Annotated in this window: 57 protein-coding genes (2 of these 57 running past the window's edge); 22 read left to right on the forward strand and 35 right to left on the reverse strand. The window is 60.3% G+C overall.

Going from position 1 to position 56859, the window contains the following annotated elements; all coding sequences use genetic code 11:
- A protein-coding gene (locus I3J13_RS16025) for an NUDIX hydrolase (protein WP_003520673.1) crosses the window boundary here: on the reverse strand, positions 1–401 show its 5' portion. Its footprint begins 16 nt before the window's first position; 401 of the gene's 417 nt are visible here — the first part of the coding sequence; its start codon is at positions 399–401; the stop codon falls past the left edge of the window.
- A gap of 132 nt (positions 402–533) precedes the next feature.
- On the opposite strand from I3J13_RS16025, the gene I3J13_RS16030 reads away from it, so the two are divergent.
- Together I3J13_RS16030 and I3J13_RS16035 are read left to right on the forward strand one after the other, a co-directional pair.
- A complete protein-coding gene (locus I3J13_RS16030) occupies positions 534–857 on the forward strand; it encodes a YnfA family protein (protein ID WP_196379437.1) in 324 nt (107 codons plus the stop codon).
- Between the two features lie 35 nt (positions 858–892).
- Positions 893–1654, forward strand: coding sequence for an SOS response-associated peptidase (locus I3J13_RS16035; RefSeq protein WP_196379438.1), 762 nt, complete (start codon positions 893–895; stop codon positions 1652–1654).
- Between the two features lie 224 nt (positions 1655–1878).
- Here the strand turns inward: I3J13_RS16035 and I3J13_RS16040 are convergent, their stop codons facing one another.
- From I3J13_RS16040 to I3J13_RS16060, 6 genes are all read right to left on the reverse strand, one after another.
- A complete protein-coding gene (locus I3J13_RS16040; RefSeq protein WP_196379439.1) occupies positions 1879–3171 on the reverse strand; it encodes a GGDEF domain-containing response regulator in 1293 nt (430 codons plus the stop codon).
- Between the two features lie 388 nt (positions 3172–3559).
- Positions 3560–3691 (reverse strand): hypothetical protein, encoded by a 132-nt coding sequence (locus I3J13_RS25945; protein ID WP_003496883.1) that lies wholly within the window; start codon positions 3689–3691, stop codon positions 3560–3562.
- Between the two features lie 172 nt (positions 3692–3863).
- Positions 3864–4733 (reverse strand): CDP-diacylglycerol--serine O-phosphatidyltransferase, encoded by an 870-nt coding sequence (pssA, locus tag I3J13_RS16045; protein ID WP_035237101.1) that lies wholly within the window; start codon positions 4731–4733, stop codon positions 3864–3866.
- A 22-nt stretch (positions 4734–4755) separates the two neighbouring features.
- Positions 4756–5454 carry a phosphatidylserine decarboxylase gene (locus I3J13_RS16050; protein WP_003520681.1) on the reverse strand — a complete coding sequence of 233 codons (699 nt, stop codon included), beginning with the start codon at positions 5452–5454 and terminating at the stop codon, positions 4756–4758.
- A gap of 164 nt (positions 5455–5618) precedes the next feature.
- Positions 5619–7505 (reverse strand): ABCB family ABC transporter ATP-binding protein/permease, encoded by a 1887-nt coding sequence (locus I3J13_RS16055; protein ID WP_196379440.1) that lies wholly within the window; start codon positions 7503–7505, stop codon positions 5619–5621.
- Positions 7506–7615: 110 nt separating this feature from the next.
- Positions 7616–9622 carry a LysM peptidoglycan-binding domain-containing protein gene (locus tag I3J13_RS16060; RefSeq protein ID WP_196379441.1) on the reverse strand — a complete coding sequence of 669 codons (2007 nt, stop codon included), beginning with the start codon at positions 9620–9622 and terminating at the stop codon, positions 7616–7618.
- A gap of 156 nt (positions 9623–9778) precedes the next feature.
- Here I3J13_RS16060 and I3J13_RS16065 point away from each other — a divergent pair, with 156 nt between their 5' ends.
- Both I3J13_RS16065 and I3J13_RS16070 read left to right on the forward strand, forming a co-directional pair.
- Positions 9779–10399: an LOG family protein gene (locus tag I3J13_RS16065; RefSeq protein ID WP_003520687.1), complete on the forward strand. Its 621-nt coding sequence runs from the start codon at positions 9779–9781 to the stop codon at positions 10397–10399.
- A 249-nt stretch (positions 10400–10648) separates the two neighbouring features.
- Positions 10649–12409 (forward strand): peptidoglycan D,D-transpeptidase FtsI family protein, encoded by a 1761-nt coding sequence (locus I3J13_RS16070; RefSeq protein WP_196379442.1) that lies wholly within the window; start codon positions 10649–10651, stop codon positions 12407–12409.
- A gap of 54 nt (positions 12410–12463) precedes the next feature.
- Here the strand turns inward: I3J13_RS16070 and rarD are convergent, their stop codons facing one another.
- From rarD to alr, 14 genes are all read right to left on the reverse strand, one after another.
- Entirely contained in the window at positions 12464–13372 is a 909-nt protein-coding gene (gene rarD, locus I3J13_RS16075) for an EamA family transporter RarD (protein ID WP_035237103.1), read from the reverse strand.
- A 216-nt stretch (positions 13373–13588) separates the two neighbouring features.
- Positions 13589–14545, reverse strand: coding sequence for a prolyl aminopeptidase (pip, locus tag I3J13_RS16080; protein WP_196379443.1), 957 nt, complete (start codon positions 14543–14545; stop codon positions 13589–13591).
- Positions 14542–15027 (reverse strand): GFA family protein, encoded by a 486-nt coding sequence (locus I3J13_RS16085; RefSeq protein ID WP_196379444.1) that lies wholly within the window; start codon positions 15025–15027, stop codon positions 14542–14544. Before I3J13_RS16085 ends, pip begins: the two co-directional genes overlap by 4 nt.
- A complete protein-coding gene (locus I3J13_RS16090) occupies positions 15024–15488 on the reverse strand; it encodes a GFA family protein (RefSeq protein ID WP_196379460.1) in 465 nt (154 codons plus the stop codon). The genes I3J13_RS16085 and I3J13_RS16090 overlap by 4 nt, the downstream gene beginning before the upstream one ends.
- Positions 15488–15961 (reverse strand): GFA family protein, encoded by a 474-nt coding sequence (locus I3J13_RS16095; protein WP_196379445.1) that lies wholly within the window; start codon positions 15959–15961, stop codon positions 15488–15490. Before I3J13_RS16095 ends, I3J13_RS16090 begins: the two co-directional genes overlap by 1 nt.
- Positions 15958–16326 carry an endonuclease domain-containing protein gene (locus tag I3J13_RS16100; protein ID WP_078054102.1) on the reverse strand — a complete coding sequence of 123 codons (369 nt, stop codon included), beginning with the start codon at positions 16324–16326 and terminating at the stop codon, positions 15958–15960. Before I3J13_RS16100 ends, I3J13_RS16095 begins: the two co-directional genes overlap by 4 nt.
- Positions 16327–16578: 252 nt before the next feature.
- Complete coding sequence (gene cysS / locus I3J13_RS16105; RefSeq protein ID WP_142844812.1) at positions 16579–17964, reverse strand: cysteine--tRNA ligase; 1386 nt, start codon at positions 17962–17964, stop codon at positions 16579–16581.
- A gap of 217 nt (positions 17965–18181) precedes the next feature.
- Complete coding sequence (locus I3J13_RS16110; RefSeq protein WP_003520702.1) at positions 18182–18922, reverse strand: SDR family NAD(P)-dependent oxidoreductase; 741 nt, start codon at positions 18920–18922, stop codon at positions 18182–18184.
- 145 nt (positions 18923–19067) lie between these two features.
- On the reverse strand, positions 19068–20576 hold the full coding sequence (purF, locus tag I3J13_RS16115; RefSeq protein WP_003520704.1) for an amidophosphoribosyltransferase: 1509 nt from the start codon (positions 20574–20576) through the stop codon (positions 19068–19070).
- Positions 20577–20715: 139 nt separating this feature from the next.
- Positions 20716–21303 carry a CvpA family protein gene (locus tag I3J13_RS16120; protein WP_035261832.1) on the reverse strand — a complete coding sequence of 196 codons (588 nt, stop codon included), beginning with the start codon at positions 21301–21303 and terminating at the stop codon, positions 20716–20718.
- A gap of 89 nt (positions 21304–21392) precedes the next feature.
- Positions 21393–22799, reverse strand: coding sequence for a DNA repair protein RadA (gene radA, locus I3J13_RS16125; protein ID WP_003520708.1), 1407 nt, complete (start codon positions 22797–22799; stop codon positions 21393–21395).
- A gap of 6 nt (positions 22800–22805) precedes the next feature.
- Complete coding sequence (locus tag I3J13_RS16130) at positions 22806–23096, reverse strand: type II toxin-antitoxin system RelE/ParE family toxin (RefSeq protein ID WP_196379446.1); 291 nt, start codon at positions 23094–23096, stop codon at positions 22806–22808.
- Complete coding sequence (locus tag I3J13_RS16135) at positions 23053–23364, reverse strand: type II toxin-antitoxin system ParD family antitoxin (protein ID WP_020810635.1); 312 nt, start codon at positions 23362–23364, stop codon at positions 23053–23055. The genes I3J13_RS16130 and I3J13_RS16135 overlap by 44 nt, the downstream gene beginning before the upstream one ends.
- Positions 23365–23429: 65 nt before the next feature.
- Positions 23430–24605 carry an alanine racemase gene (gene alr, locus I3J13_RS16140; protein ID WP_196379447.1) on the reverse strand — a complete coding sequence of 392 codons (1176 nt, stop codon included), beginning with the start codon at positions 24603–24605 and terminating at the stop codon, positions 23430–23432.
- Positions 24606–24800: 195 nt separating this feature from the next.
- On the opposite strand from alr, the gene I3J13_RS16145 reads away from it, so the two are divergent.
- From I3J13_RS16145 to I3J13_RS16160, 4 genes are all read left to right on the forward strand, one after another.
- Positions 24801–25658: an AraC family transcriptional regulator gene (locus I3J13_RS16145; protein WP_065654096.1), complete on the forward strand. Its 858-nt coding sequence runs from the start codon at positions 24801–24803 to the stop codon at positions 25656–25658.
- 138 nt (positions 25659–25796) lie between these two features.
- Positions 25797–26501: an AzlC family ABC transporter permease gene (locus tag I3J13_RS16150; protein WP_174056591.1), complete on the forward strand. Its 705-nt coding sequence runs from the start codon at positions 25797–25799 to the stop codon at positions 26499–26501.
- A complete protein-coding gene (locus I3J13_RS16155; protein WP_003520714.1) occupies positions 26498–26800 on the forward strand; it encodes an AzlD family protein in 303 nt (100 codons plus the stop codon). Before I3J13_RS16150 ends, I3J13_RS16155 begins: the two co-directional genes overlap by 4 nt.
- A gap of 188 nt (positions 26801–26988) precedes the next feature.
- On the forward strand, positions 26989–28683 hold the full coding sequence (locus I3J13_RS16160; RefSeq protein ID WP_196379448.1) for an ABC transporter ATP-binding protein: 1695 nt from the start codon (positions 26989–26991) through the stop codon (positions 28681–28683).
- Positions 28684–28749: 66 nt separating this feature from the next.
- Here I3J13_RS16160 and I3J13_RS16165 read toward each other — a convergent pair whose 3' ends face one another.
- Positions 28750–30246 (reverse strand): replicative DNA helicase, encoded by a 1497-nt coding sequence (locus I3J13_RS16165; protein WP_003520716.1) that lies wholly within the window; start codon positions 30244–30246, stop codon positions 28750–28752.
- 312 nt (positions 30247–30558) lie between these two features.
- On the opposite strand from I3J13_RS16165, the gene I3J13_RS16170 reads away from it, so the two are divergent.
- Genes I3J13_RS16170 through I3J13_RS16180 form a run of 3 tightly spaced genes read left to right on the forward strand, consistent with a single transcriptional unit; the run spans position 30559 to position 33843 of the window.
- Entirely contained in the window at positions 30559–31014 is a 456-nt protein-coding gene (locus I3J13_RS16170) for a MarR family winged helix-turn-helix transcriptional regulator (protein WP_003520717.1), read from the forward strand.
- Positions 31011–32756: an MFS transporter gene (locus tag I3J13_RS16175; RefSeq protein WP_196379449.1), complete on the forward strand. Its 1746-nt coding sequence runs from the start codon at positions 31011–31013 to the stop codon at positions 32754–32756. Before I3J13_RS16170 ends, I3J13_RS16175 begins: the two co-directional genes overlap by 4 nt.
- Positions 32757–32775: 19 nt before the next feature.
- Positions 32776–33843 (forward strand): HlyD family secretion protein, encoded by a 1068-nt coding sequence (locus I3J13_RS16180; protein ID WP_059762576.1) that lies wholly within the window; start codon positions 32776–32778, stop codon positions 33841–33843.
- 264 nt (positions 33844–34107) lie between these two features.
- On the opposite strand, the gene rplI is transcribed toward I3J13_RS16180, so the two are convergent.
- The 5 genes from rplI to I3J13_RS16205 form a co-directional block, all read right to left on the reverse strand.
- Positions 34108–34683 (reverse strand): 50S ribosomal protein L9, encoded by a 576-nt coding sequence (gene rplI, locus I3J13_RS16185; RefSeq protein WP_035261991.1) that lies wholly within the window; start codon positions 34681–34683, stop codon positions 34108–34110.
- A gap of 14 nt (positions 34684–34697) precedes the next feature.
- Positions 34698–35672: a DUF2232 domain-containing protein gene (locus tag I3J13_RS16190; RefSeq protein ID WP_080852341.1), complete on the reverse strand. Its 975-nt coding sequence runs from the start codon at positions 35670–35672 to the stop codon at positions 34698–34700.
- A 187-nt stretch (positions 35673–35859) separates the two neighbouring features.
- Positions 35860–36108: a 30S ribosomal protein S18 gene (gene rpsR, locus I3J13_RS16195; RefSeq protein WP_003502063.1), complete on the reverse strand. Its 249-nt coding sequence runs from the start codon at positions 36106–36108 to the stop codon at positions 35860–35862.
- A gap of 16 nt (positions 36109–36124) precedes the next feature.
- Positions 36125–36586, reverse strand: coding sequence for a 30S ribosomal protein S6 (gene rpsF, locus I3J13_RS16200; RefSeq protein WP_003520723.1), 462 nt, complete (start codon positions 36584–36586; stop codon positions 36125–36127).
- Positions 36587–36878: 292 nt separating this feature from the next.
- On the reverse strand, positions 36879–37922 hold the full coding sequence (locus I3J13_RS16205) for an aldo/keto reductase (RefSeq protein ID WP_196379450.1): 1044 nt from the start codon (positions 37920–37922) through the stop codon (positions 36879–36881).
- Between the two features lie 224 nt (positions 37923–38146).
- Here I3J13_RS16205 and fabD point away from each other — a divergent pair, with 224 nt between their 5' ends.
- The 8 genes from fabD (at position 38147) to gmk (ending at position 45182) form a co-directional block, all read left to right on the forward strand.
- Complete coding sequence (fabD, locus tag I3J13_RS16210; RefSeq protein ID WP_020811982.1) at positions 38147–39091, forward strand: ACP S-malonyltransferase; 945 nt, start codon at positions 38147–38149, stop codon at positions 39089–39091.
- 82 nt (positions 39092–39173) lie between these two features.
- Positions 39174–39911 (forward strand): 3-oxoacyl-[acyl-carrier-protein] reductase, encoded by a 738-nt coding sequence (fabG, locus tag I3J13_RS16215; protein WP_003520726.1) that lies wholly within the window; start codon positions 39174–39176, stop codon positions 39909–39911.
- A gap of 349 nt (positions 39912–40260) precedes the next feature.
- Positions 40261–40497, forward strand: coding sequence for an acyl carrier protein (locus tag I3J13_RS16220; protein ID WP_003502080.1), 237 nt, complete (start codon positions 40261–40263; stop codon positions 40495–40497).
- Between the two features lie 248 nt (positions 40498–40745).
- Positions 40746–42008 (forward strand): beta-ketoacyl-ACP synthase II, encoded by a 1263-nt coding sequence (gene fabF / locus I3J13_RS16225; protein WP_059753147.1) that lies wholly within the window; start codon positions 40746–40748, stop codon positions 42006–42008.
- Between the two features lie 14 nt (positions 42009–42022).
- The gene (locus I3J13_RS16230; RefSeq protein ID WP_196379451.1) at positions 42023–42229 is read left to right on the forward strand and encodes a hypothetical protein; all 207 of its coding nucleotides are present in this window, start codon (positions 42023–42025) and stop codon (positions 42227–42229) included.
- A 108-nt stretch (positions 42230–42337) separates the two neighbouring features.
- Entirely contained in the window at positions 42338–43558 is a 1221-nt protein-coding gene (gene mltG / locus I3J13_RS16235) for an endolytic transglycosylase MltG (RefSeq protein ID WP_020810689.1), read from the forward strand.
- A 68-nt stretch (positions 43559–43626) separates the two neighbouring features.
- Complete coding sequence (locus I3J13_RS16240; protein ID WP_003520732.1) at positions 43627–44514, forward strand: YicC/YloC family endoribonuclease; 888 nt, start codon at positions 43627–43629, stop codon at positions 44512–44514.
- Between the two features lie 5 nt (positions 44515–44519).
- Entirely contained in the window at positions 44520–45182 is a 663-nt protein-coding gene (gmk, locus tag I3J13_RS16245) for a guanylate kinase (RefSeq protein ID WP_003502089.1), read from the forward strand.
- 112 nt (positions 45183–45294) lie between these two features.
- On the opposite strand, the gene I3J13_RS16250 is transcribed toward gmk, so the two are convergent.
- The 8 genes from I3J13_RS16250 to I3J13_RS16285 form a co-directional block, all read right to left on the reverse strand.
- Entirely contained in the window at positions 45295–45666 is a 372-nt protein-coding gene (locus I3J13_RS16250) for a hypothetical protein (RefSeq protein ID WP_080817280.1), read from the reverse strand.
- A gap of 7 nt (positions 45667–45673) precedes the next feature.
- Positions 45674–46108 (reverse strand): hypothetical protein, encoded by a 435-nt coding sequence (locus I3J13_RS16255; protein ID WP_338081640.1) that lies wholly within the window; start codon positions 46106–46108, stop codon positions 45674–45676.
- A gap of 351 nt (positions 46109–46459) precedes the next feature.
- On the reverse strand, positions 46460–47290 hold the full coding sequence (gene rsmA, locus I3J13_RS16260) for a 16S rRNA (adenine(1518)-N(6)/adenine(1519)-N(6))-dimethyltransferase RsmA (protein WP_020810685.1): 831 nt from the start codon (positions 47288–47290) through the stop codon (positions 46460–46462).
- Positions 47290–48312 carry a 4-hydroxythreonine-4-phosphate dehydrogenase PdxA gene (gene pdxA / locus I3J13_RS16265; protein ID WP_196379452.1) on the reverse strand — a complete coding sequence of 341 codons (1023 nt, stop codon included), beginning with the start codon at positions 48310–48312 and terminating at the stop codon, positions 47290–47292. Before pdxA ends, rsmA begins: the two co-directional genes overlap by 1 nt.
- A gap of 26 nt (positions 48313–48338) precedes the next feature.
- The gene (locus tag I3J13_RS16270) at positions 48339–49286 is read right to left on the reverse strand and encodes a SurA N-terminal domain-containing protein (RefSeq protein WP_003520739.1); all 948 of its coding nucleotides are present in this window, start codon (positions 49284–49286) and stop codon (positions 48339–48341) included.
- A 297-nt stretch (positions 49287–49583) separates the two neighbouring features.
- A complete protein-coding gene (locus tag I3J13_RS16275; RefSeq protein WP_142778998.1) occupies positions 49584–51965 on the reverse strand; it encodes an LPS-assembly protein LptD in 2382 nt (793 codons plus the stop codon).
- Complete coding sequence (gene lptG / locus I3J13_RS16280; protein WP_035263022.1) at positions 51965–53053, reverse strand: LPS export ABC transporter permease LptG; 1089 nt, start codon at positions 53051–53053, stop codon at positions 51965–51967. Before lptG ends, I3J13_RS16275 begins: the two co-directional genes overlap by 1 nt.
- Positions 53050–54219, reverse strand: a complete 1170-nt coding sequence (locus I3J13_RS16285; protein ID WP_035263025.1) for an LptF/LptG family permease — start codon at positions 54217–54219, stop codon at positions 53050–53052. Before I3J13_RS16285 ends, lptG begins: the two co-directional genes overlap by 4 nt.
- A 298-nt stretch (positions 54220–54517) precedes the next feature.
- Between I3J13_RS16285 and I3J13_RS16290 the strand changes: the two genes are divergently transcribed.
- The 3 genes from I3J13_RS16290 to I3J13_RS16300 all read left to right on the forward strand — a co-directional run.
- A complete protein-coding gene (locus tag I3J13_RS16290; protein ID WP_196379462.1) occupies positions 54518–56011 on the forward strand; it encodes a leucyl aminopeptidase in 1494 nt (497 codons plus the stop codon).
- A gap of 25 nt (positions 56012–56036) precedes the next feature.
- Positions 56037–56486, forward strand: a complete 450-nt coding sequence (locus I3J13_RS16295) for a DNA polymerase III subunit chi (protein WP_003520745.1) — start codon at positions 56037–56039, stop codon at positions 56484–56486.
- 205 nt (positions 56487–56691) lie between these two features.
- On the forward strand, positions 56692–56859 hold the 5' portion of the coding sequence (locus I3J13_RS16300) for a sensor domain-containing diguanylate cyclase (RefSeq protein ID WP_196379463.1). It continues 861 nt past the right edge of the window; the window shows 168 of its 1029 coding nt (coding positions 1–168); its start codon is at positions 56692–56694; the stop codon falls past the right edge of the window.

Raw genomic sequence — 56859 nt, forward strand, 5'->3', positions numbered from 1 at the left:
TCGGCGCATTCGACGACGCTTTCCGGCGCCGGCAGAAGGCGGATTTCCGCCAATGTGTACCAGCCCGCATCCGCCGCATCGTCGCCGACAGTCACGAGCGGATCGGCATCGGTTTCCACGGTGAAGACCGACAGGAAATAGTGGCTCGTCAACACCCCTTCGGCGTCGCGGGAGGGAAGATCGTATGTCGCGAAAAGCTGCGGTCTGCGCGCCACGATGCCGGTTTCCTCGTGCAATTCGCGCAGCGCCGTTTCGGCCGGCGTTTCGCCGTCTTCGCCGCGACCGCCCGGAAAGGCGAACATGTCCTTGGAAGGCGGGTTGATGCGGCGCACGAGAAGCAGCCGGTCGCCGTTCCTGACAATGGCGGAGGAGGCGGGGCGGGGCTTGATACGGAGGGTCATGAATGGTTTCGCTTGTTTCGGCCGTTGCCGGCCTGTCTATAGTGGTACGTGGCTCGGAAAAATCGATTCCGGTTTCCGTGCCGATGCTTATAGTCCGGAACTGGCGCGATTGTGCATGTTAAAGACGGTGGAATGAAGGTCTATCTTATCTATATCCTGGCGGCTCTTGCCGAAATTGCCGGCTGCTTTTCCTTCTGGGCCTGGCTGAAACTCGGCAAGACCGCGTGGATATTGCTGCCCGGCATGGTGGCGCTGGCCGCTTTCGCGTGGCTTCTGACGCTGGTTCCGACAGAGGCGGCGGGCAGGGCCTATGCCGCCTACGGCGGGATTTACATTGCCGCTTCGCTCTTCTGGCTCTGGAGCGTGGAAGGCCATGCGCCGGACCGGTGGGACATTGCCGGCGGCGCGGTCTGCCTTGCCGGTACCGCCATCATCCTGTTCGGGCCAAGGGCCTAGAACATTTCCGGTGAACAATGCTCAAGGAGAAGTCCATGTGCGGACGTTTCGTGCTGAAGGCGACGCCAGAAGAGATCGCCGATTATCTCGATCTGATCGGCCTTGAGGATTTTCCCGCCCGTTTCAACATCGCGCCGACGCAGCCCATTCTGGTCGTGATGGAGGGCGAACGACAGGAGCGCGGCAGCAACCTGCCCAATCGCCGGGCCGTGCTGGTCCGCTGGGGTTTTATCCCCGGCTGGGTGAAGGACCCGAAGGATTTTCCGCTGCTCATCAATGCGCGGTCGGAAACCGCCATCGGCAAGGCCTCCTTCCGCGCCGCCATGCGCCATCGCCGCGTCCTCGTCCCCGCTACCGGCTTTTACGAATGGCGACGCCCGCCGAAGGAGGAGGGCGGCAAACCGCAGCCTTATTTCATCCGCCCGAAAAGCGGCGGCATCGTCGCCTTCGCCGGTCTCATGGAAACCTGGTCTTCCGCCGATGGCTCGGAGGTCGATACCGGCGCGATCCTCACCACCGCCGCCAATGCCGCGATTGGCCGTATTCACGACCGCATGCCTGTTGTCATCGCGCCCGAGGATTTCAGCCGCTGGCTGGATTGCAAAACCCAGGAGCCGCGCGAGGTCGCCGATCTAATGCGGCCGGTTCAGGACGATTTTTTCGAGATGATCCCGGTATCGGACAAGGTCAACAAGGTCGCCAATGTCGGCGCGGATCTCATCGAACCGGTGCCGGAAAGCGCGCCGCTGGCGAAGATCAAGCCGGCAAAGGACGAAGGGCAGATGTCATTGTTCTGAAGAATGGTCTGCGCATTTGCGCATAATCGTTTGAGCTGGAAGTCGCCGCATATTTCTTCTCCCCGCCGGGGAGAAGATGGCCCGAAGGGTCAGATGAGGGGGCTACGGAACAGACATGCGGAGAGCTTGCCCCCTCATCCCGCTGCCGCGACCTTCTCCCCGGCGGGGAGAAGAAACAAGCGGCACGCGCTCGATCCCACGCAAGACTATCTTGTTCAGAAAACTCAGCCGTTCCGCCCGATCTTCTGCAGGCCTTCCTGGATCATGATGTCGGAATAAACGCGATTGCGGCCATTCGCCTTGGCGAGATAGAGCAGCTGGTCCGCCGCATTCAGCTGGTTGTCGAAGGGTTCGCCCTTTTCGATCTCCACGACGCCGAGCGAAATCGTCAGGGCGAGGCTACTGCCGCTCAGCTGCCGGCCGTTCTTTTCCACCTGTCCGCGCAGCTCCTCGCAGAACTGATAGGCGGCGCGCGCATCCAGCCCGCGCAGAAACACGGCAAACTCCTCGCCGCCGAGGCGGGCGGGAATGTGGCGTTGCTCGCCGCACATGTCATGCAGCAGTTCTGCCAGCTTTTTCAGCGCCCTGTCGCCGGCATCGTGGCCCAGCGTGTCGTTGATCTTCTTGAAATGGTCGATGTCGAGAATGGCGACGGCGCCGCTCTCGTCGTTGCCATTGATGACATCCATCAGCGCCCGCGTGCGCTCGAAGAAGGAGCGGCGGTTCGGCAGGCCGGTAAGATGGTCGCGCTCGGCCAGTTCGCGCAGGCGTTTGAGCTGCTTCAACGTCTCGATATTGTTATCGATACGGCACTGCAATTCTTCCGGCACGAAGGGGCGGTAGACGAAATCAGAAGCGCCGGCCTTCAGGAAGCTTGCCGAAAGCAACCGGTCTGTGGAGGACGATATGCCGATCACCCGCAAATCTTCGGATGAGCGGCTGTCGCGGATGCGGCGCGTCAGCTCATAGCCGTCCATGTCGGGCATATGGTAGTCGGTGATGACAAGCTGGATCGTCGGGTCCTGCGACAGAATTTCCAGCGCCTGCTTGCCCGAATGGGCCTCGCTGACCCTGAAATTTTGCCGCTCCAGAATTTCCACAAGACCGGAACGGGCTGTGCGCACATCATCGACGACCAGAACGGAGAAGAGCTTGTTGCTCAAAATCCGCTGAACCGTTCTGACCACCGCATCGACGGTGCGATGGCCGTCCTTGACGATGTAATCGATGATCTTCTTTTCGGCGTAGCGCTTGCGCGCCTCCTCATCCACCGTGGCGGTGAAAACGATGGCCGGCACCTTGCGCTCGGATAGAAGTGCGAGAATTTCGCCCTTCGGCGCATCGGGCAGGTTAAGGCCCGTCAGCGCCAGCGTGAAATTATGAGCCTGTATGAGGGTATCGGCCGCGGCCATGCTGTCGCAATGGACGACCTCGGCTTCCGTTTCTTCCGAAAGCCGCGTCTTCAGCAGCATGGAAAGAGCAACGGAATCTTCAATCAGAAGGATTTTATCCTGCATGGCCGTCCCAAGCCCCCCTGGCCTGTCTTCACAATCTTCCCTCAACGCCGAATATTCGTCATCCGCGTGTCTGCGGATTCGAAAGCCGGCTTATGCATTGTTGTGGAAAAAAATGCGGAATAGAAAAGTTCTTTTGTATTCACTAATCTATACGTCGGTGTTCGTATAGCCTTCTTGTGGAAGGCGAGCTTTTTACTACACTTTCGTTGCAGCTTCGTTACAGAAGGCTGCCGATTTTATGAATGACTGACGCTCTGCAGTTTAGCGGCAATGCTTGAAACAAAAACGGCGCCCGGAAAAGGCGCCGCGTGATTGTCGATTTTCCGTTTGGAACCTTCCGTTTTCCAGGCAGTCCGCAAAATTCGAAAAATCAAAAAATCGAATATTTTCAGGCGGTTTTGGCGGCGGGCTTGCGCTTCAGCATCAGGGCTGCGGCCGCAACGGCCTTCAGTCCCAGCGGGCGGTAGTGGCTGTTGAGGTCGGGCTTCGCCTGCGGCTGCGCCTTCGTCTCGTTCGTCATTTCTCTCTCTCCACAATTCACGCCAATCGCCGTTGCGATGCGTGTGAGCCACTTCTTTCGCGGCTAATCTTGACGGATTCGAGGCGAAGAAAAACGAAGCCGGCTTTTCAGGCTGCGACATTTTGCGTCACATCCTGCGCCGGCTTGTGCGAGAAAAAATAAACCTGCGGTTTTAAATGCCGCGATCGAGGCCGTTGCCGCCATTGGCGTCGTCATGCACGTCTTCCTCGATGGTCAGCGTACCGTAGCGGCGATGCCAGAGGCGGGCGCTGATGGGAATGAAGACGAGATAGGCGGCAACCGTCAGAACCAGAACTTCCCAGGTGAAGCTCATCAGCATCGCTACATAGAGCACGACGACGAGGATCATCGGCAGCACCAGATCGCGGCGAATGCGGCTGGTGCCCGATTTTCCCGACCAGACCGGCAGGCGGCTGATGAGGAGGTAACCGATCAGCACGGTATAGGCGGCGGCGACATAGGCGAAGGGCTTGTCCGGCTCGACACCGAGGAAACCGAGATAAACCGGCAGCAGCACCAGCATGGCGCCCATCGGGGCGGGAACGCCCACGAAGAACTCATTCTGCCAGGGCGCCTTCACCGGCCGCTCGATCATGACGTTGAAACGCGCCAGACGCAGGCCGGCGGCGATGACGTAAATGAGGGCGGCGATCCAGCCGATGGAGCGTGCCTGGTCGAGAAGGTAGGCATAGACCACCAGCGCAGGGGCGACACCGAAATTGACGATATCGGCCAGCGAATCCATCTGCTCGCCGAATTTGGATGTCGCCTTCATCATGCGGGCGATCCGTCCGTCTATGCCGTCGAGGAAGGCGGCAAGCAGCACCATGCCGACGGCCAGCTCGAAGCGGCCCTCGATGGCGAGACGCACGCCGCTCAGGCCCGCACAGATGGCCAGAACGGTGATGAGATTGGGAACGACGAGGCGAAAGGGAATTTCCCTCAGCCGCGGTCCACGGCCGCTGTCGCTGCGGCCCTCGGGTTTGCCGTTCTGTTGCGGCTCGGCGATCGGCGTTTCCATGTGCATGCCCTTCCTGTTTCCGTCAGCCGCGACGGCTGACGACCGGACCCTTGGCGGAGCCGAACTCGGCAAGCACGGTTTCACCGGCAATCGCCGTCTGGCCGACCGATACACGCGGCTCGAAACCTGCGGGAAGGAAGATATCGAGGCGCGAACCGAAACGGATAAGACCGAAACGCTCACCGGCATCGACTGGTTCATTCGGCTTTACCCAGCAGACGATGCGGCGTGCAACCATGCCGGCGATCTGCACCACGCCGACCTTGCCGTGCGACGTCTCGATGACGAGGCCGTTGCGCTCATTGTCTTCGGAAGCCTTGTCCACTTCGGCATTGAGGAAGAGGCCGGGACGGTAGGCGACATTGACGATGCGGCCGCGCACCGGCGAACGGTTCACATGGCAGTTGAACACGTTCATGAACACCGAGATGCGCACCAGCGGCTCCTTGCCGAGTTCCAGCTCCAGCGGCGGAACGACGCTCTGCACGGCGGAAACCTTGCCATCGGCCGGGCTGATGATGAGGTCGTCATCCTGCGGCGTGACGCGCTCGGGATCGCGGAAGAAATAGGCGCACCAGGCCGTCAGCACCAGACCGACCCAGAACAGCGGTTCGGCGATCCAGCCGAGCACCAGCGATGCGACGAAGAAGGCCGCCACAAAGACATAACCTTCCTTGTGGATCGGTACGATGGTGTTGCGAATGGTGTCGAACAGATTCATGAGATTCCTTGCTCCGGTTTCCGTCTGTCGCGTCTATATGTGGTCGTGATACGACACGATCCAAACGGCAATGCGACAAATTTTGCCTAGCTGGTTACAGCCAAAAGGGCCGCCCGGCAATGGTGGGGTTCGCCCGTCGGCCCTGTTACCCCGGGGTACAGCCATCAATGGGCGGGTTCCCCGCGGTCGATGACACCCAGATCGTCGGTTTCGCGCACATGGCGCAGCATTTCCTCCGCCCGGATCGCCTCGCGCTGGCGGCTCCACATCGAAGCGTAGAGGCCGTTCTGCCCCATCAGCGAGCTGTGCGTGCCGCGTTCGGCGATCTGCCCTTCCTTCAATACGATGATCTCATCCGCGCCGATGACGGTGGAAAGGCGGTGGGCGATGACCAGCGTGGTGCGGTTCTTCGAGACGATGTCAAGCGCGCTCTGGATTTCCTGTTCCGTATGCGTATCGAGCGCCGAAGTCGCCTCGTCGAGAATGAGGATCGGCGGCGCCTTGAGGATGGTGCGGGCAATCGCCACGCGCTGTTTTTCCCCGCCGGAAAGCTTCAGGCCGCGTTCGCCGACCATGGTGGCGTAACCCTCCGGCAGCTTGCCGATAAAGGCGCTGATCTGCGCCGCATCCGCCGCAGCCCTCAGTTCCTCGTCGGTGGCCGAGGGGCGGCCATAACGGATGTTATAGGCGAGCGTGTCGTTGAAGAGCACGGTATCCTGCGGCACCATGCCGATCACCGAGCGCAGGCTCTTCTGCGTCACATCGCGAATATCCTGCCCGTCGACGGTGACGGAGCCTTCCTGAATATCGTAGAAGCGATAAAGCAGCCGCGAGATCGTCGATTTTCCCGCACCCGAAGGGCCGACGATGGCCACCGTCTTGCCGGCCGGCACGTCGAAGGAAACGCCCTTCAGGATCGGTCTTTCGGGGTCATAGGCGAAATGCACGTCGCGGAAGGAGATCGCGCCCGGTCCGGCTGCGAGCGGCTTTGCCTCCGGCCTGTCGGTGACTTCCGCCTCCACCTCCAGAAGATCGAACATCTGCTCGATGTCGGTCAGGCCCTGGCGGATTTCGCGATAGACGAAACCGATGAAATTGAGCGGCACCGAAAGCTGCAGCAGCAACGCATTGACGAAGACGAAATCGCCGATGGTCTGTTCGCCGCGCTGCACGGCAAGCGCCGACATCACCATCATGACGGTGGAGCCGATGCCGAAGATCACGCCCTGGCCGAAGTTCAGCCAGCCGAGCGAGGTCCAGATCGAAATCGCCGATTTTTCGTAACGCTCCATGGCGACGTCGAAACGCCGCGCCTCCATCTCCTCATTGCCGAAATATTTGACGGTTTCGAAATTGAGGAGCGAGTCGATCGCCTTGGTATTGGCGTCGGTATCGCTGTCGTTCATGGCGCGGCGAATGCCGATACGCCAGTTGCTGGCCCGCACGGTGAACCAGATATAGGCCCAGACCGTGATGACCGTGACGAGCACATAGGAAAAACCGTAGGAGGCCCAGAAAATGATCGCCGTCAGCAGGAATTCGATGAAGGTCGGCGCGGTGTTGAGAATGGTGAAGCGGACAATGGTTTCGATGCCCTTGGTGCCGCGCTCGATGACCCGCGACAGCCCGCCGGTCTTGCGCTCCAGATGGAACCGCAAAGAAAGCCGGTGCATGTGCACGAAAGTCCTGTAGGCGAGCTGACGCACCGCATGCTGGCCGACGCTGGCGAAAAGCGAATCGCGAAGCTGGTTGAGCCCCACCTGGATCAGCCGCGTCAGATTATAGGCGATCACCAGCGCGACGGCGCCGAGCAGGAAGGCGGGAACAAGCCCGGCCATGTCCAGCCGGCCGTTCAGCGCATCGGTCGCCCATTTGAAGAAATAGGGAACGGAGATCAGCACCAGCTTGGCGACGACCAGGTACACGGTGGCCCAGATTACCCGCATCTTCAGGTCCCACCGCCCCTCCGGCCACATATAGGGCCAGAGATTGATCAGCGTCTGGGTGGGATTGCTGGAATCCGCCGAAATGGTTTTTTTCTTCGTGGCCATCATTCGCTCCGGTCACTGCCGGAAGCCGACAGCAGGGCGGCGGCTTTGGTCAAGCCGCCGCGCGTGTCACAGATAGGGTCGTTGCGGGCTCACCGCAACGCTTCAAATGCTCAGGAGCCGCTCTTCAGCCGCTTGCGGTGAAGTTCTTCCGCATTCGGCAGCGCCTCTTTCGGCACGCCGAAAATCTGGCCGGGCTCGATCAGATCGGGGTTTTTGATCTGATCTTCGTTGGCAAGGTAGATCGTGGTGTAGCGCACGCCCTGACCGTAGACGCGACGGGAAATCTGCCACAGCGTATCGCCACGGCGGATGATGACGCTGTTCTGGCTCTCGGCCAGCGGCGCCTGCTCGAAGGTCTGCGGGCCGGCGGGCGCCTGTGGCGCGGGAGCAGCGGGTGCCGTGATGTGGAGTTCCGCCAACCGGCTTGCCAGCGAGGCAATACCCTTGCCGATTGCCGCCACATCGTTCGGCCATGCTTCAACCGATGTCAGCAACTGACGCGCCTTGGCGGTGATATCGCCGGCAAAAGCGGTGAAGGCGGGTTCGGTCGCGGCTGCGGTGCGGAATTCCGAAAGCGACTTGAGGCCGATAACGACGGCGGAGCGGCCGGCAATGGCCTGATCGAGCGCCGGCGTAGCCTGGTCCTTGTAGAGATTGGAAAGAATGCCGAAGGCCTTGGCGACATCGGTGCGCAGCTTTTCGAAAGCGGCGCGGTCGCTTGCCGTGCTCTGGTTTTCGGCCGGCGCTGCGGTCGTGGTCGCTGACGACGAAGCGGACGGCGTCTGCATGGCGACGGTTGCCTGGTCGGTCTGCGGCCGCTCGAAGGGAACGCGCACGCGCACCTTCGCGGTGCCGTCGGCATTCAGTTCCTCGACGGTGATGATGTGGCTGCCGACGCTAAGATCGACATCGCCTTCGACGACGAAATGGCCGGAGGCTTCCGTGATGCTCTTGCCGATTTCCCTGTCATCGACCAGCGCGCGCACCGTCGAACCGGCGGGCGCGGAACCCGCGACGAAAATCTTCGATCCCTCGAATTCGACGGCGGTGACCTGAACGCTCGAGGTGAGCGGGGCCGCGGCGGACGGAGCCGCAGTACCGGCGAGCGGTGCGGAAGCGGTGTTGGTGCTGGTTTCGGATGTTGCCGCAGGCTGCTGCGACGGCGCGGCTTGCGGCTGAAGCGCCGGAGGAGCCGCCTCCGGCATGGCCAGCACGCGGCTTGCCTTGCCGGGCTTGGAAACCATGGCCAGAAGCTCGCCCGTCTTGCCGTCAGGCACGGAAACCGTAGCCACTTCTTCGGATTGCGTCGCCTTGCCGCTGGCATCGGTCGAACGCAGCACCAGCTCGTGATCGCCCGGGGGAAGCGGATTGTCGAAAACGGCGGCGAAATCGCCGGTGCCGTCGATGGTCGTCTGGGCGACCACCTTGCCGTTGCTCAAGATTTCGAGCTTTGCGCCGGGCTGTGCCTTGCCGGCAATCACGGCCGAACCGTCCGGCTCGACGCGCAGTACGTCGAAAGTCGGCGTGGCGGCAGACGATTGTGCCGCATCGGCGGGTGCTGCGGCCGGTTTTGCCGGTTCGGGCGCACCATCGTCGGTGCCAGCGAAAACGCCTGCCAGACGACGCACCTGTGCTGCCGCCGCCGCCGCATTGTCGGGCAGGCCGCGCAGGAACGCCGTGGTGCGTTCGGCGGCCGTGCGGGCGGTGGTGATGAGGCGCGACGTCGTTTCGTCGAGCGACTCGGGAATTTCGATATTCGTCAGTTCCTTGAGCGAGGTCTCGACCTTCTTGCGCGCTGCCGCGAAATCGGCGTCGGAGGGAACCTTGCTATCGGCGAAAAGCGTCGTCAAATCCTTGATCGACTGGGTGGCGGAAGCCGCCCGCCGCCCGACCTTGTCGGCGATATTGGCGGTTTCCTCGGCCGCGTCGGAGAGAATGTCGCCCGCCTTGTCGGCGCCCATTTCAACGCTGTTCTTCACGGCGTTGCCGGCCTCGTTGATGGCGTCGCCGATCGGTTTGCCGTCGTTTGAAATCCGCGGCAGGACGAAAAAGATCATGAGCAGGGACGCAACGCCCAGCACGATCAGCGCCAGCAAACCGGCCTTATTGTTTTTCATCCTGGAATCTCCGGGTATTTCAAGCTTTTCACACGAGTTGAGATTGCTAGCGTCTTACCTTGCGCCAGACAAGCGGCGAGTGGCCAAAAGGCCATATTTGCAAGGGATTTCCCAAATTTTCTTGACGTGCCGCATCGCACATAGTTCCTTCCCTTCATGACGGACAAAAATACAGCGATTCGATCCATCTGCGTTTATTGCGGCTCCCAGCCCGGACGTGATCCGGCCCATATGGAAGCGGGCCGCGCGCTTGGGAAATCCATTGCCGAAAACGGCATTCGCCTCGTCTATGGCGGCGGCACCAAGGGCATCATGGGCGCAGTTGCCAGCGGCGTTCTTTCCAATGGCGGCGAAGTGACCGGCATCATACCGGAATTTCTGGTCGATATGGAGGCGACGCGCCATTCTCTCGGACAATTGAACGAGCTTGTCATCACCAAGGACATGCATGAGCGCAAACATATGATGTTCGAGCGCTCCGATGCCTTCGTGACATTGCCGGGCGGTGTCGGCACGCTGGAGGAGATCGTCGAGATCATGACCTGGGCGCAGCTCGGCCGCCATGCCAAGCCGATGGTCTTCGCCAATATCAACGGTTTCTGGAACCCGATGCTGGAACTGGTGCAGCACATGCGCGACCAGGGTTTCATCCACCGCGCGCATCTTCTCAACCCGCTCGTCATCGACGAGGTGAAGGATATCGTGCCCGCCATCATCGACCGGGCGCTGGCGCAGCAGAACCCGGAAGGCGATCCTTCGGTGATTTCCCGCCTCTAGGCCGGGATGGCGAAAAGTTTAAGCGGTTTTCGCCTTAAATCCCGGTCTGTTCATCCTGATCGGCGTGACGATTGTTAACGGCCGCCTCACGGCTCGTTACAATTTTAAGTGTATATTAATACAGATTTAACGGCGGCATCGCTCCGCCCTCTCTTTTCATGGCCCCGCGACTGATCATGTGCCAGCCTCAATAAGGCGTTGGTGTCGCGGAATTCGTTTCGCCGCCATGAGAGTGGGTGTCATCGGGAAATGATTGCTTTTGTGGTGCGGCTCAAAAGCCGGGCGCATTTTATTATTCAGAGAAATTCCGCGCAGGGCAGGGAGGCGCTCCTCGGTTCCGCCGCCCGCCGCAGGGTCGATGCGCGCATGAGGCTCGGCATCGTGATCGCCGTCTTCGTCGCCATCTATGGCGTCGTCGCCGCGCGTCTCGTCCAATACGGTCTTGCCGAACCGGTGGCGACCGCATGGATCAATACCGGCGCAACCGCCGTCGCCTCCCGGCCGGATATTGTCGATCGCAACGGCACGCTTCTGGCGACCGATCTCAACATGGTCTCGCTTTATGCGGATCCGCGCAGGATCGTCGATCCGGATGAGGTGGTGGAGAAACTCGCGACCGTCATTCCCAATCTCGACTGGCGCGAAACGCACCGCCGGTTGCGCTCGGATACCGGCTTTCAATGGCTGCGACGCCAACTGACGCCCCGGCAGCAGGCGGATATTCTCAATCTCGGCATACCGGGCATCGGCTTCCGGCCGGAAAAGCGAAGGTTTTATCCGGGCGGCCCCACCGCTTCGCATATTATCGGCCACGTCAATGTCGACAATCAGGGGCTTGCCGGCATGGAGCGTTATCTCGACCAGCAGGGCCTGGCCGATCTGCGCGCCGTGGGTCTTGCCAGCGGCGCGCCGCTGGAGCCGGTGCGGCTCTCCATCGATCTCAGGGTACAGAACATCGTCCGCGAAGTGGTCGTGAAGGCGAAAAGCGCCTATCAGGCCGAAGCGGCAGGCTCTGTGATCCTCGATGTGGAGACGGGCGAGGTGCTGGCCATGGCCTCCGTGCCGGATTACGATCCGAACGAGCCTTCCCGCACCCTTGCCGATGGCAGCATAGACAAGGAGTACGAAAAGGGCTGGTTCAACCGGATGAGCAACGCCACCTTCGAAATGGGCTCCACCTTCAAGAGCTTTACGCTCGCCATGGGGCTGGATGCCGGGGCGATCACGCTGGGTTCGGTGGTGGATGCGTCGCGGCCGATCCGCATGGGCGGCTTCACCATCAAGGACTTCAAAGGCCGGAACCGGCCGCTCTCCATTCCGGAAGTGTTTCAATATTCATCGAATATCGGCACGGCGGCGGTGGCCGACAAGGTCGGTGTCGAAGGCCATCAGCAGTTCCTGACGAAGCTCGGGCTGCTTACCAGAATGGACACGGAAATGCCGGGCGTTGCCACGCCCACCCAGCCGAGAAACTGGAAGAAGATCAATTCCGTCACCATCTCCTTCGGCCACGGCGTCGCCACCACCCCGTTGCAGACGGCGGTGGCCGCCGCCGCGCTGATCAATGGCGGCAACCTGATTTCGCCGACCTTCCTGCCACGTTCGAAAGAAGCTGCCGCATCGCTCGCGCGCACCGTCATCAACGACAGGACGAGCGCCGATATGCGTTACCTGTTCAACTGGAACGGCATCAAGGGTTCCGGCCGTGGCGCGCAGGTGGAAGGGTTTCATGTGGGCGGCAAGACCGGAACCGCCGACAAGGTGATCAATGGCCGTTACGCCAAGGATATCAATTTCAACGCCTTCGTGGCCGGTTTTCCCATGCACAAGCCGAAATATGTTGTGCTGACGATGATCGACGCCCCGAGAACCGGCGTGAACGGCGGGCGCACGGCGGCCTCCACCGCAGCCCCCATGACCCGCGAAATCATCGCCCAGACGGCAGGTCTTCTCGGCGTCAAACCGCGTTTCGGTTATGATGCCAACCCGCAATTGCTGGTGGATTATTGACGCCACTTCTCCCCATTCCCGTAATGAGCAAAGGCATGAGGGAAGCGGCCCGGATTACCGCTTGAGCCGCAGCAGGCTGGAGCCGGTATAGATCGCCAGCGCCACCCAGATCATCGCAAAGGCGGCCATGCGCACCATGTCGAACGGCTCCTTGAAGACGAAGATGGCAATGAGGAAGATCATCGTCGGCGCGATATATTGCATGATGCCGATGGTCGACAGCCGCAGCAGTTTCGCGCCATTGCCATAGAGGATGAGCGGCACGGCCGTGATGAGCCCGCTTGTCGCCAGAAGCCAGGTATCGGCGGAATTGCCGCCCATGAAATGCGCCTGTCCGTTGAAGGCAAGCCAGATCATCACCAGCACGGCGGGGATGGACAGAAGCATGACTTCCAGCAGGAAGCCCTGCGTCGCACCAATCGGCAAGGTCTTGCGGAAGAAGGCGTAAAAACCCCAGGACACGGTGAGTGCGATGGACACCCAGGGCAGGCTGCCCGCATGCCAGGTGAGGATCGCCACCGCCAGCGCCACAAGACCGATGGCGGCGATCTGCGCCGGATAAAGCTTTTCCTTGAGCAGAACCGCACCGAGGAAAATACTGAACAGCGGATTGATGAAGTAGCCAAGCGCGGCATCGAGCGCGCGGCCTGCGCCGATCGCCCAGATATAGACGCCCCAGTTGATGCTGATGAGGATGGCCGTCAGGCTGGCCATCGCCAGCATCTTCGGGGTTCTGAGCGCGGTTCTGATTTCCGCCGTGCGCCCCAGCGCAATCAGCACGACCGCCGCAATCGGCACCGACCAGACGACGCGATGCACGATGACCTCGATCGGCGAAATATGCGCAACCGCCTTCATGTAAAAGGGAAGGAACCCCCAGAGCAGATAAGCGGAAAGCGCGAAAGCAAAACCGCGCGCGCTGTCGCCGCCCTCCTGGGCCGGGAGCGATTTGTCGAGTGCCATGGGGAGTACCGCCAATTGTTCGGATGGCGTTTTATAACGGATCGCGAAAGTGGCGGCCAATTCATTTCCGTGAAGGGTTCATGAGAAAAACTGCATGAATAAAAGGCGCGCTGCCCTTGAAATGGGCTGCCACGCGACGCGAGGAAATGATTCACGCAGGAAGCCCTGCGTGAATCATTGTCTTATCCGGCCGTTGCAAGGCGCTGAAAGGACTGGTTATTTCCCGGCAAAACGGTCGTTGGCGCGGATCAGTTGGTCAAGAATGCCCGGCTCGCTCATCGCGTGTCCGGCCGCCTCGATGATGTGGAAATCCGCCTTCGGCCAGGCCTTGGCCAGTTGCCAGGCATATTTCAGCGGGCAGGGCATGTCATAACGCCCATGCACGATGACGCCGGGGATATCTTTCAGTTTGCCGGCGTCGCGCAGCAATTGGCCTTCCTCCAGCCAGCTGCCATTGACGAAGAAGTGGTTCTCGATGCGGGCGAAAGCGATGGCATATTTGTCCTCGCCGAAATCCTCGACCCGGTGAGGATCGCTGACGAGCGAGATGGTCGCCCCTTCCCACTGGCTCCATGCCTTGGCGCATTCGAGTTTCTTTGCCTCGTCGGTGCCGGTGAGATAGCGGTTATAGGCCTGCATCATCTCGCCGCGTTCGGCTTGCGGGATGGGCGCGATGAATTTTTCCCACTGATCCGGATACATTTCGGAAACGCCGAACTGGTAGTACCAGTCCAGTTCCGGCCTGGTGACGGTGTAGATGCCGCGCAGGACCAGTTCGCTGACGCGGTCGGGATGGGTCTCGGCATAGGCAAGCGCCAGCGTCGAGCCCCAGGAGCCGCCGAAAACCAGCCATTTTTCGAAGCCGCAGAGTTCGCGCAGCCTTTCGATATCGGCAACGAGATGCCATGTGGTGTTCGCTTCAAGCTCCGCATGCGGCGTGGAGCGGCCGCAGCCGCGCTGATCGAACAGGATGACGTCGTAAAGCGCCGGATCGAAAACGCGGCGATGCGTGGGGTTCACCCCGCCGCCCGGACCGCCATGCAGGAAAACCGCCGGTTTTCCACCACGTGTGCCCACCCTTTCCCAATAGATCGTGTGGCCGTCGCCGACATCGAGCAGGCCGGTCTCGAAAGGTTCGAGCTCGGGGTAAAGGCCGCGCAATTCTTCGGTCATGGGTCATCGTCCTTCGCTGGCCATTCGGCCGTATCATGGTCCGGGTGCTGGCAATTGTTCACCCGAGGGGGAGGGCTATCCGTTGCAGGTTCCGGCTCGACCGGCAAGCCATCGAGCGCGCCGAACCAGTGCATTTTGCCGGCGAGATTGGATTGCGCCTCGGGCCTTACCCGCTGCGGCTCGTCCAGCGAACCGAGGGTGATATTGATGAAATCGGCGCCCGGCATGTCGTAGAACAGGGGCGTGCCGCATCGGCCGCAGAAGCCGCGACGCACGTGATCGGAGGACTGGAACCACGCTGCTTCGCCACGGGTCATTTCAAACTGCGTAAGCGCACTTGCGGCAAGCGGCATGAAATAATTGCCCGATGCTTTCTGGCACATGCGGCAATGGCACAGATGCGGATAACGAAGACCGCCTTCTATCCGATAACGCACCGCGCCGCATTGGCATCCGCCGCTGAAACCCCCGGCTCCGCTCATGCGTGCCCGTCTTCCGGCGGCCAGACCTGCGTGTCGTGATCCGGGTGCTGATAGGAGGTGATTTCCGCCTCGTCCACGCCCTGTTCCACGGTCGGCTTGCCGAAGAGCTGCTCGATCCACGGCATGCGCTTGTGGAAATTGACCTGCACCTGCGGCTCGATCCGCTCCGGCTCATCGAAAGCGCCGATGGCGATCTCCACGCCGCCGGGATAATGATAGGTCAGCGGCGTGCCGCATTTGTTGCAGAAACCGCGATGGATTTTTGCCGAGGAGCGGAAGAGGGACGGCTGGCCGCGCGTCCAGGTCAGATGCGCCTGATCGGCGCTGACCAGCGCGCCGAAGAAATTGCCGAAATGTTTCTGGCACATGCGGCAATGGCAGATGGAGGCCCGGCCAAGCTTGCCCGCATGGAAACGCACGGCGCCGCATTGGCAACCGCCGGAAAATCCCGTTTCGCTCATCATCTGTTCTCCGGTGGCCAGTTTTCAGTGTCGTGGTCGGGATGCTGATAGGAAACGAGATCGGCGAGGTAATCCACCTGCGTCAGGTCGTCTTCGGTGGCAACGGCAGGCAGCGTGTGAAGCGTATCGACGAAATCGATCTTGCGTTCAACGCCCCACTGAATGGTCGGCGGCAGCGCGGCGGGATCGTCAAAAGCCCCGGCCGCCACCGCCACACCGTCAGGCGCCTCATAGGTCAGCGGCGTGCCGCATTCAGGGCAGAAACCGCGCTTGATGACACTGGAAGACTGGAAGCGTTTCGGCTCTCCCCGGGTCCATTCAAACTCCACGCCGCGCACCGAAACCAGCGGTGCGTAATAGGCCCCGAAAGCCTTCTGGCACATGCGGCAATGGCATATGGAACTGTCTTTCAGCTCCCCGCTGGCGCGAAAACGGATCGCGCCGCACTGGCATCCGCCGGTATATGTCGTCATGGTCGGTCCTCCTTCACCGTTCGGATAATGTGGAGACAGACATTGTCGATGTCTCTGAGGATATCCTCGTTCCAGAAACGGAGGACTGTCCAGCCGTCTTCCTGAAGCCGGGCAGTTCTTGCCTGATCGTAGCGCAGTGCCGCTTCAGATGTGTGTTGAGAACCGTCTACCTCAACAATCAGACGATGATCCGAGCAGGCGAAATCAACGATAAAGCCGGCAATCGGCATTTGTCTGCGAAAACTTAGTCGTTCAAGGCGATGAGCGCGAATGGCATTCCAGAGCTTCAGCTCGGCATCCGTCATGACTTTACGCATCTGCTTCGCATATTGGCGATGCATCGGATCGACGTCTGCATGCGGCATGATTTGGCTCGCTGTTTAGTGCCTCAACTTAGATTGGTTGAGGTAACTCAAAACCGCAAGCGGATTGTGGTTACCGTCGGCCCCCCTCTGCCCTGCCGGGCATCTCCCCCACAGGTGGGGAGATCGGCTAGAAGCACACTCCCCGCTCCATCCGCAGCGTCAGAGTTGGGCGAGCGGTCACCGCGATTGATCTCCCCACCTGTGGGGGAGATGCCCGGCAGGGCAGAGGGGGGTAAGCCGCGAATCGCAGCCCTACCGCTTCAACTCCCACGTCGTCGTCCGCTCCCCGGTCTCCTTGTCCTTGCCATCCTTCAACTGAATGCCCTTTTCGGAAAGCTCATCACGCAAACGATCCGCTTCCGCAAAGTTCTTCGCCTTCAGCATTTCCAGACGCAACTCAACCAGCGCATCGACGGCCGAAACGATGGCCTCGTCCATTTCCGCTTTCTTCGGCAAGACACCCAGCAGGGCAGCACTTGCCGCAAAGGCGGGCAGCCTGGATGGATCGGTGTTGGCAGCATGCGCAAGCGCATGCAGCGCCTGCACAGCTGCAACGGTATTGAGATCGTCGGCAAGCGCTTCAAGCACGGTTTCGTCCGGTGCTGCATCGGAGGCTTCCGCTGCCGGCCACTTGGCGAGCAGGCGTTCGGCCTCTTCCAGACGCTTCACCGAAAAATCGATCGGCTCGCGATAATGCGTCATCAGCATGGCAAGGCGCAGAACCTCGCCCGGCCATTTCCGGCCGCCGAATTTCTCTGTGTGCAGCAATTCATAGATCGTCACGAAGTTGCCCTCGGACTTCGACATCTTGCGGCCTTCCACCTGCACGAAGCCGTTATGCATCCACACATTGGCCATGACATGCGTGCCGTTGGCGCAGCGCGATTGCGCGATTTCGTTCTCGTGGTGCGGGAAGATGAGGTCGAGCCCGCCGCCGTGAATATCGAAGACCTCGCCGAGGTAGCGACCGGCCATGGCCGAGCATTCGATGTGCCAGCCCGGACGGCCGCGGCCCCAGGGGCTTTCCCAGCCCGGTTCATTATCCGAGGACAGTTTCCACAGTACGAAATCGCCGGGGGTCTTCTTGTGGGCTTCCACCGCCACGCGTGCGCCGGCCTGTTGTTCGTCCAGCGGCCGCTTGGAAAGCTGGCCATAATCGGCCATCGAGCGGGTGTCGAACAACACCTCTCCGCCGGCCGTATAGGCATGGCCGCGGGCGATCAGCTTTTCGATGAGGTCGATCATTTCCGCGATGTAGTCGGTTGCGCGCGGTTCGACGGTCGGCGGAAGGCAGCCGAGCGTGGCCACATCCTCATGGAACTGGTCGGCGGTCTTTTTCGTCACCGCATGGATGGCGTCGTTCAGCGGCAGATGCGGATAATCCCTCAGCGCCCGCGCGTTGATCTTGTCATCGAGGTCGGTGATGTTGCGGGCATAGGTCACATGGTCTTCGCCAAAGACGTGGCGCAGCAGCCGGTAGAGAACATCGAACACGATGACCGGGCGCGCATTGCCGATATGGGCAAAATCATAAACCGTCGGGCCGCAGACATACATGCGCACATTGTCAGCGTCGATCGGTGCAAATTCCGCTTTTTCGCGTGTGAGTGTATTGTGAAATTTCAGGCGCAAGGACATGCGGCAGTTCCCTAAAGGCAGAATATTATCCTGGCCGGAACGTTTATCTTTCTTGACCTTTCGGGAGACGAAAACGATCTGGCCGGTGGCGAACCAGCAAAAAAAATCTCAGCAGCAGGTGCAGATCATCGTTCTCATATCTTGCTTTATGGCGTGGCGGCGCGGCCCGGTCAAGAGCAGCCGTGGTGACCAAATCGCCGCCCCGAGCGGAAAATATTCACTCCGGCTGGCGGTAGTCCACGAATTTCCCCTCGCGCACGAGGAAGAGTTTGCCGGTTTCGGTCAGATCGGGCGAGGCGAGCGGAAGAATGGCCGCGGCCACCTCTGACGGATGCGGCACGGTGGCCGGGTCTTCGCCGGGCATGGCCTGCGCACGCATCGCCGTGCGTGTCGCACCGGGATTGATGCTGTTGACGCGAAGGGCGCTCTTCTGCGTTTCCGCCGCCCAGGTGCGGGCCAGCGCTTCGACTGCCGCCTTGGAGGTGGAATAGACACCCCAGAAGGGGCGACAGCTATGGGCGGCTCCCGAAGACAGGATCAGCGCGCGGCCGGCATCCGACTTCAAAAGCAGCGGCTCGACCGAGCGGATCAGCCGCCAGGTGGCGGTGACGTTGATGTTCATGACCCTTTCGAAGACTTTCGCCTCGATATGTCCGACCGGCGAGATGACGCCGAGAACGCCGGCATTGGCGACGAGAATATCGAGCTTGCCCCAGCGCTCGAAGATATTTGCGCCCAGCGCATCGATGGCTTTCATGTCGGAGAGATCGAAGGGAACGAGCGTCGCCGTGCCGCCGACGGCCTTGATGGCGTCGTCCAGCTCCTCAAGGCCGCCCACCGTGCGGGCGCAGGCGATGACATGCGCGCCGGCCCTGGCGAGTTCCAGCGCCGTGAAATAGCCGATACCGCGCGACGCGCCGGTAACGAGAGCGATGCGGCCCTTGAGATCGATAGTCATGGTCTCCCCCGAAATGATTGCGCTTCCTTCTACGAAGCGCCGCTGGCTTTTCGCAAGCGATCATATCGTCGCATGCGAGGGCCTGAACAAAAGGCAAGAAAAAAGCGGCCACCGGAAGCCGGATGGCCGCTTTGTGTGAGGCTTATCAGCCGTTGCTGGCCAGCATGGAAATCTTGCTGCCCATCGCTTCGCCATTCTGGTCGAGAAGGCGGGTCGGATAATCGCCGGTGAAATAATGGTCCGTGAACTGCGGACGGGCCGGATTGCGGTTTTCCCCGCCGACGGCGCGGTAAAGTCCGTCGATGGACAGGAAGGCCAGCGAATCGGCGCCGATATATTTCGCCATCGCCTCGACATCGGCATATTGGTTGGCGAGCAGCTTGTCTGCGTCCGGCGTGTCGATGCCGTAGAAATCCGGGTGGAAGATCATCGGGCTGGCGACGCGGATATGAACTTCCTTGGCGCCGGCCTCGCGGATCATCTGCACGATCTTGACCGAGGTCGTGCCGCGCACGATGGAATCATCCACCAGCACCACGCGCTTGCCTTCGATCATCGCCCGGTTGGCGGAATGCTTGAGCTTGACGCCGAAAGCGCGGATCTGCTGTGTCGGTTCGATGAAGGTACGGCCGACATAATGGTTGCGGATGATGCCGTATTCGAAGGGAATACCGCTTTCCTGCGCAAAACCGAGCGCCGCCGGCGTGCCGCCATCGGGAACCGGAACCACCACATCGGCTTCCAGCGGGGCTTCCTTGGCAAGGTTCATGCCCATGTTCTTGCGCGTCGTATAGACGTTGCGGCCGCCGACGACGGAATCGGGACGGGCGAAATAGACATATTCGAACAGGCAAAGGCGCTCCGGCTGCGGCTTCGAAGGCTTGCGCGCATCGATGGTGATCGAACCGTCAGGCTGGATTTCGCAGATGATGACTTCGCCGTTCTCGACGTCGCGAACGAATTTCGCACCGATGATATCGAGAGCGCAGGTTTCCGAGCAGAAGATCGGCTTGCCATCAAGCTCGCCCATGACCAGCGGGCGGATGCCGATCGGGTCGCGGGCAGCGATCAGCTTGGTGCGCGTCATCGCCAGCATCGAATAACCGCCTTCCATCTGGCGGATGGCATCGATGAAGCGATCGGCTGTGGAGGAGTGGCGTGAGCGGGCGATGAGGTGAAGGACGACTTCGGTATCGGAGGTAGACTGACAGATGGCGCCGGTGGCGATGATCTGGCGGCGCAGCGTCAGGCCGTTGGTGAAATTGCCGTTATGGGCAATGGAAATGCCGCCTTCTTCCAGCTCGGCAAACAGCGGCTGCACGTTGCGCATCGCCACTTCGCCGGTTGTGGAGTAGCGGGTGTGGCCAATGGCGATGGAGCCGGGCAGGCGGGCAAGGGTTGCCGGATCGGTATAATGATCGCCGACGAGGCCCATATGGCGTTCCTGATGGAAGCGCTTGCCATCGAAGGAGACGATGCCCGCCGCTTCCTGGCCGCGATGCTGAAGCGCATGCAGGCCGAGAGCGGTCAGCGCCGAGGCGTCGGCATGGCCGAGAATGCCGAACACGCCGCATTCTTCATGCAGCGTATCGCCGTCGATCTCTTCCTTGAAAGTGGCCCCAGGGAACGGGGAATGCGAAAGCGGCTCAATCATCCGGCTTGCCCTTGCTCTCTACCGAGAAAAAAAGAAAGACCTCTCCGGTGAGTATTTCCCCCGGTCGGTCCGTCTGTGTCGTGCTTGATATTTAGCACAAATAGCGCGCCTTGCATGCATTGCAAGGCGCGACACTGTGTCAATTATTCGTTGCCGGCGGATTTGTTGCCGGCACATCTTCCGCAGGCGCCTGCGTGGCCGCCGGCTCCTGCGGTTTTCCGAGAATACGGGCGCGGATCTGCGGTTCGATATCGTCAGGCAGAACCGCCTCCAGCTTGCCCACCAGCCCATCGAGGAAGGGCTTGGACTTCGCCTGCGTCACCCATTCCGGCTGCGTCTTCACATCCACCAGCCAGTTCCAGAAGGCGACCGCGACGACAAGCAGCAGAATGCCGCGCGCCGCGCCGAACAGGAAACCGAGCGTGCGATCCAGCGCGCCGATGCGGCTGTCGATGATGAAATCGGCAATGCGCGAGGTGATGAAAGAAATCACGATCAGCGAGACGAGGAAGACCACGCCCGCCGAACCGGCAATGGCAATCTTGTCGTCATCGGTATAGTTGCGCGCATAGGGCAGCAGGACCGGATAGAGATAATAGGCGGCGGCGACCGAACCGCCCCAGCTCGCAATCGACAAAATCTCGCGTGAAAAACCGCGCACCATTGCAAGAAGGGCGGAGAAAAGAACAACGGCGATGACGATGCCGTCGAAAATTGTAATGGGCATATACCAACTCCGGAGGTGCGACGCCTTGTCAGACGCTGCCTTGCCAATTTTGCGATCCTCTTACACCACTGTTTCCCTTGGCGAAAGGATCAATATTCGTCGTCCTCAACCTGTTTGAACCGGTTGCCGGAGCCGGCGATGCGGGCCACGAGGTCCGGAAGGCTTTCGATTTCCGTCCAGCGTCCCTTGCCGCCTTTCGGCAATTCAGCCGAAGCAGAAGGCAGAAGTGCGGCGGAAAAGCCAAGTTTTTCAGCTTCTTTCAATCGCTGGCCCGTATGCGAGACCGGCCGAACCGCGCCCGACAGGCTGATTTCGCCGAAATAAACACAATCGGCGGGCAGGGCAAGACCGGCAAGCGAGGAAACCAGCGCCGAGGCAATCGCCATATCGGCGGCCGGTTCTGAAATACGATAGCCGCCGGCAACATTCAGATAGACATCATGCTGGCCGAGCTTCACCCCGCAATGGGCCTCCAGTACGGCCAGAATCATGGCGAGGCGGGAACTGTCCCAGCCGACCACGGCGCGACGCGGCGTACCCAACGAAGTGGCAGCGACCAGCGCCTGCACTTCGACAAGCACGGGCCGCGTGCCCTCGATGCCGGCAAAAACCGCAGCACCCGGCGACTTTTCGTTGCGCTCGCCGAGAAACAGTTCGGAGGGGTTAGAGACTTCCCGGAGGCCGCGATCCGACATTTCGAACACACCGATTTCATCGGTTGGTCCGAAGCGATTCTTGACGGTGCGCAGGATGCGATGATGATGTCCGCGGTCGCCTTCGAAATAAAGCACGGCATCGACCATGTGCTCGACCACGCGCGGGCCGGCGATCTGGCCTTCCTTGGTGACGTGGCCGACGAGCACCATGGTCGCGCCTGTCTGCTTGGCGAAACGGATCATCGCCTGCACGCCGGTGCGCACCTGCGTCACCGTGCCGGGGGCGGAATCGGCCGTATCGCTCCACAACGTCTGGATGGAATCGATGATGACGAGATCGGGCCGCTTGCCTTCGGAAATCGTCGCCAGAATATCCTCGACATTGGTTTCCGCCGCCAGCAGCACATCGGTTTCCGCAGCCCCGAGACGCTGCGCGCGCAGACGCACCTGTGCCACCGCCTCTTCGCCCGAGACATAGATGATGCGATGCCCGCGCCGCGAAAGGGCCGCCGCGGCCTGCATGAGGAGCGTCGATTTGCCGATACCCGGATCGCCGCCGATCAGAACCGCCGAACCGCGTACGAAACCGCCGCCGGTCGCCCGGTCGAGTTCGCTGATACCGGTCGGGATACGCGGCGCCTCTTCGATCTCGCCAGAAAGCGAGGTGAGGGTGACAGGTCGACCCTTCTTGGGTGTCTTGCCCGGCCCGGAGCCGATGCCACCCATCGGGTCTTCCTCGACGATGGTATTCCACTCGCCGCAGCCTTCGCATTTTCCCGCCCAGCGGGTGTGAACCGTGCCGCAGTTCTGGCACACGAATTGGGTCTTGGCTTTGGCCATGTTATGTCAGTTTTCTTCTTGTTTGAAATGGTCGGCGGAGATGTCTTGGTGGCCGTGAAGCACGCGCAGCACATACATTTTATTATCATCGACAATGAAATAGATGCATCGCTCACGATAAGGGAAAGCCCGCAAATTCGGGGCGAAACTTCTAGGTACGCCCGTTATCCCATATCGCGCCAGAGAGATCATTTTGCCGTTGATGTCGTCTAGAAAGCGTCTGGTAGCAACGGGATTGAATTGGGCAATGTAATTATGATCGGCCAGAAGATCGTTCAGCGCCTGTGCGGTGACCACTAGACGCCTTCGCTTCATTCTGCTCCTCCGCCAGCTTCATAATGTGTGCGGTAAAATCATCTGCACTGGAGAACTCCATAACCCGGCCAGCCTCCACATCATCAAGCCCTTCCTGAATCAGTCGTTGAAGCTCTACAAGCTTGCCTTCCCTGCTGCCCAGCAAACGCAGACCAGCTGAAACGACCGAATCCGCGTCCTTAAAGACGCCCGCCGCCACCTGTTCTTCGATGAACTTCTCGTCCTGCTCGCTCAAATGGATTTCGGGCATTTCGATCTCCTTTTGTTCTCTTCTAACACAGGTCGCCGCAGCTTTCCAAGGGCTAAAGGCGTGGCTCAGTCGTCGGCCATCAGATATTGCCGTTCGTAACGCAGGCCAAGCCCCGTCAGCATTTCGTAACCGATGGTGCCGGCCGCCCGCGCGGTCTCGTCGACCGGCACATTGGGACCGAAAAGCTCGATATAGTCGCCGGCACGAATGGCATTGGCCGGAACATCCGTCACGTCGAAAATGGTGAGGTCCATAGTCACGCGGCCGGCCACCGGCACCCTGTGGCCGTTGACGACGCCATAGGCGCCGCCATGGCCCATTTCGCGCAGCGGAATGCCGGAACCGGAAAGCGAACGCTGATATCCATCCGCATAACCCACGGAAGCGATGGCAAGGCGGCTTGCGCGCTTCAGCAGAAAGGTGCCGCCATAGCTCACGGTCTGGCCTTCGCCCGCTTCGCGAATCTGGATGATCCGCGCTTCGGCTGTGGCGACGGGCCGCATCGGGTTCGCCATGCCGTTGACCGCTTCGCCGCCATAAAGGGCGATGCCGGGGCGGGTGAGGTCGAAATGATAGTCCGAGCCGAGGAAGATACCGGCGGAAGCCGAGAGGCTTGATTCGATGCCTTCGAAAGCGGCGCCAACCTTTCGGAATGATTCGAGCTGGACCCTGTTCATCGGCGATGAGGGCGTGTCGGCGCAGGCGAGATGCGACAGCACAAGAACCGGGTCGAAACTTGCCGGCCGCGTCACGTCGTCGGCCAGAAACAGCGCGTCGTCGAGGGGCAGACCGAGGCGGTTGAAGCCGGTATCGACATGCAGCGCGCAGGGGTGGTCGCCGCGCTCGGCAACCGTCGCCATCCAGAAGGACAGTTGTTCTTCGGAGGCCAGAACCGGCAACAGATCGTTGTCGAAGACCTGACGTTCCTGGCCCTGCCATATGCCTGACAGCACGAAGATGCGCGCTTCCGGGGCATAGGAGCGCAAGGTCGCACCCTCGGCCACCGTCGCCACGAAGAAATCCCGCGCGCCGGCATGGTAAAGCGTCGCTCCGCAATCCTCGATCCCGAGACCATAGGCATCGGCCTTGACGACAGCCGCCGTTCGCGCCCTGCCGGAACGCTTCTTCATGTCCCGCCAATTATCGGCGAGCGCGCCGAGATCGACGGTCAGCCTCAGCGGCGCGTGCTCGAAAGTGTCGGTTTCGTTTTCGGGAAAGCTGTCTTCGAAGTCGTCTGTCATGCCATGCGTCCGGTTGATTGGAACCTCGCGGACCCTACAGCATCGGCACAAAAATCGTTATCGATTTTTGCAAAGCACGATGCGTAGATTCAAAGTGTTAGAGCTTCATTCCCGCGCATTTGTGGAAATGTGCGGGAATGAAGCTCGGGCACTTTTGTTCAAGACGGTAATGGCCGATTGGTTTAAACTCGTTCCATGCACAATGTTTCGCAGGAACAGGCCATAGATGTCATGCCGATTGCGACGACGGAAACCACCCGTTTCTGGCGTGACAGGCGTTTTGGCGGCATGGAGTGCCTGAGCGCGACTTTTCTGACCCATGAATATTCCCCGCATGCGCATGATACCTTCTCGATCGGCGCGATCGAAAGCGGTTCGCAGATTTCCACCATTCAGGGCACCACCGAGCAGACGGGGCCGGGGCATCTTTATCTCATCAACCCGGATGAGGTTCACGATGGCGCACCGGGCGGCGGCGGTTATCGCTATCGGATGATCTATCCCGATATCGTCCTGCTACGCGATATTATCGAGGATGTGACGGGCAGGGCCTTTCACGGCACGCCCTCCTTTCCGAGATTCCTGCCACGCGATCCGCAGATGGCGGCGGCTTTCCAGATGGCGCACCGGCGGCTGGAGGAGAAATCCGGCGCTCTGGAGGCGGATGAGGGCATGTTCTCGGTTCTCGCCGCCCTGTTCGGCAGGCACGGCAGCGCCATTATCCTGCCCGTCGAAACACGAGAGAAAACGGCGGTTTATACCGCCCGCGATTATCTTTCCGACAATTACGAGACCGATATCGGACTAGAGGAACTGGCCTCCATCGCCGGTCTCAGCCGCGCGCACCTCATTCGCGCTTTCAGGAAAGAGTTTCACATCACCCCGCATGCCTATCTGACGGATGTGCGCATCCGCAGGGCGCGCCGGCTTCTGCGCGCCGGCGAGATGCCGGCCGAGGTGGCGGCGATGTGCGGTTTTGCCGACCAGGCGCATTTCACCCGGCATTTCAAGGCCCGCACCGGTGTCACACCGGGGCAGTTTCGGGTGGCCTGAGTTCAAAGCCTGCATTTCCGTTCGGAAATGCGACAAAAGAAAAAGCGAAGCCTCAGCAGAAAACCGCCTGACGTCACTTTCGTTCAAGACCGAAGAATGTCGCAAGCGTAATCCCTCTCTTTCGAAAGGGAGAATGCGATGTCGATATCGGGAAAAGGCGCGGAATTCAGCGCGGGATTGCGGGCGGCCGCGCCATTGCTGGTCGCCATGGTGCCGATTGGCGTGGTGTTCGGCGCTGTCGCCATCGGCAAGGGCCTGTCGCCGCTCGAAGCCTCGCTGATGTCGCTGCTGGTCTTTGCTGGCGGTTCGCAATTCGTGGCGATGGATTTATGGACGCATCCGGCAAGCTGGAGCGCACTCGGCTTTGCGGCGCTGCTGGTCAATCTGCGCCATGTGTTGATGAGCGCCTCCATAGCGGGCAAGCTGGATGATTTCAGGGGCTGGCGCAAATATGCCGCCATGCTGGTGCTGACGGATGAATCCTGGGCATTGTCGGAATTTCGTGTCATTGCCGGCCGGTTGACGGCGGGTTTCTTCACCGGTGCTGCGCTCTCGATCTATCTCGTCTGGAACCTCGCAACCCTTGCCGGCGCGCTGCTCGGTTCGGTGGTGGGGGACATGTCGGTCATCGGTCTGGATTTCGCCTTTCCCGCAGTCTTCATCGTGCTGCTCATGGGGTTCTGGAAGGGCAGGGAAACCGGCTTCGTGCTTCTGGCAAGCGCTGCCGCCGCCTGTCTCACCCACGCGCTGGTTCCCGGCGCCTGGTATATCGCCGCCGGCGCGCTGGCGGGTCTGGCCGTCGCCGCCTTCGGCCACGAGGAACAGGCGGAGCAGCCGGCATGACGCTCGATCCGAATACGCTGCTGACAATCCTTGCCATGATGGCGGCAACCGTCGCCACGCGCCTTGGCGGCCTGTTGCTGGTCACTCATTTTACGCTGACGCCGCGCCTGAAAAAGGCGCTCGGCGTGGTGCCGCCCGCCGTCCTGATGGCGGTGGTGACGCCGACGGCGCTCGCCAGCGGACCGGCGGAAACCATCGCCTGCGCAATCACCGCCATCGCGGCGTTACGCCTCAGCCTTCTGCCGGCCGCAACGCTCGGTGTTGCTGCCGTGGCGCTGCTGCGCGGAATCGGATTGTGAGACAATCCGGTCAAACCGTTGAAAAGACTCCTTCCTTGGGAACAGAACGGGCGGGACAGGGCGAAAACCCGTTGCATGCGGAATATTGAATGTGAACTGAGGACGATAGTCCGGACTTGAGCAAGCGCTCCCAAGCCGTTATCCAATGCCTGCCGTATCTTTCAAGCAGCGCCGGGCGGGAGAGAGTGATGACAGGCTATCGCGAAGTCGCATTCGGACCGCTTTCCCGAATCTATGCCGAAGACCTGAAGACGTCATGGCCGTCCATCACCTTTTTGCTGCTGACGATCCTGCTCGGGTCTGTTCTCGCGACCGCCGGGCCTTACGTGTTTTCCCGCCTGATCGACGATCTGCCGGATGCGCCGCTGCAATGGATGCTCGGGTTTTCGCTCTATGCGGGCCTGACGGCACTGGCGACGGGTATTCAGCGCTCCACGCAATATATGTCGGTCATCCATTCGGAGCGGCTCGAATATGTCGCGACGACGCGCTTCTTCGAGCGCATCGTCCATAAAAAACCGTCCTTCTTCAACGATCACAACCCGGCGGAAATTCAGGCTGCGCAGACAAGGGGCGCTTCGGCCGCCTCGGCGATCATGCAGATCGGCCTTATTTATTTCGTGCCGGGCATCGCGACGTTCCTGTTCAGCATCCTGTTGCTGGGAACGGTCCTCAGTGCGGATCTGGTCGCCATCGTCGTCGTTTACGGCGCGGCCTTCATTGCGCTCACGCTTGCCTCGAACCGCCTGACCACGCCTTTTCTGGAAAAGGCCATTGAAGCCGGGCAGGAGAATGCCGGTTTTGTCGGAAACGCCATCGGCATGATCGAGCCTTTGCGGCACACGGGCAGCACGGCGTGGATGAAGCGTCGCTTTGCGGATAATGCGGGCTCGATCTATCATAACTGGCGGCTTTATTCCCTGCGCCGGATCGGCTTCGTATTCACCATCTCGCTCGCACTCGCCATGCAGATGGTCATCGGCTTTTATCTCCTGTTGCCGCGTTACGAGGCGGGAACCCTGTCGATAGGCGATATCGTTCTCTTCAACACGCTTCTGCTTCAGCTCAACATGCCTTTTGAACTGATCGGGCAGTCGATCAGCGAGGCGGTTCGTTTCTTCGCCCACTTCGCGCCCTATGCCCGCATGTGGAACGAGCCGGAAGAGGAGGAACCGCCCCATGCCAACCCGCTGCAACTATCGGGCAAAGCGATAGAATTCGACGATGTGGGTTTTCGCTACGAGAACGGTCGCGGCGTCGAGGGTGTTTCGTTCGCTGCAATGCCGGGGCGTATGACCTTCATTACCGGCGAGACCGGTTCCGGCAAATCGACACTTTTCCGGCTTCTGCAGAAAACCATGGCGCCGCAATCGGGCCGTATCACCATCGATGGCACCGACCTGACCGCAATCGGCCGCGACGACTGGTTTGCCGTTGCCGGCATCGTTCCGCAGGAGGTGCAATTGCTGAACGATACGCTGCGCAGCAATGTCGTGCTCGGGCGGGTGCTGGATGAGGAAAAACTGCGCCGCTCGGCCGAGCGCGCCGCGATACTCGACAGGATAGAGGCGATGCCGGAGGGTTTCGACACGATTGTCGGGGAAAGGGGGCTGAAGCTTTCCGGCGGCGAGCGTCAGCGGGTTGCCATTGCCCGTGCGCTTTACGGCGAACCCTCCATTCTGCTGCTCGATGAGGCAAGCTCGGCGCTGGACGAGGAGACGGAGCGGGAAATCATGGACCAGTTAAGACGGGTCGACAGCGATATCACCATCATCGCCATCACCCACCGCCAGAGCAGCATCCGCGCGGGCGATCAGGTCATTGCATTGCCGAGCGGGACAATCGATGAATCGGCTTCTGAGGTGTCAGTCCCAAGCCATTGAAAAGATTTCGCCCCATCCTGAAACAGAACGGGGCGGGGTTTTATCGATAGCCGGCGTGGCTGTACCTCAATGTTCTTCGTATTGGCTGAAGCTCGGATCGGCCAGATCCGTAAAGCGGGTAAATTCGGACTGGAAGGCGAGCTTCACCGTGCCGGTCGGTCCGTGACGCTGCTTGGCGATGATGACGTCGGCCGTGCCTTTCACCTTGTCGAACAGCGCTTCCCATTCGGCATATTTGGGATCGGAAATATCGCGCGGCTCCATGTTCTTGACGTAATATTCCTCGCGGAACACGAAAAGCACCACGTCGGCGTCCTGCTCGATGGAGCCCGATTCACGAAGGTCGGAAAGCTGCGGGCGTTTGTCTTCGCGGCTTTCCACCGCACGGGAGAGCTGCGACAGCGCAATGATCGGAACGTTGAGTTCCTTGCCGAGCGCTTTCAGACCCGTGGTGATCTGGGTGATTTCCTGCACGCGGTTTTCGCCGCTCTTGCCGGAGCCGGTCATAAGCTGAACGTAGTCGACCACCAGAACATCGAGACCGCGCTGGCGCTTCAGGCGGCGGGCGCGGGCGGAAAGCTGGGCAATCGAGATACCACCGGTCTGGTCGATGTAAAGCGGCACCTTCTGCATCATCTGCGAGCAGGCGACGAGCTTTTCAAAATCGGCCTCGGTAATGTCACCGCGGCGGATTTTCGAGGAAGACACTTCGGTCTGCTCGGAAATGATACGGGTGGCGAGCTGTTCGGACGACATTTCGAGCGAGTAGAAGCCGACGACGCCGCCGTTCTTGGCCTTGTACGACCCGTCCGGCTGCACTTCCTGCTCATAGGATGCGGCGATATTGTAGGCGATGTTGGTCGCAAGCGAGGTCTTGCCCATACCCGGACGACCGGCAAGCACGATAAGGTCGGAACGCTGCAACCCGCCCATGCGGGCGTCGAGCGAATGAATGCCGGTGGAAATGCCGGAGAGATTGCCGTCGCGTTCGAAGGCGGCGCCTGCCATGTCGATCGCCAGCGCCACCGCATCGTTGAAGGACTGGAAACCGCCATCGTAACGGCCGGTTTCCGCCAGCTCGAACAGGCGGCGTTCGGTGTCTTCGATCTGCGCCTGCGGCGGCATGTCGAGCGGCGCATCATAGGCGATGTTGACGACATCCTCGCCGATCTGGATCAGCGCGCGGCGCAGCGCCAGATCGTAGATCGCCCGGCCGTAATCTTCCGCGTTGATGATCGATACGGCTTCCGCCGCCAGACGTGCGAGATACTGCGCCACCGTCAGATCGCCGATCTTGTCGTCGGCGGGCAGGAAGGTCTTGATCGTCACCGGATTGGCGGTCTTGCCCATGCGGATTATGTCGCCCGCCACCTCGAAAATCTTGCGGTGTAGCGGTTCGTAAAGATGCACGGGCTTCAGAAAGTCCGACACGCGGTAATAGGCGTCGTTATTGACGAGGATGGCGCCGAGCAGCGCCTGTTCGGCCTCGATGTTGTTCGGCGCTTCGCGGTAATGCGGTTCCGCCGGTTGCGCGGGGGTGATCTTTCTCACAGCGTCGTTCATGGTTTGCGCGATCTCCCTTTGCCTTTGTCCTTGAACCTCGGGTTTGGCTTTCTGGGGCATGGCAGTCAATGATAATGTTGCAACACTCTATGGCAGGCTGACGTCCGCTCTGCGAAGCTCGATCACTTCTTCAGTTGTCCCCAGCAATCCACAGGCGGGTTGGGGACAAGGCGCCGGATCCTTCCGGCAAGGTGATTCGCTGCCATGAGTTTATCGCATGGCAGACCCGGCGTGAAAGAAACTTGAAAATCGTCAGTCTTACGAATAAATAGGCAGAAAATAAGTAGTGTGCTAATTATAAGGCTTGCTGACATGTCCCGCGAGACCGACAAGGAACAGCTTCTGGATGAAGTCTCCGCTTTCACCCGCAAACTGCGCGCGTTTTTTGATGCGCGGGTGGGGGAGAGCGGGCTGACGCTTGCGCGAGCGCGAGCGCTCTTTGCGCTCTCGCGTCGTGGACCGCTGACGCAGACCGAGCTTGCCGAGGAAATGGAAATCGAAACGCCGACGCTGGTGCGGGTGCTCGATGGTATGGAGAAACAGAACCTCATCGAACGCCGTTCCGATGAGAACGACCGCCGCGCCAAACGCATCCACATGACGGCGGAAGGGGAGAAAACCTCCGAGACGGTGCAGGCGATGGCGAAGTCGCTGCGCTCCGAGATTGCCGCCGATATTTCTTCGCAGGAACTGGCCATGGCGCTCGATGTCATGCGCCGGCTTTCGGCCAATCTGCAAAATCTGGCGGCGGGGAGGGCGCAGTCGTGAGTACCCCGGTGCCGCAAACCGCAGATGAGGCCGCTGCCCGAAATGCCGAGGCGGTCTCCAAACCCGCCGACCTTCCCGAAGAGGCTGTGACGCCGATGAGTGCTTCGGACGCGGGCGCAACCGTGCCAGAGCCTGCCGCCGCCGCACCTCAGCCGGTCGAGCGGCCGCTATGGCTGCGGCTGTGTTTCATCTTCGCAGGCCTGTCGTTCTTCATTACCCAGGGCCTGGGCATGAACCTCGTCATGGCCAATATCTACCAGTTGCAGGGTGAGTTTTCCGCCACCGTGGCCGAGGTCGCCTGGCTCTCCGCCGCCTATATGGCGCCCTATGCCACCTTTTCCATCGCGCTGTTCAAGGTCCGGGCGCAATATGGCCTGCGGCCCTTTGCCGAAGTTTCGATTATCGTGTTTGTCGTCGCTTCCTGTCTCAACCTGTTCGTGACAGACCTGCATTCGGCAATCGTTATCCGTTTTGTCAGTGGCATGGCCGCCGCACCGATCTCGTCGCTCGGCTTTCTCTATATTCTGGAGGCCTTTCCGCCTGCGCGGAAATTCTCGCTCGGTTTCAGCATAGCGCTGACCGGCACTTTGCTGTCGGCGCCGCTCGCGCGCATCGTCTCGCCATCCCTGCTGGAAATCGACGGCTGGAATGCGCTCTATTCCATGGAAGTGGGATTCGCGCTGGTCGCTTTCGCCATGATCTATGTGCTGAAAGTCACCCCACCACCGCGCGCGAAAGTTATCGAGCGCATGGATATTCTGAGCTATCTTCTGTTTGCAGGTGGTCTCGGCTGTCTGGCGGTCATGCTCACGCTCGGCCGGTTCTACTGGTGGTTCGAAACCTGGTGGCTGGGCGTCCTTCTCGCGACGTCGATCGCACTTCTGACCCTCATGGCTTTCATCGAATTGCCGCGCAAGAACCCGCTGCTCGACCTGCGCTGGATTTTCTCGAAAACCAACCTGCACATTATTGCGGTCTTGCTCGTCTACCGTGCGGTTTCCTCCGAGCAATCTTCAACGGCGGTCAGCTTTTACCAGCAACTCGGCCTGCTGAACGAACAGACGACGACACTTTATGCACTTGTGCTGTTGGCGACCATTCTCGGCGGTGCGGCCTGTGCGTGGCTGATGCTCACGAAATACGTCGATACCGCCCACGTGATTGCGCTGGCGCTGATCGCCGCCGGTTCGTTCATGGATAGCCAGTCCAACAATCTGACGCGGCCGGGTGAGATGTATCTCAGCCAGATGATGATCGCCTTTGGCGCGGCCATGTTCCTGCCGCCCGTCATGGCCAAGGGTTTTGCCGCCGCTCTGGCCCGGGGTGCGCCCTATCTGGTGAATTTCATCACCATCTTCCTGTTTACCCAGATCACCGGATCGATGCTGATGACCGGCCTGCTCGGCAGTTTCGTAACGCTGCGGGAGAAATTCCACTCCAATATTCTGGTGGAAAATATCCTGCTCACCAATCCGATGGTCGCCCAGCGCGTCTCGCAGCTTTCCGGCGCTTACAGCCATGTCATCACCGATCCGGCATTGCTGAAAGCCGAGGGGCTGTCGCTGCTTGGCCAGCAGGTCAGCAAGGAGGCCTATGTGCTTGCCTATAATGACACGTTCCTGCTGATCTCCGTCGTCTCTGCGCTGGCGCTGGCCACGCTTTTGATCCACCTTGCATGGCTGCGCATCCGTCCTTTCCTTTTCCGGGAAGAAATCGATGCCGCACCGGCACCACAGTCTTGAACATTCCAAGAGTGACAAAATGCTGAAGAAGTTTTTTACCCCCGTTTCCATTCTCGTGCTGCTCGGCGGTCTCGCCGGCGTGGCGCTGGTGCTTTACGCCTGGCGGCTGCCGCCGTTCCTTTCCACCGTCGAAATGACCGACAACGCCTTCGTGCGCGGTTATGTCACGACGATGAGCCCGCAGGTGAGCGGTTATGTCGTGGACGTGCCGGTGAAGGACTATCAGGAGGTCAAGCAGGGCGCGCTTCTGGCGAAGATCGACGACCGCATCTACCGCCAGAAGCAGGCGCAGGCGGAGGCAACGCTCGATACGCAGAAGGCGGCTCTCGATAATTCCCGCCAGCAGGAAAATGCGGCCAACGCCAATATTCTTTCCAGCCAGGCGGCGGTCGACAGCGCGCAGGCCTCGCTGAAACAGGCGCAGCTCGCATCCGACCGTCAGGATAACCTCATCAAGAGCGGTGCGGGAACCTCCAGCCTTCAGGAAGAGGCCCATGCCGCGCTCGAAAAGGCGCGGGCGTCGCTTTCGCAGGCCAAGGCGGCGCTTGAGGTTTCGCGGCAGGATCTGCAAACCATCATCGTCAACCGCAGCTCGCTGCAGGCAGCCGTCGCTAATGCTGAAGCGGCCGTCGAGCTTGCCCGGATCGACCTTGCCAATACCGAAATCCACGCGCCCGTGGATGGCAGGCTCGGCGAAGTCGGCGTTCGCACCGGCCAATATGTCACCGCCGGAACGCAACTGATGGCCGTCGTGCCGCATGATGTCTGGGTCATCGCCAATTTCAAGGAAACCCAGCTTGCGGGCATGCAGGTCGGCCAGCCGGTGACGATCGCCGTGGATGCGCTGCATCGCCGCAAGCTTACCGGCCATGTGGAACGGTTCTCGCCCGCCACCGGCTCGGAATTCGCCGTCATCAAGCCGGACAATGCGACGGGCAATTTCGTAAAGATCGCCCAGCGCCTCGGCGTGCGTATCGCCATCGATGCCGATCAGCCGCTTGCGGCGGATCTGTCGCCCGGCATGTCGGTGGTGGTGCATGTGGACAAAAGCGTGGCGCCGGAGGGGGCGGAGACGGCGGAGAAGTAGACGATTGGTCTCGTGCGTGTGGCTTACCCCCCTCTGCCCTGCCGGGCATCTCCCCCACAAGGAGGGAGATCAGCTAGATGCCTGCTCCTCGCCTAAGCTTCTACGTTAAAGATGGCCGGAAGGTCGCCACGATTCGATCTCCCCCCTTGTGGGGGAGATGCCCGGCAGGGCAGAGGGGGGTGCCCTCCACACTCCCCCACACGGCAAACAAAAAAACCCCGGATGTCTCCATCCGGGGTTTTCCTTTGACCGTTAAGCCAAATCTTATTCGTCGTCGCCGTCGCGATCGGCTTCCGGATCGAAGAAGTCTTCCGGACGCAGCGCGTCTTCGTCAACGCCGTAGATGGCGTCAGCGGAGGTGAGGCTTTCGCCCTTGGCCTGACGCTCAGCTTCTTCAGCCGAACGGGCAACGTTCAGCTCAACCTGAAGCTCGACTTCGGCATGCAGGTGAAGGGTAACGTTGTGCAGGCCGATGGTCTTGATCGGCGTGTTCAGTTCAACCTGGTTACGGCCGATGTTGAAGCCTTCGGCAGCCAGGATTTCAACGACGTCGCGAGCGGCGACAGAGCCGTAGAGCTGGCCGGTTTCGCCAGCCGAACGGACGACGATGAAGGACTTGCCTTCCAGAGCCTCGGCAACCTTCTGGGCTTCCGACTTGCGCTCGAGGTTACGGGCTTCGAGCGTTGCGCGCTCGGTTTCGAAACGTGCCTTGTTGGCAGCGTTGGCGCGCAGCGCCTTGCCCTGCGGCAGCAGGAAGTTACGGGCGTAGCCGTCGCGAACCTTTACGGTTTCGCCCATCTGGCCGAGCTTGTTGATGCGTTCGAGAAGAATGACGTCCATCTTCTTGATCCTTTCTATGGTTTGGTTTCGTTCGTATTGTCGGTTTTCCGCGTCGGAGTAAGAGAGATCGTGCTGCGCACGTCGCTCAGGCCGAACACGAGAATGATGAACAGCGGAAAGACAAAGACCGCCGAGAGATAAGCGAGGATAAGAACCGGCAGCCGCCAGTCCTTGCCGCGGGCGCGCTTGTGCAGCGAGGCGTAACCCGCCATCAGGAAGCCCGCGCCGAAGGTGCCGCAGATGACCGCGCCGACCATGGCCGCGACGCCGCCTAGGAACATGGCGACGATGCCGGCCAGAAAAATAAAGATGGCGTTGCGGTGCATGCGCAGCGCGGAAGCGATATCCTCACGCGGGCGAAGGCCCTTGCCGAAAGAGCCGACCAGCCGGGTCGCGAAATAATAGGCCGCAAACAGAAGAATGACCCACAGGCCGCCCTGCACGATCGGCAGCATCAGCACCAGCAGCGATTTCGTCTGGGCGAGCGCCTCGGCATTGGGTTCGAACAGCGGTTCGCGGTTCTGCACCGAGGTCATCATGATATCGACCATGCGGGCGACCAGATCGGGACCGTAACCGATCATCCAGCCGAGAATGACGACGGCGATGGAGACCAGAATGCACAGGTGCAGGACGATGCCGGAGAGCGGATACCAAGCGAGAAGATCGTCCGGGCCGCCGAGTTCGGAAGCCGGGCGCGCCAGATTGGCGAGATGCGAAAGCCAACCCGCCGGGATCAGCGTGAAGATCGCGATGGTCAGCGCAAACAGCGGCGACATGACGAGAGCGCCGATGATGGCCGTGGTGATGATCGCGACGATGGCGGCGCGATTGCCCCAGCCCATGCCGGCGATCAGGATCGGCATGGCGGAACCGGCATAGAGCAGGAAGGAAAAGGACGACTGTGCCGTTGCGCCAAGCGTCAAAAACGCGGCGCATATGCCGGCGAGAACGCCGGTGATCAGCACTGTCTGGTTCAACTTTTGCACTTCGCTGTCCTGCTGAAACGAAAGCAGTTAGAGGATCGCTCCCTGGAGCCTCATCCCCAACATGGGTTTTATGGTATCGATCCGCGCCCAACGCGGAAGGATGAGTATTTCTCGACCCGCTGATTAAGAGTCAGCTGCTTCGAGGAAAAAGCGAGGCCGCGCCGAAACGCAGCCTCGCTTCAATTCATTACGCTACGACGTAGGGCAGCAGGCCGAGGAAGCGGGCGCGCTTGATCGCCTGGGCGAGTTCGCGCTGCTTCTTCTGGGAAACGGCCGTGATGCGGGACGGAACGATCTTGCCGCGCTCGGAAATGTAGCGCTGCAGCAGACGTACGTCCTTGTAGTCGATCTTCGGAGCGTTTGCGCCGGAGAAGGGGCACGTCTTGCGACGGCGGTGGAACGGGCGGCGTGCCTGGGAAGAGGATGCGTCAGCCATTGGTCAAAACTCCTTCTTATGCACGGTCTTCGCGCGGACGGCGCGGACGGTCTTCGCGGTCGCCGAAGCCACCTTCGCGCGGTGCGCGGGGGCCACGATCTTCACGCGGGCCACGGTCCGGACGGTCGCCATCGCGGCGCGGACGGTCATCACGGTCGCGCTTCTGCATCATCGCGGACGGGCCTTCTTCGTGGGCTTCGACGGCGATGGTCATGTAGCGAAGAACGTCTTCGTTGATGCGCATCTGGCGCTCGACTTCATGGATGGCGGCCGCCGGAGCGTCGATGTCCATGAGAGCGTAGTGAGCCTTGCGGTTCTTCTTGATGCGGTAGGTGAGGGACTTCAGACCCCAGTTCTCGATGCGTCCGACTTTGCCGCCGAACGATTCGATAACGCCCTTGTACTGCTCGACAAGTGCGTCGACCTGCTGGGCAGAAATATCCTGCCGGGCAAGGAAGATGTGTTCGTAAAGAGCCATTTAAGCTTTGCCTTTCTTGCGTTTCGTCCTTCACCCGGCAACGGCGCTAAGCCTCAACGACTGCTCTTGGGTAAGGCGGTAAGGCCTTAAAGCAAGAAAAGCGTTGTTCGAGACGGTCGAGAGCGGAGACACGGGAGGCCGGAAAAACCTTATGGTTCCTGCTGTTCCGTTACCGGAACCAGCCCTCCGTTCAGCCACCAGCCAATTGGACCGGGTGTTGTGAACAGCGCGCTTATACGCAATTTTGCCCGGAATGCAAGGGTAAGCGGTGAAAAAGCGCGCTGTAGAGCCGTCAGATCGCCATCGGATATTGGCGATGGATCGCCGCAATCCCTTTTAGTAGCTCCTCCGACAACGTCACATCCGCAGCCGCAATATCCACCTTCAACTGTTCGATCGTCGTCGCGCCGATGATGGCCGAGGCCATGAAGGGACGTGTCAGGCAGAAGGCGATGGCGAGCTTTGCCGGATCGATTCCATGCTGTGCGGCAAGCTCCAGATAGGCCTTGACCGGCGCTTCCTGGAGCGGCTGCAGGCGGCCGCCGAGGTCTCTGTTGATGGTGCCGCGCGATCCCGCCGGGCGCGCGCCGTTCTGGTATTTACCGGTGAGCAGACCCGCCGCCAGCGGCGAATAGGCGAGCAGGCCGACATCCTCGTGATGGGCGACTTCCGCCATATCGAGATCGAAGCTGCGGTAGAGCAGGTTATATTCGTTCTGGATCGTGGCGACGCGTGGCAGGCCGTTGGCCTCGGCGATGTCGATATATTTCTGCGTGCCCCAGGCGCTCTCGTTGGAAAGGCCGATGGCGCGGATCTTGCCGGCCTTCACCAGTTCGCCGAGCGTTTCGAGCTTTTCGGTGATTTCGGCGAGCGTGCGCTGCTTTTCCTGACCCGAAGCGTCGAAGCTCCAGACGCCGCGGAAATGATAGGTGCCGCGGTTCGGCCAGTGAATCTGGTAGAGGTCGATATAATCCGTCTTCAGGCGCTTGAGGCTGGTATCCACCGCCTCGCGGATGGCGGCGGCGTCGATATCGCGGCCGCCGCGAATATAATCGCGTCCCGAGCCGGCGACCTTGGTGGCGAGCACGACCTGATCGCGCTTGCCGGTCTTTTCGAACCATGTGCCGATATAGTCTTCGGTGCGCCCCTGGGTCTCGGCGGAAACGGGGGTGGTGGGGTAAAGTTCTGCCGTATCGAAGAAATTGACGCCGTTTTCGACGGCGTAATCCATCTGCGCATGCGCGTCGGCTTCGGAGTTCTGCGTGCCCCACGTCATCGTGCCGAGGCAAATTTCAGACACGGAAATATCCGTGCGGCCCAATAGTCTCTGTTTCATGGAAATGTCCCGGTGCTTGGCCAGATAGTTTGGAAGGTGGTGTGAAAGTAATGGGGAATTGCCGCAGTGCAAGAAAAAATATGATGAAAAGAAAGGGGAAAACAGGACGGCAAAACCCCTGACATGGGCCTGCCATGGGGCTTCAAGCCTTGACTTCGCTGGCGGGAATGTGAATGGAAGTCCGAAAGAATAAAGGCAAGGCCAGACAAGAAGGACGACATCCCATGGGTATTGCATTCACATTTCCCGGACAGGGAAGCCAGGCCGTCGGCATGGGCAAGGAGCTGGCGGATACCTATCCGGAAGCGCGCGCCGTGTTTCAGGAAGTCGACGAGGCGCTCGACCAGAAGCTTTCCGATATTATGTGGAACGGCCCGGAGGAGACGCTGACGCTGACCGCCAACGCCCAGCCGGCCCTTATGGCGGTGTCCATGGCGGTCATGCGGGTTCTCGAAGCACGCGGTTTCAAACTGTCCGATACGGTTTCTTATGTCGCGGGCCACTCGCTCGGTGAATATTCGGCGCTCTGTGCCGCCGGCACCTTCTCGGTTGCCGATACCGCCCGTCTTCTGCGCATCCGCGGCAACGCCATGCAGGCCGCCGTGCCGGTGGGCGAGGGCGCCATGGCGGCGATCATCGGGCTTGAGCATGACGCCGTTTCGGCAATCTGCGAAGAGGCGGCCATTCTCGGCGTCTGCCAGATCGCCAACGACAATGGCGGCGGTCAGCTCGTCATCTCCGGCGGCAAGGCCGCCGTCGAAAAGGCTGCGGCGATCGCTTCCGAAAAGGGCGCCAAGCGCGCCATCATGCTGCCGGTTTCCGCCCCCTTCCACTCCGCGCTGATGGCGCCGGCGGCGGAAGCCATGCGCGAGGCGCTGGCGGCCGTCGAAAAGCACAACCCGGTCGTGCCGGTTATCGCCAATGTGCGCGCCGCCCCCGTTTCCGATGCCGATGAGATCGCCGCCCTGCTGGTCGAGCAGGTGACGGGTCAGGTGCGCTGGCGCGAGACGGTGGAATGGTTCGCCGCCAACAATGTCACGCAGCTGTATGAGATCGGCTCCGGCAAGGTGCTGACGGGCCTTGCCCGCCGCATCGACAAGACGGTGAACGGCGTTGCCGTCAACGGTGCTGCCGATATCGACCAGCTCCTTGCCACCCTCATCGGCTGAGACGGATACTCCGGCTGCCGCATTCATCGGGCGCAACTGCGCTGAACATTTTCAGTCCGAAGCTCTAAAGAAGGAATAGGACATGTTTGATCTGACAGGCCGCAAGGCTCTCGTAACCGGCGCGACCGGCGGCATCGGCGAAGAAATCGCCCGCCTTCTGCACAGCCAGGGCGCAACCGTCGGCCTGCACGGCACCCGCGTTGAGAAGCTCGAAGCGCTGGCGGCGGAACTTGGCGAGCGCGTCAAGATTTTCCCGGCGAACCTTGCCGACCGCGCCGAGGTCAAGGCGCTCGGTGAAAAGGCCGAAGCCGAGCTGGAAGGCGTCGATATCCTCGTCAACAATGCCGGTATCACCAAGGACGGCCTCTTCGTGCGCATGAGCGACGAGGACTGGGACAACGTGATCGAAGTGAACCTGACGGCGATGTTCCGCCTGACGCGCGAGCTGACGCATCCGATGATGCGCCGCCGTTTCGGCCGCATCATCAACATCACCTCCATCGTCGGCGTTACCGGCAATCCCGGTCAGGCCAACTATTGCGCCTCCAAGGCCGGCATGATCGGTTTTTCGAAGTCGCTGGCCCAGGAAATCGCCACCCGCAACGTCACCGTCAACTGCGTGGCGCCGGGCTTCATCGAAAGCGCGATGACCGGCAAGCTGAACGACAAGCAGAAAGACGCCATCATGGGCGCCATTCCCATGAAGCGCATGGGAACCGGTGCTGAGGTCGCCTCGGCCGTTCTTTATCTCGCCTCCAACGAGGCGGGCTACATGACCGGCCAGACCCTGCACGTCAACGGCGGCATGGCGATGATCTGACGGCACTTGTGACCGTCATAAAAGGATTGCGGCGCTGTTTAAGCACCTTCTTGGGTAGCTGGCGCCGCAAGGCCCCGCCGACTGGTTTTCGGCGAAATTGCCTGTCATACGCTGTGCTTAGCGCGTTTTCAGGCTTTTCGACCGATTGAAACCATGTTAAGCGGGCCAAGACTGTGAACAGTCGTCCCGGAGAGACAGGAAGCCGTTGCGATTTTGCGTGACGATGTCTAGCTTGGACCGGGTTGAACGGGTTTGCCAGCAGTGCCGGATTTGAACGGCGCATGAGGGCTTCTAACAGGGCAGGGTGCCGCAAGGCATTCCCTTCAAAATAAAGGTCGAGGAAACCGACATGAGCGATATCGCAGAACGCGTAAAGAAAATTGTAATTGATCATCTTGGCGTTGACGCCGACAAGGTTGTCGAAGGCGCCAGCTTCATTGACGATCTGGGCGCTGATTCGCTCGACACCGTTGAACTGGTCATGGCTTTCGAAGAAGAATTCGGCGTTGAAATCCCCGACGACGCAGCTGACTCGATCCTGACCGTCGGCGACGCCGTAAAGTTCATCGAGAAGGCCCAGGCCTGATCGACCTTGATGGGGGAGGTGCAATATCCTCCCGTCCTTGGCCCGGCTCGTCCGGGCCAATGTTTTATAGGCAGACGGTAACATGCCCCTGACGGTGCGCGTTCCGGGCAATGCATGGGGTCACGGGCCGGAAACGGCGCCCACAACCGTCATGCTGAGATTTGAAATACTGCAGCATCCGATGAACATCTCCTGATGTCCGGCGTTGCATGAAGACCGATGATTTGGATAAGGGCGGAGCATTGGCGATGAGGCGTGTCGTTATCACCGGTACCGGCATGGTATCTCCTCTTGGATGTGGGACGGAAGTGACCTGGGAGCGGCTGCTGGCCGGCCAGAACGGCGCCCGTCTCGTGACTGAATTCGAAGTCGAAGACCTTCCGGCAAAGATCGCCTGCCGTATTCCCGTGGGCGATGGTTCCAACGGCACCTTCAATGCCGATGACTGGATGGAACCCAAGGAACAGCGCAAGATCGATCCTTTCATCCTGTACGGCATGGCTGCCGCCGACATGGCGCTTGCCGACGCGGACTGGCATCCGGAAACGGACGAGGACCAGATTGCCACCGGCGTTCTGATCGGCTCCGGCATCGGCGGCCTGGAGGGCATTGTCGAGGCGGGCTATACACTGCGCGACAAGGGCCCGCGGCGCATTTCTCCATTCTTCATTCCCGGCCGCCTGATCAACCTCGTATCCGGCCAGGTTTCCATCCGCCACAAGCTGCGCGGACCGAACCATGCCGTGGTGACGGCCTGCTCGACCGGCGCGCACGCCATTGGCGACGCCGCCCGTCTGATCGCGCTCGGCGATGCCGACGTCATGGTCGCCGGTGGCGCCGAATCGCCGGTCTGCCGCATCGCGCTTGCCGGCTTCGCCGCCTGCAAGGCGCTCTCCACCCAGCACAATGACAATCCGGAAAAGGCCTCGCGCCCCTATGACCGTGACCGCGACGGTTTCGTCATGGGTGAAGGTGCGGGCATCGTCGTTCTGGAAGAGCTGGAACATGCCAGGGCGCGCGGCGCGAAGATTTACGCCGAAGTCGTCGGTTACGGCCTTTCCGGTGATGCCTACCACATCACGGCCCCGTCTGAGGACGGCGAAGGTGCCTATCGCTGCATGTCGATGGCGCTGAAGCGTGCAGGTCTCACGCCTGACGATATCGACTACATCAACGCCCATGGTACCTCGACCATGGCCGATACGATCGAGCTTGGCGCGGTCGAGCGGCTTGTCGGCGAATCGGCCTCGAAGATTTCCATGTCTTCCACCAAGTCGGCCACCGGCCATCTTCTCGGTGCGGCGGGCGCTATCGAGGCGATCTTCGCGACGCTTGCGATCCGCGATAACATCGTTCCGCCGACGCTGAACCTCGACAATCCCGATGTGGAGACGAAGATCGATCTCGTGCCGCACAAGGCGCGTAAGCGTAAGGTCGACGTGGCGCTCTCGAACTCCTTCGGCTTCGGCGGCACCAACGCCTCCCTCGTGCTGCGTCGTTACGAAGCATAATTGCGGCGGCGGCTATGCCGCCGCTGGCGCCCTCCCACCGGGTGCTGACAAAGGACGTTCTTTCCTTTGAAGAACGCATTGCGGCTTGCGAAAGCCATTCCGGTTTTCGCGCCGATATTGTAGTCGTTTATGGGAAGCGTTTGCCGGTTCGGGATGATTTCCGGCCGCAGGCTACTTCCTCCATCGGCTTTGTCCGAAACGATGTTCGTGAAGCGGAATAGCAAGGCTTCACGATATCTCTATGTGGTGCAGGAAGACATTCCGAACCTGTTTTTGCCGCATTACCTGCGCAAAAAGCGCTGACAACGCCGAACTGAAAAGGACCGACGGTGAGCGACACGAACCAGAACAGCCAGGGACCATACGGACAAAACGGCGCGGGCGAAGGCAATCGCGGCCCGATCATTCCGAAATCCCCGACGGAAGCCCTGCGGCCGGAAAAAGTGCCGGCTCCGCCCAAGCGCTCCCGCAAGGCCCATGGCCAGCTTGTGATCTTTCTGAATTTTCTGATGACGCTCGCGGTTGCCGTCTGTGTGCTGGCCATTGCCGCTTTCTACTACATGATCGATGCGTTCCAGGAGCCCGGTCCGCTTCAGACGAACACGCATTTCACGGTGCGCAACGGCGCCGGCATTATCGAGATCGCCAATAATCTCGAGCGTAACGAGGTCATCTCCAACGCCCGTGTCTTCCGCCTGATGACCGGCAGCTACCTGCAAAAGGACCAGACGCTGAAGGCTGGCGAATATGAGATCAAGGCCGGCGCATCGATGAAGGACATCATGATGCTGCTGGAGTCCGGCAAGTCGATCCTTTATTCGGTGTCGCTGCCGGAAGGCCTGACCGTGAAGCAGATGTTCGCGCGCCTTGGGGCGGATGAAGTGCTGGATGGCGAATTGCCCTCGGCCCTGCCGCCGGAAGGCAGCCTGCGCCCCGATACCTACCGCTTCACCCGCGGCACCAAGCGCGAAGAAATCATCAACCAGATGAGTGCGGCGCAGGACAAGCTGATCGACATGATCTGGGAACGGCGCGATCCGGACCTGCCGATCAAGACCGTCGAGGAATTCGTGACGCTCGCCTCGATCGTCGAGAAGGAAACCGGCAAGGATGACGAGCGCGCCCATGTCGCTTCGGTGTTCTACAACCGCCTGAAGAAGGGCATGCGCCTGCAATCCGACCCGACGATCATCTATGGCCTGTTCGGTGGCGACGGCAAACCGTCGGACCGCCCGATCTACCAGTCGGACCTGCAGAAGCAGACGCCGTTCAACACCTATGTCATCAAGGGCCTGCCGCCGTCGCCCATCGCCAATCCGGGCCGGGCGGCGCTTGAGGCCGTGGCCAATCCATGGCGCACGGATGACCTTTATTTCGTTGCCGATGGCACCGGCGGCCATGTGTTTGCGAAGACGCTTGAAGAGCATAACGCCAATGTGCGCCGCTGGCGCAAGATAGAGGCCGAAAAGGCGGCCTCCGGCGCCAATCCCGATGTTGTCGTGGATGGCCAGCCGGGCGGGGCCGAGGCGGAAAAGCCGGCCAACAATTGATAATCCTGACCGGGCCCTGCGATCCGCACGGGCCCGGTTTTGCACAGCATGACGGGGGGCTTCCAGATATGACATTGCAATCGATGACCGGCTTCGCACGCAGCGAAGGAACCTCCGGCCGTTACCGCTGGGCGTGGGAATTGCGTTCGGTGAACGGCAAGGGGCTCGATGTGCGCCTGCGTCTGCCGACTGGTCTTGAAGCGCTGGAAACGGCTCTGCGCGAAATCGCAGGCGAGCATCTTTCCCGCGGCAATATCCAGGCGGGTCTGACGCTGGCGATTGCGGAAAACCGGCTGGAGGCGGTGATCAACCGCGATGCTCTGGCGGCGGTTCTGGCGCTGAAGAAGGAGCTTGGCGACGTCGTGGAAGACAAGCCGCTGAGCTTCGACACGCTGCTCACGCTGCGCGGGCTCGTCGATTTTCGTGAGGCGGAAGATGACGCGGAGGCGCAGGCCGCGCGCAACGGCGATGTGCTTGCCGGCTTCGCCGCCGCCGTCGAGAAGCTGAAGGATATGCGCGAGCGGGAAGGGGCGTCGCTGTTTGCGATCCTGTCCGGTCATATCAACCGGATCGAGCAGCTCGCGGACATCATTGAAAGCGATCCTTCCCGCCAGCCGGAACAGATCGCGGCACGGCTCGCCCAACAGATCGCCCTCATCGGTGACGGCTTGCATGGTCTCGACCGTGACCGGCTGCATGCCGAGGCGGCGCTGCTCGCCACCAAGGCGGATCTGCGCGAAGAGATCGACCGGCTGCACGCCCATGTACAGGCGTCGCGGGAGCTTTTGGCCAATGGCGGGCCGGTAGGACGCAAGCTCGATTTTCTTGCACAGGAATTTAACCGCGAGTCGAATACAATCTGTTCCAAATCGAACGCCAGTGCGGTAACCGCAGCAGGCATAGAGCTGAAAGTGGTGATCGACCAGTTCCGCGAGCAGGTCCAAAATCTGGAGTAGACCCCATGGTCCCGGTGAATAATTCTCCCGTCACGATTGCCCGCAGAGGGTTGATGCTGGTGATTTCTTCGCCATCCGGCGCGGGCAAATCCACGATTGCGCGCAATCTGCTCGACAAGGACAAGAATATCGGCCTGTCCGTCAGCGTCACGACGCGTCCGCGCCGCCAGAGCGAGATTGACGGCATCCACTACCATTTCATTTCCAAGCGGGACTTTGAGCGCCTGCGGGATAGCGATGCGCTGCTGGAATGGGCGGAGGTTCACGGCAATTTTTACGGCACCCCGCGTGGGCCGGTGGAAGATGCCATGGCTGCCGGCCGCGACATGCTGTTCGATATCGACTGGCAGGGCGCCGAGCAGCTTCAGGACAAGATGAAGGCGGACGTCGTTTCGATCTTCATCCTGCCGCCGACCATGACCGAACTTCAGTCGCGCCTGCATCGCCGCGCCGAAGACACCGAAGAGGTCATCAAGACCCGGCTCCTTAATTCCCGTGCCGAAATCGAGCACTGGCGCGACTATGACTATGTCATCCTCAATGACGACCTGCAGGCCGCCTTCGAGGCGGTCGAAGCCATCGTGAAGGCCGAACGCGTCCGCCGCGACCGCCGCCACGGCATGTTCGATTTCGTACGGGCGTTGCTCGAGGAAGAGCCGAAGCTTTAAGCGCTTCCGGTAAGCTAAGGCCGGATTCCGAGAGCTAAATCCCTCTCATCCGCTGGGATGGGAAGAATCCATCGCCCGGGCCGTATGGGATAATTTGTTCGATCTGTTCCAATTAGCTGCGCCCAAAAGCAAGATCGAAGCCAGTCAGGTTTCTGATTGCAGCACCGATCACACCAAAAACCGCGTTCAGAACTGTCTGGACGGTATCGTAAACGAGGAACTCAGAATAAAGCAGCACACTGCTGAGGGCCAGCTCTTGTGTATGCATGGCCATATCCGCGTGCTCTCTGGAAATCGTGCCGTTCTTGAGGCCTGTCTGCGTTAGCCATGCCTTTTGCGCAATCGACTTAATATGAACGGCAATTTCATTTTTGACTTCGTTGAAGTGCGAAATGAGAACCGCTGAAACCTGCTGCAGAATGCCCTTATAGAGTTCCGACGCATCCTTCGGTTCAAATTTATCCAGATCTAGCGCCTTTGCCATGTGAACCTCACTTCAACCGGGCTTCAAACAACTTCGGAACGCTGCAGGCTTCCTTCGTGGCGAATGTGGAAGCGGTCTCAACGTTAAAGGGTGCTTTTCGATGGGCAACCAATTGCGTCATCAGCGCTTCCTGGCAGATCAGCAGTGCTTTGTGAATAATCTGGGCGGGTCTGCCGGAAACGCGGTTTCTAAGGTAAGTTGCGCGACCTTCGGCAATATAAATTGCCGAACGTACATTTGATACCGCGTCGACGTATATGCTTTCGACCTTGGAGAACGGCGTTTTATCTTCATAAACAGCAGATACCGCGGCATCAATCTTATCGATATCGTTGTTTAGCGCCTCAATGTGCTTCATCAGCGCTTCATCAAAAGTAGGTGTCACGCTAACACATGAGGAAAGCGTGAATAGCGAGATGGCCAAAACATAACTTATCTTCACGCGATCCCCCTGATATTTGAAGCTGTGAAGTGGAAAATGTACAATAGGAATGGATATATAATTTACAGTTGTGTGTTTGGAGTCAAGCGCTGGTTGTGATCGGGCTTGGTGATTGCGGTCTGGATCATGTCACCCAAGGTGAAAAGCGGAAAATTTCCCAAATAGGCAGTGCTTTTCATAAGGTTTCTTGCGACCCAGCCATGTTAACAGAGGTGGCTGTGCCGCCGATTTCCCGTGGCGCGTGATCGTCGAAAATTCATCATCGGAAATTTATGGGCCGCGCCGCAGATCAGGGGCTGCCGCGGACCTGAAGGTAACCCGTGTCGTCAAGCTTTCGTGCCTGGTCCAGCCTTAGAGGCAGTTCGCCAAAGTGACGAACTCCTCCACCGACAGCGTCTCCGCTCGCCGTGTGGGATCGATCCCCGCTTTTTCCAGCAGCGTTTCGCCGCCAAGGCTTTTCACGCTCTGGCGCAGCATCTTGCGGCGTTGGCCGAAGGCCGCTTCCGTCACCTTTTCAAGCTTGGCGACATCGCAGGGTAGCGGCTTGTCCTTCGGCAGTAGGTGCACGACGGTGGAGGTTACTTTCGGCGGCGGGCTGAAGGCCTGTGGCGGAACGTCGAAGGCCATTTCGGAAACTGTGCGCCAGCCGGCGAGAACCCCCAGCCGGCCATAATGGTTATCGCCTTCTTCGGCCACGATACGCTGGCCGACTTCCTTCTGGAACATCAGCGTCATGGAGAGCCAGAAGGGCGGCCATTGTTTCGGCAGCAGCCAGTTGACCAGCAATTGCGTGCCGACATTGTAGGGCAGGTTGGCGATGATCCGCACCGGCTCGCCGGCGGGAACCAGAGCCTCGAAATCGGTCTTGAGGGCGTCGCCTTCGATGACTTCGAGCCGTCCGGGATAATGCGCTTCGATTTCCGCCAGCGCCGGCAGGCAACGGCTGTCGCGTTCGACGGCTATGACCTTTTTTGCCCCGAGCGAAAGAATGGCGCGGGTGAGGCCGCCGGGACCGGGGCCGACCTCTATCACCGTCACGCCGTCCAGCGGTCCCGCCGTCCTTGCGATCTTCTGGGTGAGGTTGAGGTCGAACAGGAAGTTCTGGCCGAGCGATTTCTTCGCGTCGAGCCCGTGGCGCTGAATGACATCGCGCAGCGGCGGCAGTCCGTCGATGGCCGCCATTATGCGTTGGCCCGGCTGCGGAGGGAAATCTCCGCCGCCATCTTCAGCGCCGCCACAAGGCTCGCCTCATTGGCTATGCCCTGGCCGGCAATGCCGAAGGCGGTGCCATGGTCGGGCGAGGTGCGGATGAAGGGCAGGCCGAGCGTGACATTGACGGAATCGTCGAAGCCGAGCGCCTTGGCCGGAATGAGCGCCTGATCGTGATACATGCACACTGCCACGTCATAACGCTTGCGGGCGGCATCGTGGAACATGGTGTCGGCGGGCAGGGGGCCGAAAGCATCGATCCCGTCCTTCCGCAACCGCATGGTCGCCGGGTGAACGATATCGCGATCCTCGGTGCCGAGTGCGCCATCTTCACCCGCATGCGGGTTGAGGCCGGCAACGGCCAGACGCGGCGCCTCGATGCCGAATTTCTGCCGGAGATCGGCATCGATGATCCGGCAGGTCGTGACGATCAGCTCTTCGGTGAGAGCGGCCGGCACGTCTTTCACGGGGATATGGATCGTCACCGGGACGACACGGACCTTGGGGCCGGCAATCATCATCACCGGGATGACTTGCTCGCCGGTCTGGCGCAGGGCGAGATCGGCGAGAAATTCCGTATGACCGGGAAAGCCGAAACCCGCCTCATAAAGCACCGATTTCGCGATCGGATTGGTGACGACGGCCGCAGCCTTGCCCTCGACCGTGAGGGAAACGGCGGTCTCGATGGCCTTGATCGTCGCGTGCGCCGCTCCGACATGCGGCTGACCCGCCTGCACTTCGAAGCCGACGGGAAGGGAGAGGATGGGGAAAGCCTGTTCGAACAGGCCGACGGCGCTTTCCGCATCGCAGGTCTCGATATTGACCGGCACGCCGATCAGCGCCGCACGGCTCGCCACTACATCGGGGTCGCCGATGAAGATGAAGGGCGGCACGCCGTTCTCCCGGCGCTTAGCCCAGGCGGTGATGGCGATGTCGGGGCCGATACCGGCTGGATCTCCCTGTGTCAGGGCAAGCGGCAGGGATGCATATGTCACGGAAAGACCCGGCTCTCGTATCAATATCAGGTGTTGACGATCTGCGCCTTCTTGCGCAGCTCATCCATATATTTCTTTTCGTTCGGGTTTTCGCCGTCCTTGGCCTTCATCAGATCTTCGGACTTGAACACCATCTCCGCCGCATAGTCGTCGGAAACCTGGCGCTGCTTGCAGATGGCCAGATATTCGACGCCCTTTTCGGTGACGCGGGTGCCGGTGGTGCCGCCTTCCTTGGTCTTCTCCACCAGCGCCTTCCAGTCTTCCGGCAGCTCCGGCGCCAGAATGCGGCCAAGGTCCTTGATCGCCACGTCGCGCATGGTTGCGGCGAAGCTCATGGCCTGGTCGCAGCCGGGATAACGCTTGCGCGAGGCCTCAGCCTCGGCCTTGCGCTTGCCGGTAATGGCGTTGCGTTTCGATTCCGGGATAACGAAGATGACCTGCTGCAGGAAATATTCCGTGGTGACGGGCTTGTCGCCGCGTTCCTTCAGTCGGGTAACGAGATCCTGCGTCGACATCTTGCCGCGTGCGCCATAACGGGCGTTGACAAGGCGCGGCCAGCTCATCTGAACGGCGATGAAGGCCTTGAAATGATCGGCTCCGACACCCGCCTGCGCAAGCACCTTCGTCAATTGCTGCGGGGTCATCTTGTTGTTGCCGGCAAAGCGTGCGAAGGCCGCATCGACATCGTCGGTGCTGACCGACATCTTAACGCGGCCGATTTCCTCGCGCTTCAGCGCTTCATCGACAAGCTGCTCGCGCGCCTTTTCATTGAGATTACCGGACTGGCGCTGCAGCTTGAGGAAGGCGACGCGCTTGGCAATATCGTCATTGGTGATGGGGGTCTTGTTGACGACGATCTTGACGGTGCTATCGGCGAAGGCCTGGCCGGCATAGGGCACAACGGCCATGGGAACGGCGAATATCGCAAAGGCGAAAGCAGCGCCACGCAAAGCCGTCTTTCCGAAATTCATCATATCCTTCTCCCTTTCGTCGGGCAGGGGCCTGTTGCCCTGTCCCGCCAATCTGTTCTGCCTGATGAGGGAAATATTGAACTCTCCCGCTTTTCAGACCTGCAACTGTGCATCCGCACCGCGAATTTGCCACGTATATATCATCGCGATCCGCAAGACGGCAATGTGTCGGTTTGTTGAAAGAAAACCCGATAGGTTCCATGCGCGGCCGACATTGGCGTGTTGTTGCGGCGAAACCGTGGCTTTACTGGCCAAATGGTAAAAAGGCAGGTCACGATGCTGCGTAACCTGCCTCTAAACTCAGTAGTTGTTTGGCTTCCAGCCAATATCCATGTCGTTCCAGTCCTCATTGGCTGAACCGACGCTGATATCGCCGAGCGTACGGAAGGCCAGACGGGCGTTGATCGACCAGTCATTGGCGGCCTGACGGCTGGAATTGATATTGCCTTCGTCGGAATAGCTGACCGTCAGGATCGTGCACTCATCCTGATAGGCAATGCCGATGCGACGTTCGGCGGCAAACTTCCCGTTCAGATCGTAATTGATCGAACCGAACAGCGACCAGTTATCGTCCATGCGCAGCGAACCGGACGCCTGGATGATATCGCGGTCCTCGTTATAGCCGTATTTCGGCTGTGCCTTGACCTGCGTATAGCTGAGCTTGCCGGTAAGGCGACGGTCCGAATAGCTGATGCCCGTCTCCGAGCGGTTGATGTCGAAATCGTCCTTGTCGAGACGCAGGCTCGACGACAGCGAAAGTCCGATCGGCGCATCGAAAGCGGCCATGGCGACGTAATCCGAACGGTCGGATTCGAGGCCCGAATTGGCGCCTGCATTGACGAGATCGTAGGAGGCGAAGGAGTTGTCGCCCGCCAGATGGAAGGACTGGCCGGCAATGGCGCGAACACCGTAGCCGTTGTCGAACGTACCGTTATAGCGGAAGCCGATATTGGCGCGTGTGCCACCTTCGATCCGGTCGAAACCGGAGAATTTGTCGCGTTCGAACAGATTGGTCGCGTCGAAGACGAATGCCTGTGCGTCCTCGTTCGGAAGGCGGCCGGCATATTGTTCGTTCGGGCGCACGAAAATCTGTGCAATGGGCTCGATCACGTGGCTGCTGTTGAGCGCCGTGAACAGCCAGGGATAACGCACTTCCAGACCACCGGTGACCATGCCGCGGAACGCCGCGCCGTCATGCATCATGCCCTCATAGGCATAGGAGGTCCCGCCCGAGGTGAAGGCCGCAGGAGACATGTCCGTCCAGAGCGCGTCGCCGCGTGCGGCGAATATCGGCGTGATCTGCAGGCCGCTATCCATCGTGAAGGTGCGCTTCCACTCGGCTTCGGTGGAAAGGCGCGTATAGTCGCCCTCAAGCCCGCTGAAACGCGGATAACCGCCGAGCGCGTAAGCATCCTGTTTCAGGCGCGTGATGCTCGTCAGGTTGGTGGTCAGCGAAAGTTCGCCGCCATAAACCGGATCCGGCACGAAATAACGGTAATCGACGACCGGATGGACGATCGCCTGTTTGCGTTCCTTGGTTTCGGTATTGTCCGTGTCCTGAACGTTGAAATAATAACCGCGGGCTTCGAAGCTGTTACGCTCACTCGCACCGGTCAGATAGATCTGGTTGGTCTGAACGTCGTTTTTATAACCCTTCAGCCCATAGGTGCGCGAAAAGTTATTGTCGGTCTGCACCATGGCATCCCAGCCGAAAGCCCAGCGCGGGTTGATCGAGAAATCACCCTTGCTTGCGATCATGCCGCGATTGTCGTTGAGGGCGTCGCTGGTGCCGGCCGTGAAGGTTTCGGACTTCTGCTGGCTGATGCCCGCGATCGTGACCGTGTGCATGCCGGTTTCGAAGCGCTGGCGCAACTCCGCCTGTAGCAGCAGACCCTGCGTCGTGTAATAGGTCGGCGTGACGGTCACGTCCGAAGTGTCGGACAGAACGTGGAAATAGGGGACACCGATACCGAAACCGAGGTTGTCGGTAATGCTCATCTGCGGGAACAGGAAGCCGGATTTACGCTTCACCGTATTGTCCGGAACCGTAAGGAACGGCAGATAGGCGATCGAATGGCCGAAAAGCTGCAGGCGGGCCTTTTCAAGCCGCACCGTATGGGTCTTGCCGTCCTGAACGACGCGCTCGGCCTTGACCTGCCACAACGGCGCCTTTTCGGGCCGCTCGGCGCAGGGCAGACACGCGGTGTAGACACCGTTGTTGAGCACCATCAGGTCGCCTTCGAGACGCTCGGCGCTTTCACCGGCGATACGGGTATTGTCCGTGGTCTCGACGCGCAGCGCATTGACGAAGCCCTGACCGAAATCGTCGGTCACGTCCATCTCGTCGGCATAGATCTTGTTGCCGCCCGGCTCGATCAGCTCGATGTTGCCATGGGCGATCACGCGGCCGGTCTGCTGGTTATATTCCACTTGCTGGGCCACCATGCGGTAGCCCGAATATTTCATGCGAACCACGCCCTTCGCGATCACGCGCTGGGAATCGCGATTATAGGTCAGTTCATTTGCTGTAAGCAGGAGTTTCGAATCGTCTTGGCTTGCCGACGCAAGCAAACCATCCTGGCCGAAAGCGACCGGGCTGGATGCCAAATACGCGCACACAGCGGCACCTGTCAGAAGGGCCGTCCAAAGCCGCCTGATATTCCCGCGGTCATATACCGCCACTAGCCGTCCTCCTGATGAAGCAGAATGGTTGCCCCCAAAGCCAACGCCACGATGACTGGAACCCAGACCGCGACGGTGGGAGGGACAACACCACCACTCCCGAATGCCCTTACGAGCACGGTTACTACATAAAGCACGAAGCCGGAAACGATTCCACCCAGAATCACGGAGCGCGATTGGGCGAAGCGGCTGAACTTTAATGAAACGGTCGCGGCGATCAAGGTCATCGCGACCAGAAGCAGGGGCGTCGATAGCAGGAAATGATACTGCGTCTCAAGCGCCTTCGAAGATAGTCCAAAGGACTTTGCAACTTCGATCTTGTGAGAAAGGTCAAAGAAAGCAACGGTTTCCGTCTGCGTCATGCGCTCCTGGACGAATTCCCGTCTCAGATTGGTACTGATCCGCGTGCTTTCTTGCCGAACTGGCACATGCCCGGCGCGGGTTTCCGAAACGCCGTTAAGAAGCCAGTAACCATCTTCTAATTTAGCCGACTTCGCATCCTTACGGGAGACGATGTTTCCGTCCTTGTCGATGTCGATCAGAACCACGTCGAGAAGCAGCGTTCCATTGTCCTCGAAGCTCTTGGCCCCGATGATCGTATCCTGGCCGCCGCTTGCCTGGCGCATCCACGGAATGATCTCCTGCTGGCGGCCGCCGCCCGCTTCGTTGCGCAGACCGGCTTCCATCGCCAGCGACTTGTTCTGGCCCCATGCCGCGATGGGGTTCAGGATGGTGACCGACAGGATGCCGATGAACACCGCGCCGAGCACGAAGGGAAGGATGAACTGCCAGGCGGAAATGCCGGCGGCGCGCGTCACCACCAGTTCGTAACGCCGGTTGAGCGAGATCAGCGTCGTCATGCCGACGAAAAGCGCGATGAAGGGCACGGTCTGTTGCAGGATCAGCGGCAGGCGAAGCGCCGTCAGGCCAAGGGCGGCCGGGACGGAATAGCCGGGCAGGCCGGACATGCGCCGTGCCGTTTCGCTGAAGTCGGCAAGGTAAATGATCGAGGATACGCCGAGCACGAACCAGATGGCGGTGATCAGATATCGCTTCAGGAAATACCGGGAGAGCGTGTTGAAAATCATGCGTTGCCGCTCCCAGAGCTTTTCGCCATCCGGCTGGAGAAGAGACGGCGCAGACGACCCATCGCATCGGCGATGATTTTCGGCATTTTCGGCTTGCGGCCGGTCAGCAGAATGAAGGCGGCGGCGCCGCCGCTGAGGCCCGGAACGGCATAGACCAGCGGAATGAAGGCCGCGCTCTGCTTGATCTGATTGGTGACGTAAAAACCAAGCCACCGCAGCATGAAGGCCGTCACCAGTGCGGCGACCATCGGATGCAGGCGCGCCTCGCGGTGCGAACGGGCATCGGCGGCGATGACCAGCGAAATCAGCGCGAAGGAGAAGGCGAACATCCAGTCCGACAGGCGCTTGTGCAGCTCGCTGCGGAAGGCTTCCGGCGAGCGCTTGTAGCTCGCATTGTTCTCGTCGGGTGAAAGAAGGAAACCGAGGCTGGCATCGCCCGGCGAGAGCGACGGCTCGGAATCCTGCTTTTCCGACATGGTCGAAAGGTCGAAGGCGTAGGACAGGAACTTGACGATCGAGACCTTGCCGTCCGGCGTCTTCTGCTGCACTTCGCCGTCGCGCATGGTCAGCGACGTGCCGCTTTCGTCGATCATGCCTTCCTTGGCATAATAGATGAGGTCGAAATTCGGATCGCGGCGGTCGGCGACGAACAGGCCCTTGAGGATACGGCCCTGCCGCTGGGCGATCTGCACGTAAAGACCGTCCTGAATGGTGCGGAAAGTCTTTTCTTCGATCACCGAGGACAGAAGGTCGGCATAGGCGGCGGCCACCATCTGCCGGGCGGAGCTGCGGGCGGGCGGCTCGATGAAATTGGTGATGGTGAAGGAAAACGCGCTCAGAATGGCGGCCAGAATGAGAACCGGGCGATACATGATCGACCGGGGCGATCCGGCCGCATCGATGATGGCAAGCTCGGAATCGTTGTTCATCGTGGTGAAGATCTGGGTGATGCCGATCACCAGCGCGAAAGGCAGGACGACCGGGATCAGCGTCGGCAGGATCATCGTCGCGAGCGCCATGAAGGAACCCATCGACTGGCCGGTATCGGTGACGAGATTGATTCTCTGGAGAACCTGGATGGTCCAGATGATGGCCAGCACCGGCAGCAGGGCGACCAGAAACATCTGCGTTGTCCGCCGCAGGATATAGTTCTCGAGAAGCTTCATACGGCCCTGTTCGACATTGTTTTTCCGTGCGATCGCTCGCCGAATTTCCGCCTATCTAATCGCATCGTTTGCAATTGGCTATTCCGGCGTGCTCACAAATATGTTTTGCGCGATGATTTTTCCATCGCCTGTGTCTTTTTGTGGAACAAGCTGTCGGTTTCATGACGCGATTTCGGATTCCACAAAAATGCCTTTCCTTTAACGACTGTAGGCCTTTAAAGAATGCGGGGTTGCGCCCGGGGCCGAAAAGGCCATGATCATGCGCATCGTGCAAGTCATAGAAGAAGAGCAGGAAAACATGTCCGCCAAATTCGATATTTCTTTCGCCAATTCCGCCGCGCTTGAAAACGCGCTCGCCGTTGTGCTGCAGGCCTCGGGTGAGGCGCAGGCCGTCGCCGGCGCCTCCGAGGCCGATCCGGGCGGTGTGATCGAAAGGGCGGCGAAGATTTCGGGCTTTTCCGCAAAGTCCATGACGACGCTCGACGTGATCGCGCCGCAGGGTTCCGCCGCCGACCGGCTGCTCGTCATCGGCCTCGGCAAGCCGTCGAAGCTGGTCGCCCATGACTGGCTGCGCGCCGGCGGCACCGCCGCCGCCAGTTTTAAGAAGGCGGACAGGGTCGTCATCTATCTCGATGCGCCGGGCGTAGAGGTCGGTGCGCAGGCTGCTGCGGATTTCGCGCTTGGCCTGCTGCTGCGCGCCTATAGCTTCGATGCCTACAAGACCAAGAAAAAGTCCGACGAAGAGAAGACGCCGAAGAAGGTGGAGATCGTCATCGTCACGGCCGCCCATCAGGAAGCGGAAAAGGCTTTTGCCGTGTCCGAGGCCGTTGCGGGCGGTGTTACCCTGGCGCGCGATCTCGTCAACCTGCCGCCGAACGCTCTCGGCCCCGTCGAATTTGCCGAGAAGGCGGAGGAGCTGCGCAAGCTCGGCGTCGAGGTGGAAATCCTTGGCGAGAAGGAGCTGAAGAAGCTCGGCATGAATGCGCTTCTCGGTGTGGCGCAGGGGTCGGCGCGCCCGCCCAGACTTGCGGTGATGCAGTGGAACGGCGGCAACAAGAAGGATGAACCGATTGCCTTCGTCGGCAAGGGCGTCGTTTTCGATACCGGCGGCATTTCGCTGAAGCCCGGCCTCAATATGGAGGATATGAAGGGTGACATGGGCGGGGCCGCCGCCGTGACCGGCCTGATGCATGCGCTCGCCGCCCGCAAGGCCAAGGCGAATGTAATCGGCGTCATCGGCCTCGTGGAAAACATGCCTGACGGCAATGCCCAGCGTCCGGGCGATATCGTCACCTCCATGTCCGGCCAAACCATCGAGATCATCAATACCGATGCCGAAGGCCGGCTGGTTCTGGCCGATGCGCTCTGGTACACCAAGGATCGCTTCAACCCGAAATTCATGGTGAACCTCGCCACGCTGACGGGCGCGATCACGGTGGCGCTCGGCAATCTTCAGGCCGGTCTTTTCTCGAATGACGACGAGCTTGCAGCACGCCTCACGCAGGCGGGCGATGTGACGGCCGAAAAACTGTGGCGCATGCCGCTCGGCAAGGATTACGACAAGATCATCGATTCCAAATTCGCCGACATGAAGAACAGCTCGGGCCGTCTGGCGGGTTCCGTCACCGCCGCGCAGTTCCTCAAGCGTTTCGTGGGCGAAACCTCCTGGGCGCATCTCGATATCGCCGGCACCGCCATGGGGTCGCCGCTGACCGAGATCAACCAGTCATGGGGATCGGGCTACGGCGTCCGGCTGCTGAACGAACTCGTTCGCGCCCATTACGAAGATTGAAACGAGCGGAGCGGCACGTCTGCGGATGACTGAAATTCTGTTTTACCATCTGACGGAATCGAAGCTGGAGGATGCGTTGCCGCCCTTGCTCGAGAAATCGCTGGAACGCGGCTGGAAAGTCGCGATCCAGACGGTGGGCGAGGAGCGCCGCGATTTTCTCGATACGCATCTGTGGACCTTTCGTGACGACAGTTTCCTGCCGCACGCCACCGATACTTCGCCCGCACCGCAAAACCAGCCGATTCTCCTGACGGCGTCGGACGAGAATGCCAATGCGGCAAGTGTCCGCTTTCTCGTCGATGGCGCCGAGCCGCCGGCGGTGGAAGCCTATGAACGTATCGTGTTCATGTTCGACGGATACGATGCCTACCAGCTCGAAATGGCGCGGAATCACTGGAAAAGGCTGAAAACAGAGGGGCATTCCCTGACCTACTGGCAGCAGTCGCCTGAAGGCCGCTGGCAGAAGAAGGCCTGATCGCACCGCCGATTGGGCGTCCCCACGATTGGTTCCATACGCAAACAGACCGGCAAAAATTCGCACGTGGCGTCAATTGCCGGTTTTTGCATTATGCGCCCAAAGGAAACGCAGCGGAATGGGCTTCCGCTTCGACCAAGGCGGTTGGTTTGACCTGCTCTGCCTCGGGCGGCTTCCTGTAACGCAACAGCAGAAGGACATGAGTATGGGACAGGCGATATCGCGACCGGAGGGAGAAACCGAGCGTCTGGTTGCGGTGCGGTCGATCATGTCTTTCAAGAATGCCGAGATGCCGGAGCTGAAAGTGCTGTCGCAACTGGGGCAGGGGGTTTTTGGCGTGGCGCGTGCGGCGGTCAATATTGTCGATGAGGAT

It is taken from the genome of Agrobacterium leguminum (assembly GCF_015704895.1).
GTDB classification, from domain to species: domain Bacteria; phylum Pseudomonadota; class Alphaproteobacteria; order Rhizobiales; family Rhizobiaceae; genus Agrobacterium; species Agrobacterium leguminum.

Coding starts and splice junctions, on each gene's coding strand:
- I3J13_RS16030 (WP_196379437.1), top strand. CDS start 534: ATGAAGGTCTATCTTATCTATATCCTGGCGGCTCTTGCCGAAATTGCC.
- I3J13_RS16035 (WP_196379438.1), top strand. CDS start 893: ATGTGCGGACGTTTCGTGCTGAAGGCGACGCCAGAAGAGATCGCCGAT.
- I3J13_RS16040 (WP_196379439.1), bottom strand. CDS start 3,171: ATGCAGGATAAAATCCTTCTGATTGAAGATTCCGTTGCTCTTTCCATG.
- I3J13_RS25945 (WP_003496883.1), bottom strand. CDS start 3,691: ATGACGAACGAGACGAAGGCGCAGCCGCAGGCGAAGCCCGACCTCAAC.
- pssA (WP_035237101.1), bottom strand. CDS start 4,733: ATGGAAACGCCGATCGCCGAGCCGCAACAGAACGGCAAACCCGAGGGC.
- I3J13_RS16050 (WP_003520681.1), bottom strand. CDS start 5,454: ATGAATCTGTTCGACACCATTCGCAACACCATCGTACCGATCCACAAG.
- I3J13_RS16055 (WP_196379440.1), bottom strand. CDS start 7,505: ATGGCCACGAAGAAAAAAACCATTTCGGCGGATTCCAGCAATCCCACC.
- I3J13_RS16060 (WP_196379441.1), bottom strand. CDS start 9,622: ATGAAAAACAATAAGGCCGGTTTGCTGGCGCTGATCGTGCTGGGCGTT.
- I3J13_RS16065 (WP_003520687.1), top strand. CDS start 9,779: ATGACGGACAAAAATACAGCGATTCGATCCATCTGCGTTTATTGCGGC.
- I3J13_RS16070 (WP_196379442.1), top strand. CDS start 10,649: ATGATTGCTTTTGTGGTGCGGCTCAAAAGCCGGGCGCATTTTATTATT.
- rarD (WP_035237103.1), bottom strand. CDS start 13,372: ATGGCACTCGACAAATCGCTCCCGGCCCAGGAGGGCGGCGACAGCGCG.
- pip (WP_196379443.1), bottom strand. CDS start 14,545: ATGACCGAAGAATTGCGCGGCCTTTACCCCGAGCTCGAACCTTTCGAG.
- I3J13_RS16085 (WP_196379444.1), bottom strand. CDS start 15,027: ATGAGCGGAGCCGGGGGTTTCAGCGGCGGATGCCAATGCGGCGCGGTG.
- I3J13_RS16090 (WP_196379460.1), bottom strand. CDS start 15,488: ATGAGCGAAACGGGATTTTCCGGCGGTTGCCAATGCGGCGCCGTGCGT.
- I3J13_RS16095 (WP_196379445.1), bottom strand. CDS start 15,961: ATGACGACATATACCGGCGGATGCCAGTGCGGCGCGATCCGTTTTCGC.
- I3J13_RS16100 (WP_078054102.1), bottom strand. CDS start 16,326: ATGCCGCATGCAGACGTCGATCCGATGCATCGCCAATATGCGAAGCAG.
- cysS (WP_142844812.1), bottom strand. CDS start 17,964: ATGTCCTTGCGCCTGAAATTTCACAATACACTCACACGCGAAAAAGCG.
- I3J13_RS16110 (WP_003520702.1), bottom strand. CDS start 18,922: ATGACTATCGATCTCAAGGGCCGCATCGCTCTCGTTACCGGCGCGTCG.
- purF (WP_003520704.1), bottom strand. CDS start 20,576: ATGATTGAGCCGCTTTCGCATTCCCCGTTCCCTGGGGCCACTTTCAAG.
- I3J13_RS16120 (WP_035261832.1), bottom strand. CDS start 21,303: ATGCCCATTACAATTTTCGACGGCATCGTCATCGCCGTTGTTCTTTTC.
- radA (WP_003520708.1), bottom strand. CDS start 22,799: ATGGCCAAAGCCAAGACCCAATTCGTGTGCCAGAACTGCGGCACGGTT.
- I3J13_RS16135 (WP_020810635.1), bottom strand. CDS start 23,364: ATGCCCGAAATCCATTTGAGCGAGCAGGACGAGAAGTTCATCGAAGAA.
- alr (WP_196379447.1), bottom strand. CDS start 24,605: ATGACAGACGACTTCGAAGACAGCTTTCCCGAAAACGAAACCGACACT.
- I3J13_RS16145 (WP_065654096.1), top strand. CDS start 24,801: ATGCACAATGTTTCGCAGGAACAGGCCATAGATGTCATGCCGATTGCG.
- I3J13_RS16150 (WP_174056591.1), top strand. CDS start 25,797: ATGTCGATATCGGGAAAAGGCGCGGAATTCAGCGCGGGATTGCGGGCG.
- I3J13_RS16155 (WP_003520714.1), top strand. CDS start 26,498: ATGACGCTCGATCCGAATACGCTGCTGACAATCCTTGCCATGATGGCG.
- I3J13_RS16160 (WP_196379448.1), top strand. CDS start 26,989: ATGACAGGCTATCGCGAAGTCGCATTCGGACCGCTTTCCCGAATCTAT.
- I3J13_RS16165 (WP_003520716.1), bottom strand. CDS start 30,246: ATGAACGACGCTGTGAGAAAGATCACCCCCGCGCAACCGGCGGAACCG.
- I3J13_RS16170 (WP_003520717.1), top strand. CDS start 30,559: ATGTCCCGCGAGACCGACAAGGAACAGCTTCTGGATGAAGTCTCCGCT.
- I3J13_RS16180 (WP_059762576.1), top strand. CDS start 32,776: ATGCTGAAGAAGTTTTTTACCCCCGTTTCCATTCTCGTGCTGCTCGGC.
- rplI (WP_035261991.1), bottom strand. CDS start 34,683: ATGGACGTCATTCTTCTCGAACGCATCAACAAGCTCGGCCAGATGGGC.
- rpsR (WP_003502063.1), bottom strand. CDS start 36,108: ATGGCTGACGCATCCTCTTCCCAGGCACGCCGCCCGTTCCACCGCCGT.
- rpsF (WP_003520723.1), bottom strand. CDS start 36,586: ATGGCTCTTTACGAACACATCTTCCTTGCCCGGCAGGATATTTCTGCC.
- I3J13_RS16205 (WP_196379450.1), bottom strand. CDS start 37,922: ATGAAACAGAGACTATTGGGCCGCACGGATATTTCCGTGTCTGAAATT.
- fabD (WP_020811982.1), top strand. CDS start 38,147: ATGGGTATTGCATTCACATTTCCCGGACAGGGAAGCCAGGCCGTCGGC.
- fabG (WP_003520726.1), top strand. CDS start 39,174: ATGTTTGATCTGACAGGCCGCAAGGCTCTCGTAACCGGCGCGACCGGC.
- I3J13_RS16220 (WP_003502080.1), top strand. CDS start 40,261: ATGAGCGATATCGCAGAACGCGTAAAGAAAATTGTAATTGATCATCTT.
- fabF (WP_059753147.1), top strand. CDS start 40,746: ATGAGGCGTGTCGTTATCACCGGTACCGGCATGGTATCTCCTCTTGGA.
- I3J13_RS16230 (WP_196379451.1), top strand. CDS start 42,023: ATGCCGCCGCTGGCGCCCTCCCACCGGGTGCTGACAAAGGACGTTCTT.
- I3J13_RS16240 (WP_003520732.1), top strand. CDS start 43,627: ATGACATTGCAATCGATGACCGGCTTCGCACGCAGCGAAGGAACCTCC.
- gmk (WP_003502089.1), top strand. CDS start 44,520: ATGGTCCCGGTGAATAATTCTCCCGTCACGATTGCCCGCAGAGGGTTG.
- I3J13_RS16250 (WP_080817280.1), bottom strand. CDS start 45,666: ATGGCAAAGGCGCTAGATCTGGATAAATTTGAACCGAAGGATGCGTCG.
- rsmA (WP_020810685.1), bottom strand. CDS start 47,290: ATGGCGGCCATCGACGGACTGCCGCCGCTGCGCGATGTCATTCAGCGC.
- I3J13_RS16270 (WP_003520739.1), bottom strand. CDS start 49,286: ATGATGAATTTCGGAAAGACGGCTTTGCGTGGCGCTGCTTTCGCCTTT.
- lptG (WP_035263022.1), bottom strand. CDS start 53,053: ATGATTTTCAACACGCTCTCCCGGTATTTCCTGAAGCGATATCTGATC.
- I3J13_RS16285 (WP_035263025.1), bottom strand. CDS start 54,219: ATGAAGCTTCTCGAGAACTATATCCTGCGGCGGACAACGCAGATGTTT.
- I3J13_RS16290 (WP_196379462.1), top strand. CDS start 54,518: ATGTCCGCCAAATTCGATATTTCTTTCGCCAATTCCGCCGCGCTTGAA.
- I3J13_RS16295 (WP_003520745.1), top strand. CDS start 56,037: ATGACTGAAATTCTGTTTTACCATCTGACGGAATCGAAGCTGGAGGAT.